Origin of the sequence: Allomuricauda sp. TY007 (assembly GCF_010468565.1) — a bacterium.
Taxonomy (GTDB): domain Bacteria; phylum Bacteroidota; class Bacteroidia; order Flavobacteriales; family Flavobacteriaceae; genus Flagellimonas.
The window spans coordinates 173,014-229,929 of sequence record NZ_WUEG01000006.1; the positions used below are offsets into that span (position 1 = coordinate 173,014).

The 56,916-nt window shown below is 40.9% G+C and carries 61 protein-coding genes (2 of these 61 cut by a window edge); 31 read left to right on the top strand and 30 right to left on the bottom strand.

Features of this window, described 5'->3' with window-relative positions:
- Window positions 1-558, bottom strand: partial view of a phosphatidylcholine/phosphatidylserine synthase gene (locus GO009_RS08670; RefSeq protein WP_163625812.1) — the 5' portion only. The gene continues 168 nt to the left of window position 1, outside the view; the window shows 558 of its 726 coding nt (coding positions 1-558); it begins with the start codon at window positions 556-558; its stop codon lies off the left edge, out of view.
- A 102-nt stretch (window positions 559-660) separates the two neighbouring features.
- On the opposite strand from GO009_RS08670, the gene GO009_RS08675 reads away from it, so the two are divergent.
- From GO009_RS08675 to GO009_RS08710, 8 genes are all read left to right on the top strand, one after another.
- A complete protein-coding gene (locus GO009_RS08675) occupies window positions 661-1,830 on the top strand; it encodes a DUF4105 domain-containing protein (RefSeq protein ID WP_239057426.1) in 1,170 nt (389 codons plus the stop codon).
- Window positions 1,831-1,851: 21 nt separating this feature from the next.
- Window positions 1,852-3,723, top strand: a complete 1,872-nt coding sequence (locus tag GO009_RS08680; RefSeq protein WP_163625813.1) for an ABC-F family ATP-binding cassette domain-containing protein — start codon at window positions 1,852-1,854, stop codon at window positions 3,721-3,723.
- Window position 3,724: 1 nt separating this feature from the next.
- The gene (locus GO009_RS08685) at window positions 3,725-4,225 is read left to right on the top strand and encodes a hypothetical protein (protein WP_163625814.1); all 501 of its coding nucleotides are present in this window, start codon (window positions 3,725-3,727) and stop codon (window positions 4,223-4,225) included.
- Window positions 4,226-4,242: 17 nt separating this feature from the next.
- Window positions 4,243-4,404, top strand: coding sequence for a DUF3810 domain-containing protein (locus GO009_RS08690; protein WP_163625815.1), 162 nt, complete (start codon window positions 4,243-4,245; stop codon window positions 4,402-4,404).
- Window positions 4,405-4,455: 51 nt separating this feature from the next.
- Window positions 4,456-5,013, top strand: a complete 558-nt coding sequence (locus tag GO009_RS08695; protein ID WP_163625816.1) for a cob(I)yrinic acid a,c-diamide adenosyltransferase — start codon at window positions 4,456-4,458, stop codon at window positions 5,011-5,013.
- A gap of 125 nt (window positions 5,014-5,138) precedes the next feature.
- On the top strand, window positions 5,139-5,363 hold the full coding sequence (locus GO009_RS08700) for a DUF2795 domain-containing protein (RefSeq protein ID WP_013551418.1): 225 nt from the start codon (window positions 5,139-5,141) through the stop codon (window positions 5,361-5,363).
- A 134-nt stretch (window positions 5,364-5,497) separates the two neighbouring features.
- Entirely contained in the window at window positions 5,498-8,860 is a 3,363-nt protein-coding gene (gene secA, locus GO009_RS08705; RefSeq protein WP_163625817.1) for a preprotein translocase subunit SecA, read from the top strand.
- A 158-nt stretch (window positions 8,861-9,018) separates the two neighbouring features.
- Window positions 9,019-10,236, top strand: coding sequence for a sensor histidine kinase (locus GO009_RS08710; protein WP_163625818.1), 1,218 nt, complete (start codon window positions 9,019-9,021; stop codon window positions 10,234-10,236).
- Between the two features lie 170 nt (window positions 10,237-10,406).
- Here GO009_RS08710 and GO009_RS08715 read toward each other — a convergent pair whose 3' ends face one another.
- Window positions 10,407-10,643 (bottom strand): hypothetical protein, encoded by a 237-nt coding sequence (locus GO009_RS08715; RefSeq protein WP_163625819.1) that lies wholly within the window; start codon window positions 10,641-10,643, stop codon window positions 10,407-10,409.
- A 324-nt stretch (window positions 10,644-10,967) separates the two neighbouring features.
- Here GO009_RS08715 and msrA point away from each other — a divergent pair, with 324 nt between their 5' ends.
- Entirely contained in the window at window positions 10,968-11,660 is a 693-nt protein-coding gene (msrA, locus tag GO009_RS08720; protein WP_163625820.1) for a peptide-methionine (S)-S-oxide reductase MsrA, read from the top strand.
- A gap of 83 nt (window positions 11,661-11,743) precedes the next feature.
- Here msrA and GO009_RS08725 read toward each other — a convergent pair whose 3' ends face one another.
- The 4 genes from GO009_RS08725 to GO009_RS08740 form a co-directional block, all read right to left on the bottom strand.
- Complete coding sequence (locus tag GO009_RS08725; protein WP_163625821.1) at window positions 11,744-13,213, bottom strand: hypothetical protein; 1,470 nt, start codon at window positions 13,211-13,213, stop codon at window positions 11,744-11,746.
- Entirely contained in the window at window positions 13,185-13,787 is a 603-nt protein-coding gene (locus GO009_RS08730; protein ID WP_163625822.1) for a hypothetical protein, read from the bottom strand. The genes GO009_RS08725 and GO009_RS08730 overlap by 29 nt, the downstream gene beginning before the upstream one ends.
- On the bottom strand, window positions 13,777-14,313 hold the full coding sequence (locus GO009_RS08735; RefSeq protein WP_163625823.1) for an RNA polymerase sigma factor: 537 nt from the start codon (window positions 14,311-14,313) through the stop codon (window positions 13,777-13,779). Before GO009_RS08735 ends, GO009_RS08730 begins: the two co-directional genes overlap by 11 nt.
- Window positions 14,314-14,465: 152 nt before the next feature.
- Window positions 14,466-14,891, bottom strand: a complete 426-nt coding sequence (locus GO009_RS08740; protein ID WP_163625824.1) for an Ohr family peroxiredoxin — start codon at window positions 14,889-14,891, stop codon at window positions 14,466-14,468.
- Between the two features lie 200 nt (window positions 14,892-15,091).
- Between GO009_RS08740 and meaB the strand changes: the two genes are divergently transcribed.
- The 3 genes from meaB to GO009_RS08755 are packed head-to-tail and all read left to right on the top strand — an operon-like array spanning window position 15,092 to window position 17,986.
- The gene (gene meaB / locus GO009_RS08745; protein ID WP_163625825.1) at window positions 15,092-16,135 is read left to right on the top strand and encodes a methylmalonyl Co-A mutase-associated GTPase MeaB; all 1,044 of its coding nucleotides are present in this window, start codon (window positions 15,092-15,094) and stop codon (window positions 16,133-16,135) included.
- 35 nt (window positions 16,136-16,170) lie between these two features.
- Window positions 16,171-17,133: a glycosyltransferase family 2 protein gene (locus GO009_RS08750; protein ID WP_163625826.1), complete on the top strand. Its 963-nt coding sequence runs from the start codon at window positions 16,171-16,173 to the stop codon at window positions 17,131-17,133.
- The gene (locus GO009_RS08755) at window positions 17,114-17,986 is read left to right on the top strand and encodes a lysylphosphatidylglycerol synthase transmembrane domain-containing protein (protein WP_163625827.1); all 873 of its coding nucleotides are present in this window, start codon (window positions 17,114-17,116) and stop codon (window positions 17,984-17,986) included. Before GO009_RS08750 ends, GO009_RS08755 begins: the two co-directional genes overlap by 20 nt.
- On the opposite strand, the gene GO009_RS08760 is transcribed toward GO009_RS08755, so the two are convergent.
- The 6 genes from GO009_RS08760 to mazG all read right to left on the bottom strand — a co-directional run bounded on the left by GO009_RS08760 (window position 17,983) and on the right by mazG (window position 23,192).
- Entirely contained in the window at window positions 17,983-19,641 is a 1,659-nt protein-coding gene (locus GO009_RS08760) for a glycosyltransferase family 39 protein (RefSeq protein WP_163625828.1), read from the bottom strand. The genes GO009_RS08755 and GO009_RS08760 overlap by 4 nt on opposite strands.
- Window positions 19,638-20,207 (bottom strand): phosphatase PAP2 family protein, encoded by a 570-nt coding sequence (locus tag GO009_RS08765; RefSeq protein WP_163625829.1) that lies wholly within the window; start codon window positions 20,205-20,207, stop codon window positions 19,638-19,640. The genes GO009_RS08760 and GO009_RS08765 overlap by 4 nt, the downstream gene beginning before the upstream one ends.
- The gene (locus GO009_RS08770) at window positions 20,207-20,434 is read right to left on the bottom strand and encodes a hypothetical protein (RefSeq protein ID WP_163625830.1); all 228 of its coding nucleotides are present in this window, start codon (window positions 20,432-20,434) and stop codon (window positions 20,207-20,209) included. Before GO009_RS08770 ends, GO009_RS08765 begins: the two co-directional genes overlap by 1 nt.
- A 51-nt stretch (window positions 20,435-20,485) precedes the next feature.
- Entirely contained in the window at window positions 20,486-20,965 is a 480-nt protein-coding gene (locus GO009_RS08775; protein ID WP_163625831.1) for a cupin domain-containing protein, read from the bottom strand.
- Window positions 20,966-20,971: 6 nt separating this feature from the next.
- The gene (locus tag GO009_RS08780) at window positions 20,972-22,339 is read right to left on the bottom strand and encodes an MATE family efflux transporter (RefSeq protein WP_163625832.1); all 1,368 of its coding nucleotides are present in this window, start codon (window positions 22,337-22,339) and stop codon (window positions 20,972-20,974) included.
- A 79-nt stretch (window positions 22,340-22,418) separates the two neighbouring features.
- Complete coding sequence (mazG, locus tag GO009_RS08785) at window positions 22,419-23,192, bottom strand: nucleoside triphosphate pyrophosphohydrolase (protein WP_163625833.1); 774 nt, start codon at window positions 23,190-23,192, stop codon at window positions 22,419-22,421.
- Between the two features lie 152 nt (window positions 23,193-23,344).
- Between mazG and GO009_RS08790 the strand changes: the two genes are divergently transcribed.
- Together GO009_RS08790 and GO009_RS08795 are read left to right on the top strand one after the other, a co-directional pair.
- Window positions 23,345-23,989 carry a GDSL-type esterase/lipase family protein gene (locus GO009_RS08790; protein ID WP_163625834.1) on the top strand — a complete coding sequence of 215 codons (645 nt, stop codon included), beginning with the start codon at window positions 23,345-23,347 and terminating at the stop codon, window positions 23,987-23,989.
- A gap of 54 nt (window positions 23,990-24,043) precedes the next feature.
- The gene (locus GO009_RS08795; protein WP_203532424.1) at window positions 24,044-25,579 is read left to right on the top strand and encodes a family 20 glycosylhydrolase; all 1,536 of its coding nucleotides are present in this window, start codon (window positions 24,044-24,046) and stop codon (window positions 25,577-25,579) included.
- Window positions 25,580-25,582: 3 nt separating this feature from the next.
- On the opposite strand, the gene GO009_RS08800 is transcribed toward GO009_RS08795, so the two are convergent.
- From GO009_RS08800 to ruvX, 3 genes are read right to left on the bottom strand one after another with little or no spacing between them, the layout of a single operon-like run.
- Window positions 25,583-26,029 carry a DUF5606 domain-containing protein gene (locus GO009_RS08800; RefSeq protein WP_163625836.1) on the bottom strand — a complete coding sequence of 149 codons (447 nt, stop codon included), beginning with the start codon at window positions 26,027-26,029 and terminating at the stop codon, window positions 25,583-25,585.
- Between the two features lie 55 nt (window positions 26,030-26,084).
- A complete protein-coding gene (gene def, locus GO009_RS08805; RefSeq protein WP_163625837.1) occupies window positions 26,085-26,675 on the bottom strand; it encodes a peptide deformylase in 591 nt (196 codons plus the stop codon).
- A gap of 3 nt (window positions 26,676-26,678) precedes the next feature.
- On the bottom strand, window positions 26,679-27,089 hold the full coding sequence (gene ruvX, locus GO009_RS08810) for a Holliday junction resolvase RuvX (RefSeq protein ID WP_163625838.1): 411 nt from the start codon (window positions 27,087-27,089) through the stop codon (window positions 26,679-26,681).
- Window positions 27,090-27,188: 99 nt separating this feature from the next.
- Between ruvX and GO009_RS08815 the strand changes: the two genes are divergently transcribed.
- Window positions 27,189-28,004, top strand: a complete 816-nt coding sequence (locus GO009_RS08815; RefSeq protein WP_163625839.1) for a 2,3,4,5-tetrahydropyridine-2,6-dicarboxylate N-succinyltransferase — start codon at window positions 27,189-27,191, stop codon at window positions 28,002-28,004.
- A gap of 259 nt (window positions 28,005-28,263) precedes the next feature.
- A complete protein-coding gene (locus GO009_RS08820; protein ID WP_163625840.1) occupies window positions 28,264-29,067 on the top strand; it encodes a glycosyltransferase family 2 protein in 804 nt (267 codons plus the stop codon).
- Here the strand turns inward: GO009_RS08820 and GO009_RS08825 are convergent.
- Window positions 29,049-29,909: a glycosyltransferase family 2 protein gene (locus GO009_RS08825; RefSeq protein ID WP_239057427.1), complete on the bottom strand. Its 861-nt coding sequence runs from the start codon at window positions 29,907-29,909 to the stop codon at window positions 29,049-29,051. The two genes, GO009_RS08820 and GO009_RS08825, sit on opposite strands and share 19 nt — an antisense overlap.
- 49 nt (window positions 29,910-29,958) lie before the next feature.
- Here GO009_RS08825 and GO009_RS08830 point away from each other — a divergent pair, with 49 nt between their 5' ends.
- From GO009_RS08830 to GO009_RS08855, 6 genes are read left to right on the top strand one after another with little or no spacing between them, the layout of a single operon-like run.
- Window positions 29,959-31,038 (top strand): hypothetical protein, encoded by a 1,080-nt coding sequence (locus GO009_RS08830; protein WP_163625841.1) that lies wholly within the window; start codon window positions 29,959-29,961, stop codon window positions 31,036-31,038.
- Entirely contained in the window at window positions 31,035-31,595 is a 561-nt protein-coding gene (locus tag GO009_RS08835; protein WP_163625842.1) for an L-threonylcarbamoyladenylate synthase, read from the top strand. Before GO009_RS08830 ends, GO009_RS08835 begins: the two co-directional genes overlap by 4 nt.
- A gap of 2 nt (window positions 31,596-31,597) precedes the next feature.
- Window positions 31,598-33,028, top strand: a complete 1,431-nt coding sequence (locus GO009_RS08840) for an HD domain-containing protein (protein ID WP_163625843.1) — start codon at window positions 31,598-31,600, stop codon at window positions 33,026-33,028.
- Window positions 33,025-34,038, top strand: a complete 1,014-nt coding sequence (locus GO009_RS08845) for a COX15/CtaA family protein (protein WP_163625844.1) — start codon at window positions 33,025-33,027, stop codon at window positions 34,036-34,038. Before GO009_RS08840 ends, GO009_RS08845 begins: the two co-directional genes overlap by 4 nt.
- Before the next feature lie 42 nt (window positions 34,039-34,080).
- The gene (locus GO009_RS08850) at window positions 34,081-34,584 is read left to right on the top strand and encodes a plasmid pRiA4b ORF-3 family protein (protein ID WP_163625845.1); all 504 of its coding nucleotides are present in this window, start codon (window positions 34,081-34,083) and stop codon (window positions 34,582-34,584) included.
- Between the two features lie 45 nt (window positions 34,585-34,629).
- Window positions 34,630-35,688 carry a nucleoid-associated protein gene (locus GO009_RS08855; protein ID WP_163625846.1) on the top strand — a complete coding sequence of 353 codons (1,059 nt, stop codon included), beginning with the start codon at window positions 34,630-34,632 and terminating at the stop codon, window positions 35,686-35,688.
- On the opposite strand, the gene GO009_RS08860 is transcribed toward GO009_RS08855, so the two are convergent.
- Window positions 35,685-36,761, bottom strand: coding sequence for a hypothetical protein (locus GO009_RS08860; RefSeq protein ID WP_163625847.1), 1,077 nt, complete (start codon window positions 36,759-36,761; stop codon window positions 35,685-35,687). The two genes, GO009_RS08855 and GO009_RS08860, sit on opposite strands and share 4 nt — an antisense overlap.
- Window positions 36,762-36,838: 77 nt before the next feature.
- On the opposite strand from GO009_RS08860, the gene GO009_RS08865 reads away from it, so the two are divergent.
- From GO009_RS08865 to uvrB, 3 genes are all read left to right on the top strand, one after another.
- Window positions 36,839-37,735: an ABC transporter ATP-binding protein gene (locus GO009_RS08865; protein WP_163625848.1), complete on the top strand. Its 897-nt coding sequence runs from the start codon at window positions 36,839-36,841 to the stop codon at window positions 37,733-37,735.
- Window positions 37,736-37,746: 11 nt separating this feature from the next.
- Window positions 37,747-38,580 (top strand): ABC transporter permease, encoded by an 834-nt coding sequence (locus tag GO009_RS08870; RefSeq protein WP_163625849.1) that lies wholly within the window; start codon window positions 37,747-37,749, stop codon window positions 38,578-38,580.
- A gap of 65 nt (window positions 38,581-38,645) precedes the next feature.
- Complete coding sequence (gene uvrB, locus GO009_RS08875; protein WP_163625850.1) at window positions 38,646-40,634, top strand: excinuclease ABC subunit UvrB; 1,989 nt, start codon at window positions 38,646-38,648, stop codon at window positions 40,632-40,634.
- Window positions 40,635-40,724: 90 nt separating this feature from the next.
- On the opposite strand, the gene GO009_RS08880 is transcribed toward uvrB, so the two are convergent.
- The 5 genes from GO009_RS08880 to GO009_RS08900 all read right to left on the bottom strand — a co-directional run bounded on the left by GO009_RS08880 (window position 40,725) and on the right by GO009_RS08900 (window position 44,420).
- Window positions 40,725-41,150 (bottom strand): Hsp20/alpha crystallin family protein, encoded by a 426-nt coding sequence (locus GO009_RS08880; protein ID WP_163625851.1) that lies wholly within the window; start codon window positions 41,148-41,150, stop codon window positions 40,725-40,727.
- 115 nt (window positions 41,151-41,265) lie between these two features.
- On the bottom strand, window positions 41,266-41,667 hold the full coding sequence (locus GO009_RS08885) for a TerB family tellurite resistance protein (protein WP_163625852.1): 402 nt from the start codon (window positions 41,665-41,667) through the stop codon (window positions 41,266-41,268).
- Between the two features lie 115 nt (window positions 41,668-41,782).
- Window positions 41,783-42,118: a hypothetical protein gene (locus GO009_RS08890; protein WP_163625853.1), complete on the bottom strand. Its 336-nt coding sequence runs from the start codon at window positions 42,116-42,118 to the stop codon at window positions 41,783-41,785.
- A 351-nt stretch (window positions 42,119-42,469) separates the two neighbouring features.
- Window positions 42,470-43,663, bottom strand: a complete 1,194-nt coding sequence (sucC, locus tag GO009_RS08895; protein WP_108246557.1) for an ADP-forming succinate--CoA ligase subunit beta — start codon at window positions 43,661-43,663, stop codon at window positions 42,470-42,472.
- A 118-nt stretch (window positions 43,664-43,781) separates the two neighbouring features.
- The gene (locus GO009_RS08900; RefSeq protein WP_163625854.1) at window positions 43,782-44,420 is read right to left on the bottom strand and encodes an LON peptidase substrate-binding domain-containing protein; all 639 of its coding nucleotides are present in this window, start codon (window positions 44,418-44,420) and stop codon (window positions 43,782-43,784) included.
- 160 nt (window positions 44,421-44,580) lie between these two features.
- On the opposite strand from GO009_RS08900, the gene lysA reads away from it, so the two are divergent.
- Window positions 44,581-45,819, top strand: coding sequence for a diaminopimelate decarboxylase (lysA, locus tag GO009_RS08905; RefSeq protein WP_163625855.1), 1,239 nt, complete (start codon window positions 44,581-44,583; stop codon window positions 45,817-45,819).
- A 99-nt stretch (window positions 45,820-45,918) separates the two neighbouring features.
- Window positions 45,919-46,434, top strand: a complete 516-nt coding sequence (locus tag GO009_RS08910; protein ID WP_163625856.1) for a DUF255 domain-containing protein — start codon at window positions 45,919-45,921, stop codon at window positions 46,432-46,434.
- A 33-nt stretch (window positions 46,435-46,467) separates the two neighbouring features.
- On the opposite strand, the gene guaB is transcribed toward GO009_RS08910, so the two are convergent.
- Window positions 46,468-47,940, bottom strand: a complete 1,473-nt coding sequence (gene guaB, locus GO009_RS08915; RefSeq protein ID WP_163625857.1) for an IMP dehydrogenase — start codon at window positions 47,938-47,940, stop codon at window positions 46,468-46,470.
- A 153-nt stretch (window positions 47,941-48,093) separates the two neighbouring features.
- Here guaB and GO009_RS08920 point away from each other — a divergent pair, with 153 nt between their 5' ends.
- Window positions 48,094-48,444, top strand: coding sequence for a DUF6686 family protein (locus GO009_RS08920; protein WP_163625858.1), 351 nt, complete (start codon window positions 48,094-48,096; stop codon window positions 48,442-48,444).
- A 2-nt stretch (window positions 48,445-48,446) separates the two neighbouring features.
- Here GO009_RS08920 and GO009_RS08925 read toward each other — a convergent pair whose 3' ends face one another.
- From GO009_RS08925 to GO009_RS08955, 7 genes are all read right to left on the bottom strand, one after another.
- Window positions 48,447-48,953: a hypothetical protein gene (locus GO009_RS08925; RefSeq protein WP_163625859.1), complete on the bottom strand. Its 507-nt coding sequence runs from the start codon at window positions 48,951-48,953 to the stop codon at window positions 48,447-48,449.
- The gene (locus tag GO009_RS08930; protein ID WP_239057428.1) at window positions 48,953-49,483 is read right to left on the bottom strand and encodes an FMN-binding protein; all 531 of its coding nucleotides are present in this window, start codon (window positions 49,481-49,483) and stop codon (window positions 48,953-48,955) included. Before GO009_RS08930 ends, GO009_RS08925 begins: the two co-directional genes overlap by 1 nt.
- Before the next feature lie 73 nt (window positions 49,484-49,556).
- Complete coding sequence (locus GO009_RS08935) at window positions 49,557-50,735, bottom strand: hypothetical protein (RefSeq protein WP_163625860.1); 1,179 nt, start codon at window positions 50,733-50,735, stop codon at window positions 49,557-49,559.
- Window positions 50,736-50,856: 121 nt separating this feature from the next.
- Entirely contained in the window at window positions 50,857-51,720 is an 864-nt protein-coding gene (locus GO009_RS08940) for a hydroxymethylglutaryl-CoA lyase (protein ID WP_163625861.1), read from the bottom strand.
- A 21-nt stretch (window positions 51,721-51,741) separates the two neighbouring features.
- Entirely contained in the window at window positions 51,742-52,398 is a 657-nt protein-coding gene (locus GO009_RS08945) for a LysE family translocator (RefSeq protein WP_163625862.1), read from the bottom strand.
- A gap of 6 nt (window positions 52,399-52,404) precedes the next feature.
- A complete protein-coding gene (locus GO009_RS08950; RefSeq protein ID WP_163625863.1) occupies window positions 52,405-53,445 on the bottom strand; it encodes a quinone-dependent dihydroorotate dehydrogenase in 1,041 nt (346 codons plus the stop codon).
- Window positions 53,446-53,501: 56 nt separating this feature from the next.
- Window positions 53,502-53,921: a hypothetical protein gene (locus GO009_RS08955; RefSeq protein WP_163625864.1), complete on the bottom strand. Its 420-nt coding sequence runs from the start codon at window positions 53,919-53,921 to the stop codon at window positions 53,502-53,504.
- A gap of 104 nt (window positions 53,922-54,025) precedes the next feature.
- Between GO009_RS08955 and pepT the strand changes: the two genes are divergently transcribed.
- The 3 genes from pepT to GO009_RS08970 form a co-directional block, all read left to right on the top strand.
- Window positions 54,026-55,255, top strand: a complete 1,230-nt coding sequence (pepT, locus tag GO009_RS08960; RefSeq protein ID WP_163625865.1) for a peptidase T — start codon at window positions 54,026-54,028, stop codon at window positions 55,253-55,255.
- 2 nt (window positions 55,256-55,257) lie between these two features.
- A complete protein-coding gene (locus GO009_RS08965) occupies window positions 55,258-55,848 on the top strand; it encodes a YdeI/OmpD-associated family protein (RefSeq protein ID WP_313790217.1) in 591 nt (196 codons plus the stop codon).
- A gap of 240 nt (window positions 55,849-56,088) precedes the next feature.
- Window positions 56,089-56,916, top strand: the 5' portion of a protein-coding gene (locus tag GO009_RS08970) for a hypothetical protein (RefSeq protein WP_163625867.1). 222 nt of this gene lie beyond the right edge of the window; the window shows 828 of its 1,050 coding nt (coding positions 1-828); its start codon is at window positions 56,089-56,091; its stop codon lies off the right edge, out of view.

Consider the following 56,916-nt stretch of genomic DNA (forward strand, 5'->3'; position numbering starts at 1 on the left):
TATCGGTGAGTTCAGCAAATACGAACTCAAAATAGTCAAAATCACCAAAAACCATGGGTTGAGGATGATGTTGCTCAACACCTCGTTGTTATGGTACAAAAGAATCAAGGGCAAGGAAAGAATCAAAAGTGCATTGGCCGGTGTGGGCAGCCCAACAAAAGAAGACACCTGATCTTCATCCACATTAAATTTGGCCAATCGGTATGCGGAAGCCAGAGTGATTGCAAAACCAACAAAGGGCAACAAGGTCAACTCTGTATCGTGCCCAATAAATCCAAGGTTCCATCCACCACGTTCTGCCATGCTCAACAATTGGAACATAACCACTCCAGGTACCAAACCGCTGGTAATCACATCTGCTAAGGAATCCAACTGAATCCCAACCTCACTCTGCACATTCAAAGTACGAGCCGCCAATCCATCAAAAAAATCAAAGAAAATCCCGATAAACACAAAAAGTGCGGCCCATTCCAAATGATTGAGCACTGCAAACACTGTAGCAATGCAGCCGCTCAACACATTGAGCAAGGTTAAAAAGTTGGGAATGTAGGACTTCATACAGCTAAGATTTCCGTAAAAATAATGGAAAAATTAAACTGTGGGCAACAGATGGTAGACCGAGCCGTTTTTATTCTGATATTTGCTCTGATAAAAATCGGAATGAGACGAAAGCTCCATCTTTTATTTTTTTTCTTCATTATCGGGAAGTTTCTCTTTTCTCAAGCTCCCCAACTTACGGAAAATTCAAAAATAAGCCTTCTCACCTGTGCCGCTGGTGACGAACTTTATTCTGCCTTTGGGCATAGTGCATTTCGGGTGCAGGACCCCGCCTTGGGCATCGATGTGGTCTACAATTATGGTACTTTCGATTTTAACCAACCTAATTTCTACCTAAATTTCACCAAGGGAAAAATGATTTATTCCCTTTCCCGTAGAAGTTTTGAAGCATTTCTGTATGAATACGAATTGGAGAAAAGATGGGTAAAAGAGCAAATTTTGGACCTCGACTTGGAACAACGCAACCAACTCCTAACTTTTTTTGAAGAAAACTATCTGCCCGAAAATAGGGATTACCTATACGATCCTTTACTGAACAACTGTTCCAGCATAACAGGGGATATTTTAAAAAATCAATTTGGTGATGCCATTGTTTTTGATGACTCCCATTTAGAGAAAAGATATACTTTTCGGCAATTGGTGCGCCAGTTTATGCATGTGAACACTTGGTCCATGTTTGGTATTGATTTGGCCTTTGGATCGCCAGTAGATAGAAAGGCCACCGTACAAGAGCACATGTTTTTGCCCTACTACGCCATGGAGCAGTTTCGAAACACCACTTTAAACGGAAAACCATTGGTAAAGCGAGAACGCACAGTTTTGGATTACAATGAACACATCCAAAAAGGATTTTTTCCACTCTCTCCGTTATTTTGGTTTTTGATGTTGTTGGCTTTTACGACCATCATTACATATTTTGATTACAAACATAAAACCCGTAGTCGCTGGTTGGACTTTTCGCTATTGTTTATTACAGGATTGGTAGGTACTTTTCTATTCTTGCTTTGGGTAGCGGCCGACCATACTTCTACCCCCTATAATTTCAATATTTTATGGGCATTTCCAATAAATGCCTTCGTAGCCTTTACATTGGTTTTCCAAGATAAGATACCACAATGGGCCCCTAAATATTTATGGTCCGCTCTAGGTCTGATGGCCATAATGCTTTTGCTTTGGATAATTAAGGTGCAGATTTTTTCTCCTGTGCTTATTCCGTTACTTTTGACCCTGGCCATCCGATACCTGTACATGATCAAGTATTCCAAGTTATAGGTTGGCCCACAAACAACACCCATGAACTTATTAACGGTCGAAAACATATCAAAATCGTATGGTGAGCTGGTGCTCTTCTCCGATATTTCCTTTGGAATCAATAAGGATCAAAAGATTGCGCTTATTGCCAAAAATGGAAGCGGCAAAACCTCCATTCTGAATATTATGTCGGGGAAGGACACTTCCGAAACAGGCCAAGTGACCACCCGAAAGGGTATCAAAATTTCATTTTTGGAGCAAGAACCCAATTTGAATCCAAACCTGACCATTGAGGAGACCATTTTTGCTACCGATAATGAAATTTTAAGGGTTATTGCCACTTACGAAAAGGCCGTGGAGAACCCAGATGATACCGAACAATACCAAAAAGCCTTCGAGGCCATGGAACGACTCAATGCCTGGGATTTTGAAACGCAATACAAACAAATCCTTTTTCAATTACAGCTTTCCAAACTCGATGCGAAGGTCAGCACCTTATCGGGCGGACAAAAAAAGCGCTTGGCCTTGGCCAATGCACTGCTCAACAAACCCGATTTGCTAATTCTGGATGAGCCCACCAACCACTTGGACCTTGAAATGATAGAATGGCTGGAAGCTTACTTTGCCAAGGAAAGTATCACCCTGTTCATGGTAACGCACGACCGCTATTTTTTGGACAGGGTGTGCAACGAGATTTTGGAACTGGACAACAACCAACTCTACACCTACAAGGGCAATTACTCCTATTATTTAAGCGAAAAGGAGGCCCGAATGGAGCGTGAGGCGGTGGAACAGCAAAAATCCAAGATGCTGTACAAAAAGGAGTTGGATTGGATGCGCAGACAGCCCAAGGCACGTACCACAAAATCCAAATCGCGTATTGATGATTTTGCCGAAATAAAAGCACGTGCCCACCAACGCCGCCAAGAGCACGAGGTGCAACTGGAACTGAACATGGAACGCCTGGGCAGTAAGATTTTGGAATTGCACAATATTTCCAAATCCTACGGAGATAAAACCATATTGGATAAGTTCGATTACAACTTCACCAAAGGTGAACGGGTCGGAATCATCGGAAAAAACGGAACAGGGAAATCCACTTTTTTGAATATCCTCACACAACAGGAAGATATTGAAGGAGGAAAAGTGGTGGTCGGCGACACAGTTAAATTTGGATACTACACCCAAAAGGGCATCCCCGACAAAGAAGGTCAAAAGGTAATTGATGTGATTCGTGAGTTCGGAGATTACATTCCCTTGAAAAAAGGACGCCAAATTTCTGCCCAGCAATTATTGGAACGTTTCCTTTTCGACCGAAAAAAACAATATGATTTTGTTGAAAAATTGAGCGGTGGGGAACGCAAGCGATTGTATTTGTGCACGGTGTTGATCCAAAATCCAAATTTTTTGATCCTGGATGAGCCCACGAACGATCTGGACATTGTTACTCTAAACGTACTGGAAAGCTTTCTGTTGGATTTCCCTGGTTGCTTGATCGTAGTCTCCCACGACCGTTACTTTATGGACAAGATCGTAGATCACTTGTTTGTATTTCGCGGGGAAGGTGTTATTGAAGATTTTCCTGGCAACTACTCGGATTATAGAACATACGAAAGCAGTAAAATAATTGAGGAACGCGAAAACAAGACCGCTTCTTCAGAAAAAACAGAGAACAATTGGCGGGACACCAGCGGCGGCAAACTTTCCTATTCCGAGCAAAAGGAATACAAACAATTGGAGAAGGACATTCAAAAGTTGGAAGAGAAGAAAACAAAGCTCCAGAACAAGTTTACAGACCCTAAACTGGACGGAGACGAAATCGCCAACCTATCTATCGAACTCAAAGAAGTAACCGATGCCATCGAGGAAAAAACAGAACGCTGGTTTGAGCTTTCTTCCATTTTAGAGGGGTAAAATGTGGTTCCGATTCATTTCATATCTAAATTTTTTAGCCAAATCCACCAACCAACATGGAGTACATTCCCCTTTTGTGTTCCAATATGTAACGCAATGTCTCTACTCCAAAAAAAAGTTACATAAGAACAAAAGCATCAATGTATTGCTCAAGACCATCGACTATTTTGGCTTTCAAAATGTCAGCATTGAAAATAAAACTGAAGTCAAAGAATTGGTAAAACAGAACTTTCCTCATATCCAATTCAATGAAAATCCCGTCGACCTTCTTTATGTGGATGAAATGGATACGCTGTTATTTCAAAAAATATGTTCCGAAGGAAAATTGCACAACGACAGTCTTATCTTGATTTGTTCAATGTACAAAAACAAGGAAAGCTTGGACCAATGGAAGCATTTGATTGCCCTACCAGAAATCACAGTGAGCATTGATATGTATTATTGTGGAATTATTTCGATAAGAAGGGAACAGGCAAAGGAACATTTCACGATTCGGATTTAAAACGGTAATTTTAAGTTATGGAAAATATGACATCAGATAACACCATTTGGTATGTATTGGCCGTTTTGGGGCTCATCTATTTGATTATTTTGTTCAGAAACCGAAAAGCGACAAAGCGCAGAAAATCCAGAAAGTTTATGGAAGGAAAGCGCCAACGCGATAAGAACAATGAACATTAATCAATTGACAATTAGTATTATCCAGAAGTAAGCATCTCTGACTACTAAAAAATGAAGATATATACCAAAACCGGAGACAAGGGCACCACATCATTATTTACTGGCACCCGTGTACCCAAGCATCACGTCCGTATTGAAAGTTATGGCACCATTGATGAACTCAACTCCCACCTGGGCCTGTTACGCGATCAAGAGATGGACGAGCATTCCCAAAAAACGCTGACCTTGATACAAGAAAAGCTTTTTACGGTAGGTTCCATATTGGCTACTGAGCCCAAAAAAGATAAAAGACTCAAAATTCCGCGAATCACTTCCGAGGATATTGAATTTTTGGAGCAGGAAATGGATAAAATGAACGAAGAGCTTCCAGAAATGACACATTTTATACTTCCCGGCGGCCACACTACCGTGTCATACTGTCATATCGCCAGGACCGTTTGCCGGCGAGGCGAACGTATGATCTCCTATTTACACGAGAATGAGCCTGTTCCAGAGAATGTGCTATCCTACATCAACCGACTTTCGGATTATTTATTCGTATTGGCACGTAAATTGTCGAAAGACTTAAAAGCTCAAGAAGTCAAGTGGATTCCCGAGAAGTTGGACTGACAAAATCGCTTTTTTAGCCTAAATGTTTTGTCAACAACAAAATAATTTTTAAATAATGGTGTTTTTACTTGGCAGATTGGGTTTAAAAATTATTTTTGCAAAAAATTTAAAATCAAACCGTTACTATGTACTGGACGTTAGAACTAGCTTCATATTTAAGTGATGCGCCTTGGCCAGCAACCAAAGACGAACTGATAGATTATGCGATTCGAACAGGAGCGCCGTTGGAAGTTGTAGAAAATTTACAATCGATGGAAGAAGAAGGAGGCGAGATTTACGAATCCATCGAAGAAATTTGGCCGGATTATCCCACCGAAGAGGACTACCTCTGGAATGAGGACGAATATTAAATCCGAAAAAACAAACCCCGTTAAAAAGTCTCATTTGAGGCTTTTTTTTATGTAATTTTGACAGCCTAGCAAAAGTATTCCATCGTAATCCCATCAATGGAATAGCTTTTGACAATCAAAAGAAAAAACATTTCATGAGTTTTATTAATTCCGTACTTAAGGTATTTGTAGGAGATAAATCGGAGAAGGATGTAAAATCGTTACAACCTTTGGTTAACGAGATAAAATCCTTTGAGCAACAACTGGAAGGATTGTCGCATGATGAACTAAGACAAAAAACAACTGCTTTTAAAGCAAGGATAGCAGAGGATTGCAAAGAAATCAACGATAAAATTGCCGAGCTAAAAAAAGAGGTGGAAAATTCCAACGACATGGATCGTAACGAGGAAATCTACTCCGAAATCGACAAGCTCAACGAAGAAGCCTATAAAATTTCCGAAAAGACTTTGGAAGATATCCTTCCCGAGGCCTTTGCCGTTGTAAAGGAAACTGCAAAACGATTTGCTGCCAACGAAACCTTAACGGTTACGGCCAGCGAATTCGACAGGGTACTTTCCGGTGACAAGGATTATGTGTCCTTAGAAGGAGACAAGGCCGTTTGGCAAAACTCATGGGATGCCGCAGGAAAAGAAGTCACTTGGGATATGGTGCACTACGATGTACAGCTCATTGGTGGTATTGCACTGCACCAAGGCAAGATTGCCGAAATGCAAACAGGTGAAGGTAAAACTTTGGTGGCCACGCTCCCACTCTACCTTAATGCATTGGTAGGCAAAGGAGCCCACTTGGTAACCGTTAACGATTACCTTGCCAAAAGGGATAGTGCCTGGATGGCCCCAATATTTGAGTTCCACGGACTATCTGTGGATTGTATAGACAAGCACAGACCCAACTCCGACGGAAGAAGGGCAGCCTACAATGCCGATATAACCTACGGAACCAACAACGAGTTCGGTTTTGATTACTTGCGCGATAACATGGCGCATACACCGGATGATTTGGTACAGCGTCCGCACCATTACGCTATTGTGGATGAGGTGGATTCTGTTCTTATTGATGATGCACGTACACCATTGATCATATCCGGTCCCGTTCCTGAAGGTGACCGCCACGAGTTCAACGAGCTCAAACCACAGGTATCCGACATTGTACAGAAACAACGTCAGCACCTCACAGGAGTATTGGCCGAAGCCAAAAAGTTAATAAAGGAAGGAAATACCAAAGAAGGTGGTTTCCTTTTACTACGTGTACATCGTGGACTACCCAAAAACAAAGCGCTCATCAAGTTTTTGAGTGAAGAAGGGGTTAAGCAATTGCTTCAAAAGACCGAAAACTTCTATATGCAAGACAACAATAGGGAAATGCCCAAAGTGGACGAAGACCTGTTGTTCGTTATCGATGAAAAAAACAATCAAATAGAGCTCACCGATAAAGGAGTGGAATACATCTCCGCCGATCAGGACAAGGAATTTTTTGTGATGCCCGATATCGGTAGCGAGATAGCCAAGATCGAGAACCAAGATCTCGAAATAGAAAAAGAAGCAGAGCTCAAAGAAGAACTCTTCAAGGATTTTGCCGTAAAAAGCGAGCGTATCCACACCATGACCCAGTTGTTGAAAGCCTATACCCTCTTTGAAAAAGATGTGGAGTATGTGGTTATGAACAATAAGGTGATGATCGTGGACGAGCAAACAGGCCGTATTATGGACGGTCGTAGGTACTCGGACGGTCTCCACCAAGCCATTGAGGCCAAGGAGAACGTAAAAATCGAGGCCATGACCCAGACTTTTGCTACCGTTACACTCCAAAATTACTTTAGGATGTACAGCAAACTTGCTGGTATGACGGGTACAGCGGTTACAGAAGCAGGGGAATTCTGGGAAATCTATAAGTTGGATGTGATGGAAATTCCAACCAATAGACCCATCGCCCGTGACGATAGGCATGATTTGATTTACAAGACCAAACGGGAAAAATACAATGCCATCATCGACGAGGTTACGAAACTATCTCAATCGGGCAGGCCCGTATTGATTGGTACCACCTCCGTTGAAATTTCAGAATTGTTGTCCAAATTGCTGAGTGTACGCAAGGTACCTCACAACGTATTGAACGCTAAACTCCATAAAAAAGAGGCGGACATTGTGGCCGAAGCAGGTAAAGGTGGTGTCGTGACCATTGCCACCAACATGGCCGGTAGGGGTACCGATATTAAACTATCCCCAGAAGTGAAAGAAGCTGGCGGTTTGGCCATTATTGGTACGGAGCGCCACGATTCCAGACGTGTGGACAGACAGTTGAGAGGTCGTTCCGGGCGTCAAGGAGACCCAGGTAGTTCACAGTTCTATGTTTCTTTGGAAGACAATTTGATGCGTTTGTTCGGATCGGACCGTGTAGCCAAAATGATGGACCGCATGGGCTTGGAAGATGGTGAGGTCATTCAGCATTCCATGATGACCAAATCCATAGAACGTGCCCAGAAAAAGGTTGAGGAAAACAACTTTGGTATCCGTAAGCGACTATTGGAATACGATGATGTAATGAATGCCCAGCGTGAAGTAATCTATAAAAGAAGAAGACACGCATTGGAAGGTGAACGCCTAAAAGTGGACATCGCCAATATGATTTATGATACTTCTGAAGCCATTGCCGAAACCAATAAAATGGCCGACGATTATAAGAACTTTGAGTTTGAGCTCATCAAATACTTCTCCATCACCTCACCTATTGATGAAGAAGAATTCAAGAAAATGAGCTTTCAACAGATTGCCAATAAAGTCAACGACGAGGCTTACAAGTACTACAAAGAAAAAATGGAGCGTAGTGCCACCGTTGCCTTCCAAGTCATCAAAAAGGTTTATGAAGACGAGTCCAACAAGTTTGAACGCATTGTAGTTCCCTTTACGGATGGCATCAAATCCTTGAACGTTGTGACCAATCTGGAAAAGGCCTACAACACCAACGGAAAGCAGTTGATCACTGATTTTGAGAAAAACATTACTTTGGCCATTATTGATGATTCCTGGAAAACGCACTTGCGTAAGATGGACGAATTGAAACAATCCGTACAATTGGCCGTTCATGAACAAAAAGACCCATTGTTGATCTATAAGTTTGAAGCCTTTGAACTTTTCAAAGAAATGATTGACAAAGTAAACCGAGAAGTCATATCCTTCCTTTTTAAAGGAGAATTACCTTCCGAAAACACGGCTCAGATCCAAGAGGCAAGGAACGTTCGAAGACCCAAGGAGAATATTCAGACTTCTAAAGAGGAAATACCGAACAGCGATGAGTTGGCCGCACAGAACAGGGCAGCTGGACAAACGCAAGGACAACGCCCCCAGATAACAGAAACCATTGTTCGGGAAAAACCAAAAATTGGCAGGAACGAAAGGGTTACCATTAAAAATGTAATGTCCGGCGAAAGCAAAACGTTAAAATACAAACAGGCCGAACCCCTTATAGAGAAAGGAGAATGGGTTCTGGTCAACGACTAGAAAAACTCAAATAAAACTTTTAAAGGTGGTAGTTATTAAGCTGCCACTTTTTTTATATCAAAAACATGGTTAGATTTACAGCATAAAACACCCCATTAAGCTACTCTACCACACCGTTTTCAACTTTTTTGTGGAAGAGGAACATTCACACGCAGCATATGAAAATTCCTAACAAGGATACATATAGGTTACAAGACAAGATTGATTTGATACTTAAGGTAAATTACAATTCATCCTTCTTTGCTGCCATTTTCGGATTGGTGTGTTTTTTCTTTTTGGATATAAGAGGAATCATACCTTATACCTTTTGGGGCTATGCTTTGATCAATTTACTGAACACCCTTTTGTACAAACAGCACAAGAATTTGGTGCTCACCTATAACTCCACCTCTATCCTTTCGATGCTGGGAGCGGTCATTATCACAATTTACAGTGGAGGAATCGAAAGTCCCTTTATTTTTGTTTTGGCGATAATTGTTTTTGCGGGCTATGTCACCACCAAAGTTTTTGGTCAACTCTATCTGATCCTTAATTTAGCAGTACTTACCCTTTTGTTCCTCTACGATACAGGAGATTTTACCATTTCGGAAAATACCGTTCCTGTGGAAGCGAGGGATTGGTTTGCTTATTTGAGTGCCATGTTTGCCGTATATCTATTGGGAGGGGTTTTTGGTAAAAATCTTTTGAGCGCACACCATAAACTGTATAAATCCCGAAACGAAATCCAAGAGCGTATCGAGGAAAAAGAAACATTGTTAAAAGAAGTACATCACCGGGTAAAAAACAACCTGCAAACGGTTTCCAGCCTTCTAAGCCTGCAATCCAGGGCAATAGATGACAGTAAAATAAGCAGTATCATAAAAAGCAGCCAAAACCGTGTCGTATCCATGGCCATGGTCCATGAGATGCTTTATAAGCGAGATGACTACCTTTCCAAAATAGAATTGGAACCTTATGTAAGGGAACTTTGCGATTACTTGGTAAGGTCGGTAAAAGGAAGCAACCGAAATGTAAGGGTTGCCTTGGACATATCGGATTACAAACTGAGTATTGATACGGTAATCCCTTTGGGACTGATCATTAATGAAACCATTACCAATGCCTTAAAATATGGCATCACAGAAGGGAATGATGGAGAAATCCATGTATCCGTCCAAAAAATGGAGAATAACCGCTACAAAATGTATCTAGGTGATAATGGAGTTGGCTATTCGGAAGAAATCAACCCAAAAACATCCAATTCTTTGGGATTAAAACTTATTTACAATCTAGCACGCCAACTTAGGGGCTCCATAAGCAGGGATTACTCCAAAAAAGGAACGCACTACACTATTGAGTTTGAAGAGGTGATAGAACAGTTCAACTCTGTGGATTAAAGTTTTTGCCAAAAGAAAAGGCCGGTTAAAACCGACCTTACCAATACTTATTTTGATATAAACTTAAACTTCTATAAATTTTCTTTCCCTGAAGGAAAAGGCTATGCTTGCCAAAACAAAGGCAACGCTCAAAAACACCGTAAAGGGTATTAAAATATCCAATATCATAATTATGCCAATTTAGCCCTGTTCTTTTTGGTTTTGAAAGAAAGCTCCTTTTTGATTCGAGAGTTCTTAAACTTGTACAATCTCACCATTTTTCTATCCTTTCTAATAGTGTTGCTGATTGTTACATCCAACTCAACTCCTACTGTAAGGGCATCCACTTTGGCCTCTTTGGAAATATCTTGGGCAGAAGCCATAGTTCCGAAAAAAGTTACTGCGATGATGGTAAAAATTGTCTTCATTGTTCTGTTTGTTTTGTGATGTAAAATTACTTTCAAGCACAAGCTCAACTCGATTTCCATCGCTCAACAACCCGTTTTTTTCGGTGAATATTTTTTTTTCGGATGAAGTGTTTTTTATCTTCGACGAACGATTTTACCCCTAAAAACAGCACACCGAACGCATGTGCATTTTATCGATAAACCCGCAATACCAAACCCTTACAGAACATTGTAGTATATTTTCTTTTCTTTGTAAGAAAATACAATCAAGCAAAATGATTAACATTTTTTAACGGCCGGCCAAGTAATTGTTGGTACCTTATTGCAACTAAACAAGAAACTAAAATGAAAATCGTGAGAACTCCATTTTTAATGCTGCTATTATTGGCATCCATAAGTTGCCAGCCCAAAAACAAATCGGGCAAACAAGAAGTTGCCCAAAAAGAATCCGACCCTCATTTGGAGACCAAATTGATCTCAGGACAACTTCAGAAATACGAGACCGCCTATTTTGCCAGTGGATGTTTCTGGTGCGTGGAAGCCATTTTCGAAAGTGTTAAGGGAGTCAAGGAAGTGTATTCAGGGTATTCTGGCGGTTCTGAGAAAAACCCGACCTACGAGCAGGTTTCTTATGGTAGAACCCAACATGCGGAGGCGGTAGAAGTATATTATGACCCAGAAGTAATCTCTTTCACACAGTTGGTCCAAGTGTTTTTTGGTTCTCACGACCCAACCACCCTAAACAGGCAGGGACCTGACAAAGGGGCTCAGTACCGTTCCATTGCATTTTATAAAAACGATAAGGAAAAAAAGATTATTCAAAGCTATATCGACAAGCTGGAAACCGAAAATATTTATGGCAATCGCCCTATTGTAACAGAAGTAGAACCTTTTGAAAAGTTTTACAAAGCGGAAGAATACCATCAAGATTATGAAAAACGAAATCCAAATAACAGTTATATCAGAAATGTATCAATCCCAAGATTGAATCGTTTTAAAAAGAATTTTGAGTCCTACCTGAAAGAAGATGCCCACTAAAATTGGAAGGTAGGTTGTGGCCGTGAAGAAAGAATGGCCTGAAGTAAGTTGGAGGTGGTTCCTTGGGACATATTGTAACAAGATCAGTTCTTAAGAACCACCTCGCTGTATTTGGAGTTGATCTTGATGGTTTTGTCATCGTTCTTACTGATATAATACCCAGTATGGATATTGGCACCATTTTTTCGAGTAGATGTCAATTGTAATGTTTTTGGATATTGGAATCCGGATGTTGCTTCGCTAACGGAGATTGTATAGGGCGTTTCGGGCAGTTTACAGTCCAATTCCCCATTTTCCATGGAAACATTGATCGTATCGAAACTATTGGAAACCTCATCAATGCCCAATGCGCCAAAATTATTGGTAACCACCGCCTTGCCGGTCAATTTACCAATCACCACATTGGATGATACCGAATGCAATTTTAGTTCCTTTACCTCTTTTAAATTCACCTTATCGGAGTAATCCGTACTAAGGCTGCCGTAATTCCAGTTTTGCACAACCACGGGAGAGTAGGACACTCGAATATCAGTATTGGCACCATCAATGGTGGAGGCAAGCAAGCTTGCGTAGGACAAGCTTGCATTGATGTTCTTGGCGTTTTCCGCTAATTTTACCTCACCGTGGCGTACATTCATTTTTACCTTGATGTACTTCGGCATTTTAATAATGATTCGTTTTTTTACCTTGTACTCTTTATGCTCCCCATCTGATGAGAAATAGAACACATTGGGGCTGCTGTGGATTGTTCTTGTTTCTTCGCGCAGTTGTTTTCTAAGCTCTGCCTGCTCCTTCCTAAGTTCTGCTTGATGGGCGCGAATCTCTTCCTGTTGCTCTTTCATCTGCTCTTGCATTTCTTTCCGTATTTCCTCCCGCTCTTCACGGAGTTGATCTCTTTCTGCCCTCATCTCCTCTCTTCTAGCTTCTCGCTCTTCTGCCATCTCCTCCATACGCTTGCCCCACTCTTCAAAACGGGCTTTGTATTCTTCGTCAAAAGTTTTATCGAATTCTTTTTTCCACTCCTTCATGTATTTGTCCCCATCCTTTTTGTAGGCATCATAATCAAACTCAATGGGTGGCATGGGTGGCATGGGTGGCATGGGTGGCATGCGAGGCATTACGTTTATTTCCGGGATGGTGAACTCAGGGAGTTCCGGAATCTCCACATTCGCAATAATCTCAGCAACCGAAGGCATCTCGGGGATATCAATATTAAACCCTTGAAAATCAAAAGCATAATTGGGCCCGGCACCTTCGGTACTTACCTCAATTTCTTTGCTATTGCCCATAATCTTGACCAAGTCCTTCTCAAAATAGGAATCGGCTTCCTCTTGCTCCACTCCTTCTAGTTCAATTACCGCCGTAATTTCCACTTGATCTTTGTCCCATGTCTCAAATTGAATATCGGCATAACTGGTGTTGATGCTAAGTTCAGTATCCTTATTGACATTGAAAGTTTCCTTGTAGGTTTTGGATTTCTCCTGCGCATGGCCGGTAAACCCAACCAAGGCAAGGAGCAATCCGCTAAACAATATTTGATGATTCCTGTTCATTTTTTGATGATTTTAATTGATTCAACTTTGATTTTAATTTTTGCAACAACTGCAACCTTAACTGTAGGTTTTTGATAAGTGCGCTTATGGTTTGGTCATTGGGACCCAATTCGTTCAACTCTTCATTTAGTCTATGGTATTCCTTGTTCAACTCGGCCAATCGTTCCATATAGCTGTCCATAAGTTCTTTATTCTCCGGATCAACATCCAAATCCGATAGTTGTAAATTGATATTAGTAATGTAATAGGTTTCAATCTTTTTTAAGTCCGGTGATAAATCGCCCAACGACATCCCCTCACCACTACCATTTGAATTATCGCGATCAACAACCGTTACTTGCCCTTCTGGCACATCAATGGGGTCGGTGTTGTTGAAATAATAAATGGATAAGCCAAGTGCCACAACAACGGAGGCCGCTATCTGCATCCAAAGAGAGAACACCTTTTTCTTTGGAGGGTTATTGGGCAATTCCTTTTCCAGTTTAGCTAAAAACCGGTCTTCATGCCCATCCTTCATGGTAAAGCGTTTCTGCTCCCTTTCTTTTGCAAACAATTTTCTAAGGTCACGTGCCATAAGCCAAGTCTTTTAATTTTTCTTTCAATTGTGCTTTTCCTCTTAACAATCGGGTTCTGGATGCTGTTTCTGTAATGTTCAAAATTTCAGCAATTTCCGAATGATCGTATCCCTCTACCAAGAACAATTGCACTACATATTTGTATTTTTGGGGCAGTTCCTCAATGGCTTCCTTTACCTGTTCAATGGAGATTCCTTCTTCCACGGACCAATCATCCTCTTCTGCCACCTGCAAGTAACTTTCGTTCAACTCCACCGTACGTTGGTGTTTCGATTTTAAAAAGTCGATACTGCCGTTCACTACAATTCTCTTTAACCAAGCCCCGAACGTTACATCCCCCTTAAACTGTTCTATTCGTTGAAAGGCTTTTATAAACGATTCTTGCAATACATCCTCTGCATCATCCGAGTTTTTAAGAAATCGCATGGCCACACAAAACATACCATCGCAATATTGACGATACAGTTTCATTTGCGCCTGACGGTCGTTCGCCTTGCACTTTTCCACAAGCTCAATATGGAGCACACTTGGTTCTATGTCTGGTTTTTTAGTTGTTCTGTAATAAGGACGATGCAAAAAATGCAACGTTGCAAATTAGTTTGTTTTTTGTTCACTTTTAACAAAAAAAGCCCCGATGATGGCTTCAACGGGGCTCATTATTAAAAAGTTAGGTGATTTTATTCGTCCATTAACAAATTTAAGTGCACTGTAATATTATCGCGTGTAGCTTTGCTATAAGGGCACATTTCGTGAGCTTCCTTAATGATGGTTTCTCCCATTTCCTTATCAACCGTGGGCAAATACGTATCCAAGGTTACTTCCAAGAAAAAACCTTCCTCCTCCTTATTTAATGCCACTATAGCAGTTACATTAAAATCACCAAGGTCGTCCACATCGTGGCTTTTGGCAACAGCTTCTACCGCGCCAGCGTAGCAAGTGGAGTAAGCTGCAGCAAAGAGTTCCTCGGGATTGGTTGATTTTGGATCCGGTTTTCCTTTTGAATTTGGCATGCTTATGTCAAAATCCAAAACGCCATCTTCACTCTTTACATGTCCAGCTCTTCCTCCTGTATTGGTGGCCTTGGCCTCAAAAATAGTCTTCATCTTTTAAATGTTTATAGGTTTGTAAAAATCAGCACCTACGCGGTAACCGATAATTTAACGAATAAGGTACCAATTTGTAAGCGGAAGTCCTTCTTAACAGATATTAAATTTTTGTGAAATGGATAAGCCGTATTGGTATCATGATTGGCCTAAACCCATAAAATCTTTATAAATTCGTGATGAATTGATCAACAGCACCCTTGGCAGACAAAAGCAAAACACCCTCGAACACGGTTTCCAAAATCAAGGCACTCAGAAAACAAGAACTGTCTGTAGATGCTTTGGCACAAGGCATTTTTGAAGGCAACAAAGCTATGCTTGCCAAGGCCATAACGCTGCTGGAAAGCACTAAAGCCGACCATTTTGAAAAGGCCAATGCCGTTATTGAAAAGTGTCTGTCCCGACATACAAGCAGTATTCGTTTAGGAATTACGGGAGTTCCCGGTGTCGGTAAAAGTTCGTTTATAGAAACTTTGGGCAAAACCCTGACCGACCAGGGCAACAAAGTAGCTGTTTTGGCCGTAGACCCGACCAGTTCACTAAGCAAGGGAAGCATTTTAGGTGACAAAACCCGAATGGAAACCTTGGCCAAGGACCCGAATGCTTTTATACGCCCCTCCCCTTCGGGCACCTCCTTGGGCGGGGTGGCGCAAAAAACCAGAGAGAGCATTATCCTCTGCGAAGCCGCTGGTTATAATGTCATCTTGGTGGAAACGGTTGGTGTTGGCCAAAGTGAAATTGCCGTGCACAGTATGGTGGATTTCTTCTTACTGCTGAAGTTATCAGGTGCCGGAGACGAACTCCAAGGTATAAAAAGGGGCATTATGGAAATGGCCGATGCCATAGCCATCAACAAAGCAGACGGAAGCAATTTGGAACACGCCAAGCTTGCCGTAACCGAATTTTCAAGAGCATTGCACCTATACCCGCCCAAAGCCAACGGTTGGACACCTAAAGTGATGAAGTGTTCCGCCATGGAAAAAACAGGCATTGAAGACATCTGGGAAATGGTGCAGCAATTTGTAAAACACACCAAAGAAAACGGCTTTTTCGAAAAGAACCGACAACAACAGAACAAGAACTGGTTCCTTCAGACTGTGGACGAGTACATCAAACAATTTTTCCATCAAAAAGAAGCCTTTAAAACAGCACAGGCCAAGTTGTTGACCGAAATCGAAGAACACAAAATATCACCGTTCTACGCTGCAAAAATCCTATTGGACAAGATTACCAAGGAACTTTAAATAAAAGCAATAAATTTGCACAGATTTTATACCGAATGAGCACCGTCACCGATTCCCTTTTATCCATAGTGGTTCCTTTGTACAACGAGGAAGATAATGTGGTCCTGTTGACCCAAAAAATCAATGAAAGCCTTGAGGGTTATAACTATCAGATTGTCTACGTGGATGATTTTTCCACCGACAAAACCCGTATTAAGGTCAAGGAGATGGACGATAAAAGAGTCCACCTGATTGAATTGAAAAAGAACTACGGCCAAAGTTTGGCCTTGGCAGCAGGAATCGATTATGCCCAAGGCGAATACATCATTACCATGGACGGTGACCTCCAAAACGACCCCTCCGATATTCCAGGTATGTTGGAATATGCCATAACGGAAGAATATGATCTGGTCACTGGGATTCGCCAGAAAAGGAAGGACTCCCAAGTCAAAAAAATACCATCCAAAATTGCCAACTTTTTGGTACGCAGGGTAACTAAACTCGATATTAAAGACAACGGTTGTGCATTAAAAGTTTTTACCAAGGACATTGCAAAAAGCCTGAATCTATATGGCGAAATGCACCGGTTCATAACCCTTTTGGCACATTTGGAAGGTGCACAGATAAAACAAGTTCCCGTAAAGCATCATGCAAGGCATGCAGGAGTTTCCAAATACGGTTTGGAACGGGTTTTTAAGGTAGTGGCCGATATGATGCTGTTGCTTTTCATCAGGAAATACTTCCAGCGCCCCATACACCTATTCGGTATTTTCGGTGTATTACTGGTTATTTTAGGGGTTTTCATCAATATTTATTTACTGATCGTCAAGCTCGGGTTTGGACAGGATATTGGCACACGTCCTTTACTCATATTTGGGATGATGTTCATTGTTGGGGGAATTCAATTGTTTACCATTGGGATTGTAATGGAACTTTTGATTCGCACCTACTACGAATCGCAACAGAAAAGACCGTATCGTATCAAAAAAATCAGCATAGGTGACGGAAAGGCTACGTAAAAAGGGCATCACTGCCCTAAAAATCATCATTAGCGCAGTATTGATCTACTTTATTTTTACCAAAATAGAGTTGAAGGATGTACTCCAGACCCTAAAAAAGAGCGACCCGCTCTATTTATTCATGGCGTTGCTATTTTTTGTGTTGTCCAAAGTTTTATCCGCATTTAGGACCAACTTGTATTTTCATCAAATTGGTGCCAAACTTACCCAATTGAGCAATTTAAAATTGTCTCTATTGGGCATGTTCTACAACTTATTTTTACCAGGAGGTATCGGTGGCGATGCCTACAAAGGCTACGTTATCCAAAAAACATATCAGCCAGGCACCAAGAAAGTAGTTTCGAGTATACTCTTGGACCGACTAAGTGGAATGTTACTGCTTTTTATTTATGCCTGTACGTTAGCACTTTTGTCCGAAAATGAGTTTTTCCAAAGCTTTTACTGGTTGTTTGTAGTTGCCATTCCTTTGAGCATTGTTGTATTTTGGTTCGTGAATAAAACATTTTTCAACTACATTCTCCCTGTTTTTTGGGAAGCCTTTGGGTTTTCAGCTTTGGTACAGTTATCCCAGTTAGTGAGTATCCTTTGTATTTTGAAGTCTTTATCGGTTAGCCTGGACACCATTGAATACCTGTTTGTATTTCTGGTTTCTTCGATTGTCTCCGTAATTCCATTGACCATTGGAGGAATTGGAAGCCGCGAAGTCACTTTTTTATATGGTGCCGAGTGGTTGGGGTTGGATGCAAGCACGTCCATTGGGATTAGCTTCACTTTCTTTTTGATTACGGCACTGACTTCGTTATTTGGCGTGATTTATCACTTTAAAAAGCCAAAATTGGAATCGGTGGATTAATCCAAATGTACCAAATGCATCTTGTTCAATTTATCTTCGCGGGTGTTCGGATTTAAAAATTTGATTTGTAGACGGGTAATTCGGAATTGGTCTACCGTAAATTGCTTATCCCAAGCAATCCCATTCTTCTGCAATTGTTCCAATTCTTTATCGGTAGCATAGACCCAAACATCCTTCTTTTTGGCTATTTCGGGTATCGAAGTTATTTGTACGGGTTTCCTATTGTAAAAATCCAAAGCCCAGGTATGTCTTTCGGATATTTTATAAATATCATCTACGGGTATGTTTTCCACTTTCACCTTTTCCGCCATTGTTGAGCCTCCTTGGTATTCGAGCAGTTTGGGATAAAAATGGGCATTCATCAAACCATTTAACAGCACCGAACTAAAAATGGCGACGGTAACAATTTTTGTGTATGTGGTTTCCTTTTTTAAGATGAAATAGGCTGCTAATCCAAGAGCCATCAACAATAACAAATAGCTGTACCAATGCTCTAATTTGAAGACATAAAAGCTTACCAATAGCGCAAAAACCACCACCAACCCCAATATAAAATATTGGATTCCCAAGATAATTTTGGCCATCTTCAATTTTTGCTGTTGATGCAACACATACAAGAATGCTGCCGACAGGACCGCATACAATGGTATCAAAATGTTCATATAGTGCGGCAGCTTAAACTGGGCAAAACTGATGAGCAGGAACAAAATGGATATTCCACCGACGGTTAAAAACTCCATGTTGGGCCTGTATGCAAACTTAGCTTTCCAAAAGGCCTTGACCTTCATCCAATACCCCAATAAAGCGAGCACGGTCCACGGCAGGAACACCCATAAAAAAGTATGGAAGAAAAAGAAAAAGTCGCTACTGTTCTTCCCTATCCCCTCTCCGCTCATACGTTCAAAGCTCTGTTCCCAAAAAATAAAGAAGATACCACTTCGGTTATCTTTTCCTCGGATTACTTTTTCGGGATGTAAATCAAACTGATGGTAATAGGCGTACAACATTGGTGCAATCGTTAGACCAAAGACCAAAATCGCCACCAAAACTTTCCAATTGAGCAATTGCCGCCACTTTCGGGTATATATCAAGTGGCAAAGTATCGAGATTCCAATCACCACTAGGGCAATCTGACCTTTGGTAGAAAAAGCCATTCCCGCCCCAAAAGCACCTAAGGCGATACTTTTTAGTGTTCCCTTTTCAATATAGGTCGCCAATTGCCAGATGGAAAAAATGGTGAATCCTGTCAGCACAGCATCGGTACGGACATCGATGTTGGCCAAGACCATGGTTTGGGCCGTCATAAAAATCAATGAAGCAAAACGACCTACATCTTTGTTGTACAGTAATTTTCCTAGTCCGTAGCAACTGTATGCGCCCAATAAAGTCGATAAAATACCTGGAATACGGTAGGCCCAATCGTGTATACCGAAAATTTTATAGGAAAGTGCGGCCAACCAGTAATGCATATGCGGTTTGTCCAGATACTCTTCGGGACCTTTAAAAAGGTTTAAAAAATCATTTTCCTGCACCATGCGCATCGCCATTACGGCAAATTGCGCGGAATCGTTCTCGAACAGGGTCACGAACATCCCAATGATATACACCAAAACGATCAGCGCAATATAAAACCAGTATCTGGCGGTAGAAATCATACCCCTGTTTTTTGGAAAGCAAATATAGCCAACTTGGCCCACAACCAACCGAAAAGCGAACCTACCAAAGCACCTGTAAGCACATCCAATGGATAATGCACACCGATATAAATTCGGCTATAGGCTACAATGCATGCCCAAAGTATCAATATCCAAGCAATATACTTCACCTTGTTCTTAAACATAACGGTAAAGAAAATAGCTGGGCCAAAAGAGTTGGCCGCGTGGGCTGAAAAATATCCAAATTGTCCGCCGCAGTAACTTTTTACCAAGCGCATTGCACTGCTCACTTCGGGTTCGTGGCAGGGTCGCAAACGACCTATGCCATACTTGAAAAAATTGGACAACTGATCGGTGCAGGTAATCAACAAAGCGATGGACACCAAAATAATTCCTGTTCCCTTCCAACCAAAGGTTCGATAAGATAAATAAAGTAATAGCAGATAAAGTGGTGCGGAATTTCTGGTCGTTGTCATGAACATCCAGAAGCCATCCCAAGTTTCGGTTCCCAGTCCGTTGAGGAACAAAAACAGCTCTTTATCGTATTGCAGTAATTGTTCGATCATCAATCGCCGTATCTGGAGACTTCGCGGTCATAAAAAGCCGTGGCGGCCTCAATCAGATTTTCTGCTTCTTCCATTAAATCAGCTTCGTCTTGTTTGGAGAATTCTTCCATCCATTCCACCTCATCATTTTCCAGATTGATGATGAATCTGGGATATTCGGTGTGGACGATAAAAATGGCCTCGGGATGATCCGTATTGTCGGCCAATAAAAATTTAGGTAGTTCCATTTATCAAATAGTTAGATTTCAAAATTTGGAATCTTCTTAATTCAATTGTTTTTATCTGTGAGTTTTTAGCTTTTTCGCTACCTCATCATAATATTCTTGTGTCAGTACTTCGGTCCACGTTGTAGGCTGTTCACCATTGTACAAAGCCAAGTAGGTTACATCACTAAATTTTGTTGAGGAATGCCAATGCTCAATATTTTTTTCACATTTAATAACATCGCCTGCTTTTAGTATCATAGGTTCTTTACCTCTTTCTTGATAATATGCCTCTCCATCTACAATTATAAGAACTTGGGCAGAACTATGTTTGTGCCAATCCAAGGTGGAATTGGCTTTAAATGTTGCTTTTGTGATATTATAACCTAGCTCTGCGTCATCGTGAATAATAGGATTTAGCCAGGCTTCTCCTATGTAATGGGTGTTTGGAGCTTTAGTACCTTCTGTAAGGTATGAAGAAACTTTATATTCAGAATTTTGAGAAAATACTGATAATGAGGTTAAAATTAAAAGGGTAAAAATTGAACTTTTCATTCTATTTTATTGGTTTATATATTTCTTGGTCAAAAAGTTGAATCGAAGATACAACATTACGGCCGATGCGGTAAGCCCTGACAACAATCCAATCCAAATTCCCGAACTCTCGAGACTTGTGTGCAGTCCCAAGTAGTAACTGATCGGAAAACCAATCAACCAATAGGCGATAAAAGTGATCAGCGTAGGTATCTTCACATCTTGCAAACCACGCAACGCTCCCAAAACCACTACTTGGAGCCCATCAGAAATCTGAAAAAAGGCGGCGACCAAAAGTAGTTTCGCAGCAATAATGATTACTTCGGTGTTATCGGCTTGGTTCGTAATGTCGTCCACATCCAAATAAATAGTCGGCAACCAATGTCTCCCCAATAAGAAAATCACAGCGAAAGCTATTTCCACCAAAAGCGTCAAGAAAAATACGGATTCCGCGATTCGCTTCAACTCTTTATAATTCCGAAGCCCTTTCTGGTTCCCGACCCTGACTATGGCCGCTACACCAAGCCCCATACCCACCATAAAGGTCATACTGCTCAAGTTCAATGCAATCTGATTGGCCGCTTGGGCGTTTTTACCAAGCACTCCGCTCAACCAAATGGCCGCTGTAAAAATGGCCACCTCAAAAAACATCTGCAAAGCGGATGGAAACCCAAGACTGATGATTTTGTTCATCACTTTTCTCTCAATCTTTCTAAAATTGAAATGAGTTACATAGGGAGCAAACTTTTCTTTCCGCTTTAGCAAATACCAAATAAAGACCACCATAATTACACGAGATGCCAAAGTTCCTACTGCCGCACCAACAATCCCCATCTTAGGAAATCCCAAAGCACCAAAAATGAGTAAATAGTTCAGGGTGATATTTACCACATTGGCCACAATAGTAGTATACATCGGATATTTGGTCTGTGATAAACCATCCGAAAACTGCTTAAAGGCTTGAAATATGATCAAGGGAACCAACGAAAAAGCGACCAAATCCAAATAGGGCAAAGCAAGTTCCACTACTTCGGGTGGCTGTTCCATGTGGTGCATCAAGGGTTTGGAAACTTGAATAAGTCCAAAAAGTGACAAACCCAGTAGGGTACAAAGTACCAAACCGTGCTTTAAGGCACTTTTACCCGCTGCCTGATCCTTTGCCCCATCCGCTTCGGCCACTAATGGCGTGATTGCCGTGGAAAAACCTATCCCCAGAGACATCGCAATAAAAACAAAACTATTACCAAGGGAAACCGCAGCTAGTTCGGCCGTACCCAATTGTCCCACCATAATATTGTCCGCAAAGGCCACAAACGTATGCCCCAACATCCCCAAAATAACGGGATAGGACAGTTTTAGGTTATAGGCAAACTCTTTGGTGTAGTTTTGAAACACAACGGATATTTAAAAAGGATGGCAAATATAGATAGATTGACGACAATTTTCGTGTCTTCTTACATTGTGGACGAATTAATCAAAGTTTCTTTGCTTCATCCCAATACACGTCCATTTCGGCCAAGGTCATATCGCTCATAGCTTTTCCAGCCTCCTTTGCTTTTTGCTCTAAATATTGAAACCGCTTGATGAATTTTTTATTGGTCCGTTCCAATGCATTTTCTGGGTTGATTTTTAAAAACCGAGCATAATTGACCATGGAGAAAAGGACATCTCCAAATTCGGATTCCATCTGATCTGCATTATTTGCCTCTACTTCTTCTTGTAGCTCACCCAACTCCTCTTTCAATTTCTCAAAAACCTGTTCGGGATGTTCCCAATCAAATCCCACACCAGCTACTTTATCTTGGATTCGGTTGGCTTTTACCAAGGATGGCAAACCATTGGGAACACCTTCGAGCACACTTTTTTTACCTTCTTTTAGTTTGATGTTTTCCCAATTCTGCTTTACTTCCTCTTCATTCTCCACCTTCACATCCCCATAAATATGAGGGTGTCTGTTGATGAGTTTCTCACAAATGCCATTGGCTACATCGGCAATGTCAAAATCTTGGGTCTCAGAACCTATTTTGGCATAGAAAACAATATGCAACAAGATATCGCCCAATTCCTTTTTCACTTCTTCCAAATCGTTGTCCAGAATGGCGTCACCCAGTTCGTAGGTTTCCTCAATGGTCAAATGGCGTAGGGTCTGCATGGTCTGTTTTCTGTCCCACGGACATTGTTCGCGCAATTCATCCATAATGGTCAAAAGGCGGTCAAAGGCGGCCAACTGTTGCGATCTTGTGTTCATGGTTTTGGATTTTGTCCAAAAATACGAAGTCCAATTGGTTGAGATTCTATCGTTAAACTTTACTTATGAAAAGTATTTTGGTATTTTTCAACAAAGCCCATTTACGAGAAAATATCACTATCTTGAACCTCATTTTAGGCAAAATCAGTAGAATGAAACATCTTATTATTGCGTTGCTCATGATTCCTGTGATGGCCATTGGGCAAACCGATAATCCCTTTGAAAATGAAGTTAAGGCAATCCAGCAAAAGAACGATTCCCTATGGGATTCTTCCCGACCGACCATTGTTTTTACGGGAAGTTCAAGTATTCGTTTTTGGTACGATGTCCAGGATCGCTTTCCGGAGCACCAAGTGCTGAACACTGGCTTTGGAGGCTCACAATTTTCCGACCTTGAATTATATCTGGATGAGTTGATTTTAAACTACAAGCCCGTAAAAGTTTTCATTTATGAAGGCGACAACGATATTTTTGCCAAGAAGCGGCCCCGAAAAATATTGCAAAGGGCCGAATATATTCTTGGCATCCTTCAACAGAGAAACCCTGACATGGAAATTGTTCTGATTTCTGCCAAACCGAGTATTTCCCGTTGGAAATATAGGGGCAGGTACCGAAGATTGAACCGCAAACTGTACCGATTGGCATCGAAGACCGATGGGATCGATTTTGTGGATGTTTGGTACCCCATGCTCGACAAAAGAAAGGTAAAGCAGGACATTTTTATTGAAGATGGGCTCCATATGAACTCCAAAGGGTATGACATCTGGTACGATGTAATCAAAAACTATATAGACTAAAACTAAACAAACGTGATTTACAGATCAATTTTGCTGTTCGTTGCAGTTATCTGCATGGCAGCTTGCCAAACCAAAAAAGAGGAAATCAATTTTCCAAAAACCGACCTAGCCAGTGCTCCGTTGATTCCAAAACCCATTAAAACCATTCCCACTGGAAGTGCTTTTGGGCTGGATGCGGGCACCGCAATTTATACCTCGACCACGAACCCAGAGTTTGAGAAAGTGGGTCGGTTTTTATCCGAAAGCATTAAATCCAAAACTGGTCTTGATGTTGCGGTAAATACATCATCTGAAGATAAGTTGGAGCGATTGATCTACATTAACCAATCGGATAGTGTTGATTTGGAAACGCCAGAATCCTATCAACTCTACATCAAAAAAGATTCGATTTTATTGAATGCCAAAACCGCAGCAGGTGCTTTTAGAGGTGTGCAGACACTTCGCCAACTTATTCCAGAAAAAAGCAATGACACGCTGACCGACCATCCGTTGTGGGTAATTCCTTCTGGAAAAATCAAGGATGCACCAAAATATGGGTACCGTAGTTCCATGTTGGATGTGGCCCGTCACTTTTTTACCGTGGAAGAGGTCAAAAAATACATTGATGCCTTGGCGTATTACAAGTTCAACACCCTGCACTTGCACCTATCGGACGATCAAGGGTGGCGTATTGAAATCAAATCTTGGCCTAAACTGACCGAGGTCGGTGGTGCCAGTGAAGTTGGTGGTGGCGAAGGTGGCTTTTACACTCAAGAACAATACAAAGACCTTGTAAGCTACGCTGCTGACAGACACATTACTATCGTACCCGAAATTGACATGCCCGGACATACCAATGCGGCATCGTTGAGCTATCCTTTTTTACACTATGCCGGAGCAGAGACGCCTCGGGTACGAACGGACATGAAAGTTGGTTACAGCTCTTTCGATGCACAAAAAGATACGGTTTACAGTTTTTTGGATGATGTAATCGGTGAGATTGCATCCATGTCGCCTGGCCCATACTTTCATATTGGGGGTGATGAAAGCCACGTGACCAAAAAGGACGATTACATTCTTTTTGTGGAAAAAGTGGAAAAAATTGTCCAAAAGCACAACAAAAGAATGATTGGCTGGGATGAAATCGCACAGGCTGATATCGACCAAAGCTCGGTAGTACAATTGTGGAACGAGCCAGAAAATGCATTGAAGGCTGCCGAAAATGGTTCCAAAATCATTATTTCGCCTGCAAAAAAGGCCTATTTGGACATGAAATACGATTCCATTTCGGAATATGGATTGCACTGGGCAGGCTATATCCCTGTTGATGTGGGGTACCAATGGGACCCAGAAACCTATGCCAAAGGGCTTGCCAAAGAAAACATTCTCGGCATTGAAGCTCCGTTATGGTCCGAAACCATCAGTAATGGAACCGAATTGGAATATTTGGCGTTTCCAAGATTGATTGGATATGCCGAATTGGGATGGTCGCCCAGCGAACACCTAAATTGGGACGACTACAAAGAACGTCTCGCAGCACAGGTTCCTTATTTGGAATCCATGCAGATCAACTATTACCCAACAAAGTTGGTGGACTGGAAAAAAGAATAGTGTTTATTCTTCCTCTTCTTCGGAAGCAGATACAGTAGGTTCCTCGGCATCCTTTTCTTCTTCAACAAAATCAGTGATATTGTTGTCGAGAAGGATGTTGTACCACTGTATGATTTTCTTGATGTCGCTAGCATACACGCGGTCCTCATCGTAATTGGGTAGTACTTCGAAGAAATACTCTTCCAATTCAATTTTTTCAGCTTTGTGACTGATTGAAGTTTTTTTGCCTCCCTCTTTTTCCTTGATTTTCTGGAAAACTTCCTTTAAAGGAACTTCTTCTTCCAAGGTATAAATGGCTATTTCGGACAGCACGCTTACATTGCTTCTTAAACCAACGGTTACACGTTTGCCATCCAAAAGGGATTCGCCAACAAAGCCACCTCGGGTTTGGGTTAATAATTTGTAAAGTCCTGGTTTACCTCCAATAGATAAAATCTTCTCTAATGCCATTCAAATAATAATTTATGGGCGCAAAAATATGTTTTTATCGCAAACAGCGATTTTTTTAACGTCCTTTTTTGATATTGGGAAACCTCATTCGGTAATCCACATTGATTTTCCCTTTGGAAATCTTTTCCAATCGGCTTTTTAAAAGTCGCTTCTTCAGGGTTGATAGCTTATCGGTGAACAAAACACCCTCGATATGGTCGTATTCGTGCTGAATTACCCGAGCCAAAAGACCATCAAAGGTTTCTGTATGCTCATTAAAACCTTCATCCAAATAGGTAATGGTGATTTCGGGCTTGCGTTTTACATCTTCACGGATATCGGGAATGCTCAAACAACCTTCGTTAAAGTCCCACTCTTTGCCGTTTTCCTCTTCAATCGTGGCATTGATGAAGACTTTTTTGAATCCATCGAGCTGTTTTTTTTCGGCTTCGGTCAATTCGTCATCGTCCGCAAAAGGTGTAGTATCCACCATGAACATACGTATGGGAAGTCCTACTTGAGGGGCGGCCAAACCAACGCCATGGGCATTGTACATGGTCTCCCACATGTTTGTTATCAATTCATCCAGTTTTGGATATTCGGATGTGATATCCTTTGCCTTTTTTCGCAAAACGGGGTCTCCGTAAGCTACTATGGGTAAAATCATAAATCAAAATCTGTTTAAATAGGCCTGCAATATGAGCGTGGCACTTATTTCATCGACTAGGGCCTTGTCCCTTCGCTTCTTCTTTTTCATTCCGCTGTCCAACATGGACTGAAACGCCATTTTGGAGGTAAACCGCTCATCTTGACGCTCCACGGGAATCGAAGGAAACTTGGCTTTTAGCTTTTTTAAAAACTCTTGGATAAGCGCTTCGGACTCTGAAGCGGTATTGTCCATTTGCTTGGGCAATCCCACCACAAAACGCTCTATAGGTTCCTTTTGGGTGTATTCTTCCAAAAAGGCCAACAATTCTTTAGTCTCGATGGTTGTCAACCCGGACGCAATTAACTGAAGTTCATCGGTAACTGCTATCCCCGTTCTCACCTTTCCAAAATCCAAAGCCAAAATTCTAGCCAAAATAATTTTTTGGCAAAAATAACCTTAAAAATGTTATGCGCTTAAAAATGGCAACCATAATTGTGTGACGGGGCTTATCTTTGTAAAAACTTTAAGAAAATGACAGAATTAAGAACGCTAATTGAAAAAGCGTGGGAAAATAGAGCGTTGCTCGAGGACAGAAAGACTCAAAACGCCATACGCGAAGTCGTAAAGCTTATTGATTCAGGAGAACTGCGATGTGCGGAACCCACGGAAGATGGGTGGCAGATAAACGAATGGGTAAAAAAAGGGGTGGTACTTTACTTCCCTATCCAAAAAATGGAAGTGCTCGAAGCTGGCATTTTTGAATATCATGATAAAATCCCGTTGAAAAAAGGCTACAAAGAAAAAGGTGTTCGTGTGGTACCGCATGCGGTAGCAAGACACGGTGCTTATATTTCACAAGGCACCATTTTAATGCCCAGTTATGTTAACATTGGTGCTTATGTCGATGAGGGAACTATGGTAGATACTTGGGCCACCGTAGGAAGTTGTGCACAAATTGGGAAAAACGTTCACTTGAGTGGTGGAGTTGGTATCGGCGGGGTTTTGGAACCTTTGCAAGCTGCACCAGTAATTATAGAGGACAACGCCTTTATCGGCTCCAGATGTATTGTTGTGGAAGGTGTACGTGTGGAAAAAGAGGCCGTTTTGGGTGCCAATGTGGTTTTGACCGCTTCCACCAAAATAATTGATGTAACAGGTAATGAACCTGTGGAATTGAAAGGTCGCGTACCAGCAAGGTCCGTTGTGATACCGGGAAGCTATACCAAAAAATTCCCTGCAGGAGATTACCAAGTACCTTGCGCCCTGATCATTGGAAAGCGCAAAGAAAGCACGGACAAAAAAACCTCTTTGAACAATGCTTTGCGGGAGCATAATGTAGCGGTGTAAGGCTGTGGGTTCATTTTTTTTGAGCTTAGATAAAATTATTACAGTAATGATAGGGTTGTTTTTTTACGCAAAAGAAGCAACCCTATTGTTTTTTCAGCCTCTATAATATACCTATTAGAATTAAATTTTGAAGTTTTAACAAAAAGTAAGTAGGGAAATTGGAGAGTTGATTGTTTGTAAGAAAAAGAAACGTTCAAACAATTTTTGCGCTACTTTTTTGTTATAGTTTTGTAAAAATTAAACACTATACCAATAAATTATGGCTGAATTGAGCACCCCAAAGCAAAAAATATCAGCACTTGTGATTACCTACAATGAAATGGGATACATTGAAAAATGTATCGACTCCGTTTCCTTTGCAGATGAAATTTTAGTGGTTGATTCCTACAGTACCGATGGTACTTACGAGTATCTTTTGAACCATCCAAAAGTACGGGTAATCCAAAATCCTTTTGAAAACTTTACCGCTCAAAAATCGTTCACCCTTAAACAGGCCACAAATGATTGGGTATTGTTCTTGGATGCAGACGAAGTGGTCACAGAAAGCCTTCAAAAGGAAATCGTTGAAACCATCAACAACCCAAATGCCCATGAGGCCTATTGGTTCTACCGAAAGTTTATGTTCCAAAACGAGCCTCTTAACTTTAGTGGTTGGCAAACCGATAAAAATTATAGACTGTTCCGAAAGAGCAAAGCTCATTTTACCGATAGAAAAATTGTGCACGAAACTTTAGTGGTCAATGGACAATCCGGTATTCTTAATGAAAAACTGATTCACTATTGCTACAAGGATTATGAAGATTACAAAGGTAAAATGCTCAAGTATGGCCAATTAAAAGCCAAAGAGGATTTTTATAAAGAAAAGCATTTCAATTATCTTTTAATGACGGTAAAACCTTTTTGGAAGTTCTTTAACCACTACATTATCCGGCTCGGGTTCTTGGATGGAAAAAAAGGATGGACCATTTGCTACCTTAACGCCCTTGGGGTTCTAGAACGATTCAGAGAATTAAAAAGACTGGAAAAAAAGAACGAGCTCGCCTACTATTTGGTAATGCCGTAGTGTGTCCAAACCGACTTACTCGACCTTGTTTCCTTGCGTATTGATTGATTTTTTGCAATGGACTCTGGGGTTTTGTAACCCCGTTTATGATCCAAATGCACGCAGACCGCACTATAACGTAATTGTTTCGATTTTATCCCAAAATTGAACAAGCGCTCGCCCAGTTCACGGTCCTGTCCGCCATACTGCATACGCTCGTCAAAACCGTTCACGTTTAAAATATCCTTTTTCCAACCAGAGGAATTATGGCCGTTCCAACTGGCATTGGTGGGAGTAAAAGTATTCAACAACTTGGAAACAATTCCATTTGCCGTGAGTTTGTTGTTTTTAAAAGTCTTTGGAATACCTTTTTCCTTGAGCCAGTGGATATTGAAACAATGCTGTTTTTCGATATCTTCCAACGTAATCATCTTAGAAATATTCATTGGCAACATATAGTACCCACCCGAAATAAAATACCCGGGTTCTTTGTTGATGTAGTGCACTTCGATAAAATCTTCCCTCGGAATACAATCGCCATCCGTCATGATGATGTACTCCGCATTACAAGCCTCAACAGCCTTGTTCAAAATCCTTGACTTTTGGAAACCATCATCTTCCTGCCATACATGGACAATCGGGTAAAAAACCTTTCTGGCCATTTCTTCCAATAATTCTTTGGTCTTGGGACCAGAACCATCATCGGCCACAACCACTTCAAAGTCCTTGAAAATCTGACAATTGAATCCCCATAACACTTTTTTTAGCCACTCCTCGGCATTATAAGTGCTTACGATTACTGATATTTTCGGTGATTCTGTTCCGTTTTGGTTCATCTGAGCAAAAATACTAAAGTCTGCCATTTAAAAGATAACTTTGTAAAAAAGTACGGTTCTATACAAAAAACTATCCATGAAGAAAGCAGCACTTATTGAGTTCAACTCATATCATGATGAATGTTTGTATTCACAGATAAAGTTTCTCGATTCCGCTGGATACACTCTAACCTTGGTCGTAAGCAGTCAAATTAAGGACCGGGCTTATGAATATTTGAATATTCCAGAAGAAGTAATAACATTTGACCGTTCACATCAAAAGAATTTCTTCAGTCGTATTTACTTCTTATGGAAACTTAAAAGACAATTAAATCAAAGAGACGTAAAAACAGTCATATTCAATACGGCCAGTTCTAGGCTGGAAGTGATTCTATTGAGTTTTCTTTTGAAAAAGAGGATATCATTATTCGGTATACTACATAACCTGAAAAAAGTAAACCATAGCTTTTCGCAAAAACTCATCAGCAAGTCCATAAAAAATTACTTTGTACTCAACGATTTTTTGGAAAACTCCATCGAACTGGAAGACAAATCAATACAGCTACAGAGTTTTCACCCCATTTTTTTTCCAACCTTCGAAGAAACATCAATCAAAAAACAAGATGATGAGATTTGGATCAGTATACCGGGCAAACTTGATTTTGGAAGAAGAGACTATTATTTGGTGGCGGAAGCTCTTCAGAAATTACAATCCAAAAGCAAGTTGAAAATCCTGATTTTGGGAAGCACCAATTCCAATGACCCTAAAAGCATAGAATTCATTGATTTCATACAAAAAAACAAGCTCCAAGAAAACTTTGTGACTTTTGATTCTTTCTTGGATAATGATGTCTTCCATGACTACTTGAAAAAATCGGACTATATCCTCATCCCTTTGGACACTATTGGAGATAACTACGCAAAGTATAAAATCATGGGCTGCTACAACCAAGCCTTTGGGTATCAAAAAACCCTGATTTCTCCGATCGGGTTGAATCATATTCCCGACATTGACAAGCATTCCATACTTTATGACGGGGCAAAAGGATTAACATTGGTTTTAGGGCAAATAAGTCAAGGAAAAGGAGAAAAAAAGGAATATCTGGAAAGCAAATGGAGTTTTGAAGCGCAAAAAAACAACTACATCAGCTTTCTTGAAGAAAATCAAATTAAATGATCGAAGAAATCAACAACTGCAATAAAGTACTGCAAGAAGGCGGGCTTATCCTCTACCCTACCGATACAGTCTGGGGCATAGGTTGCGACGCTACCAACCCCGAAGCCGTAAAAAAAGTATATGCACTCAAAAAGCGCGAAGACACCAAGGCGCTCATTTGTTTGGTGGCCAACCAGGCCATGTTGGAACGGCATGTTAAAGAAGTACCCGAAGTGGCCTACGACATTATGGACCTGGCAACCAAACCTACCACCATTGTTTTTGACGAACCCATTGGGATAGCGGAAAATCTGGTCGCAGAAGACAATACACTGGCGATTCGTGTGGCTTCTGACAAATTTTGTCAATACCTCATCAATAAATTCAGAAAACCGATTGTATCCACATCGGCCAATATTTCGGGTAATCCTACCCCAAAACAATTCAAGGATATTGATGAAGAAATTTTAAAAGGAGTGGACTATGTGGTAAATTTGCCCGATGAAAATATAAACCCTTCCCCATCCTCCATCATTAAACTAAGTACGGACGGACAGGTGAAGGTTATTCGGGAATAATAATGGCGAAGGAATTCCATACAAAGGCAATACAACATCCTATTTTTAAACTTATTGGCGAAGCTTCGGACGAGCTGGGAGTTGATTCTTACGTAATCGGTGGTTTTGTACGTGATTACTTTTTAAAAAGAAACACCCCAAAGGATATAGACATTGTTGCCATTGGCAGCGGAATAGAACTTGCCAAAAAAGTAGCCTCGAAACTTAAGGGCAAACCAGAAATCTCTGTATTCAAGAATTTTGGTACGGCCATGATCAAGCACAAAGATTTAGAGCTTGAATTTGTGGGTGCCCGAAAAGAAAGCTACAATCGGGATAGTCGAAAACCCATTGTGGAGGATGGCACTTTGGAAGACGACCAAAACCGCCGCGATTTTACCATAAACGCGATGGCCCTGGCGCTTAACCAATCGAATTTCGGTGAACTTTTGGACCCGTTTGATGGTTTGGCCGATTTGGACAAGCAAATCATACGTACACCTTTGGAACCCGCAATTACTTATTCCGATGACCCATTGCGCATGATGCGCGCCATCCGATTCGCCACACAATTGCATTTCACAATTGAACTGCAATCCCTTCAGGCCATTACCGAGAACAAGGACCGTATCAAAATAGTTTCCAAGGAGCGTATCGTGGACGAGCTCCACAAAATTTTGATGAGTTCCAAACCATCCCTTGGATTTTCGTTGATGCACAAAACTGAGCTTCTGCCATTAATATTGCCAGAACTTACTGCTCTGCAAGGCATTGAAGAAATAGAGGGCCAACGCCATAAGGATAACTTTTGGCACACTCTGGAGGTGGTGGACAATATTGCCGAAACCACCGACAACCTTTGGTTGCGCTGGGCCGCATTGCTGCACGATATCGGCAAGGCTCCCACCAAAAAATTCCATAAAAAAATCGGTTGGACGTTCCATGCGCACGAATTTGTTGGGGCAAAAATGGTGTACAAGCTCTTCAAAAGACTGCGAATGCCTTTGAACGAGAAAATGAAATTCGTTCAAAAAATGGTATTGATGAGTTCAAGGCCCATCATCCTTTCCGAGGATCATGTGACCGATTCCGCGGTAAGGCGGTTGGTTTTTGATGCAGGTGATTTTGTGGAAGATTTGATGACGCTTTGCGAAGCCGACATTACGACCAAGAACCCGCGCAAACAGAAAAAATACAAGAACAACTTTAAAATAGTTCGCCAAAAAATAGTCGAGGTAGAAGAACGGGACCATATCAGAAACTTTCAACCACCTGTTTCCGGTGAAGAGATCATGAAGACCTTCAACCTGAAACCTTCCAAAGAAATTGGCATCATCAAAGATGCCATTAAAGAAGCAATTTTAGAGGGCGAAATTCCCAACGAATACGAGGCCGCCTATCAGTTTATGTTGGAAAAAGGCAAAAAAATGAACCTAAAAGTCCACTCTGAATGAAAAAGAACAAATATGTAGTGTATTGGTTGTTAACCGGATGTTTTCTCATTTTTGTCATGGTTTTGGTCGGGGGTATCACGCGTCTTACGCATTCTGGACTTTCCATTTCCGACTATAAATTGATTCATGGGACCATTCCTCCCATGAACGAGCAGGAATGGCAAGAGGCTTTTGACCTCTACAAACAATATCCAGAGTACCAAAAGTTAAACTACCATTTTGGAATCGAGGAGTTTAAGGACATCTACTTCTGGGAATGGCTGCACAGGGTTATAGGTAGATTTATCGGCGTGGTATTTATTTTGCCGTTCTTATACTTTTTGTTCACCAAAAAACTGGACAGGCCCACCATTAAAAAATGCCTGATTCTGCTCTTTATGGGCGGATTTCAAGGTTTTTTGGGCTGGTACATGGTCAAAAGTGGCCTTGTGGACCGCCCCGATGTATCTCACTACAGGTTGGCGGCTCACTTGACCACGGCATTCCTCACCTTTGCCTATAGTTTATGGGTGGCACTGGACCTTATTTATCCTAAGCGAAAAGAAATCAATATAAAAATCAGGAACCTGATTCGAGTTGGGCTTGTTCTCCTCTTGATACAGATTATCTGGGGTGCCTTTGTGGCAGGTTTGGACGCAGGTTTTATACACAACCATTGGCCCTTGATGAATGAAGGCAAGCTGATGCACGAAACCGTATACATTGAGCAACAACCCGTCATCAAAAACTTTTATGAAGGGAAAAGCGGCGTGCAATTTGTACACCGATATCTGGCTTATGTTGTAGTTGGTTTTATTGCATTGATTTGGTACAGAACACGTAAAATACAGACAACTCCGCTTCAAGAAAAAGGGTTGAAAACACTATTGGTCTTGGTTTTTGTTCAATTTGTATTGGGTGTGCTCACATTAATTTATGCCGTTCCCCTTTGGTTGGGAATTGCGCATCAAATCGGTGCATTTTTCCTTTTGGCTGCCATGACTTTTACATTGCACAGGTTCGCCAAATAAGGTCTATTATTGTACCTTTGTGTCCACTCTAAAATTTGATGGATGATTTATAAAATCAGGATAATACTTGATGCTGAGGAAGATATCTTTCGTGATATCGAAATTGAGGACCAAAGTAATCTGGAGGATTTCCACAATGCCATAACCCAAGCTTTTGGTTTTGAAGGAAGTGAAATGGCCTCCTTTTACACCTGTGATGAAGAATGGAACCAAGATGAGGAAATTGCCCTTTTTGACATGAGCGAGAGCGGTTCCGATATCCGATTGATGAACGAAACACCCCTTGACGATGTTTTAACGGAGGACAATCCAAAAATGATCTATGTTTACGACTTTTTTAGCATGTGGACCTTTTTTGTGGAATTGGCCGATATTGTTGATAAAGAGGACGGCCGGGTCTATCCCAACTTGCTGTTCACTTTTGGGGAATTGCCAGATGCCCCGCCCGAAAAACAGTTTGAAGCAAAGCCAAGCGATGACGAAGGTGATTTTGACGACCTCCTAGACCGATATGACGATATGGACTTTGACGAAAACTGGAATTAAAAGAAAGCTTCACCTAAGTTTTAACCCTTAACACTTTACCTAAAAATGCTAAACCTATATTCTGCCCAGATTGAAAGCATTTCGCTTCACCGTGTAGGCAATAAAAGTAAAAACGAATCCGCTTTTTTGTCCGCAGAGCCTTTTTCGCTCAACGATGAAATGTCCGGTCTGCTAAAAGAGTACTTTTTTAAACCTTTCAGGGAAAAGGAGGAGAATTACTATAAGTTCGGCCATGAGGTGGATTTAGAGTTCAACGAGGTCTACACGGCGGTTTCAGGGATATTCGAAAATCCATCCGACAACCACAGACTTTCCAAAAAAATAACCACACACCTTTTTGAGCAATCCAACCACCCGCATATAAAAAGTGGGGAAGTTTATGTGGTGCATTTTTCGGATATGGTCATCGACAACCAAAAAACGGATGCGGTGGGTATTTTTAAAAGCGAGTTGAAGCACGATTTTCTTCAATTTGAAGAGAACGAACATAATTTGAAGATCTTGATTCGTCAAGGAATCAACATCAACAAGCTGGACAAGGGCTGCATTGTTTTCAATATTGGCAAAGAAGAAGGGTACAAAGTGCTATCGGTGGACAGCAATCGATATGACGCCAAATATTGGTTGGAGAACTTTTTGGGCGTTACCCCATTAACGGATGAAAACTTTTATACCAAAAATTACCTTAAATTCTGTCAAAACTTTGCAAAAGATGTGGTTTTACCTGCCGAGGACAAGCAACAGGAAGTAATGTTTATGAACCGTGCTGTGAACCACTTTGCCAAAAACGACAATTTTGAGGAAACCTCATTTTTGAACGAGGTCATGGAAAACCCAGAACTTATCCCTGAGTTCAAGCACTACAAAGTAGAAAAAGGCCCAAAATACAGCATTGAGGACGTTTCCAATTTTGACATTGCCAACAAGGCCGTGAGCGATGCCCGTAAAAAAATAAAGAACGTCATTAATCTGGACACCAACATTCAGATAAAAATGGATTTCATCAACCCAGAATCCGCCGAAAAATTTGTGGAAAAGGGTTGGGACGAAGAACGCCAGATGTACTATTACCTAGTATATTTCAACAAGGAACAGAAAAGTTAGAATTTCTTTTCTATAATCTCTCGCATGCTTACATCTTCGTAATTTCGTTTTACAAAATCCAGGGCGTGAATCAATACCTCCCCCATGGTGTTGCTGTCCCTAAAATTAATGTCTCCGGTTAGCTCCAACAATTGGGTTTTAAGCATTTCTATATTTTCTGGAGGGGCAATGGTGTCTTCTTTGCACACATCCAATAGTCGTTTGAGCCTTCTACCCCAACTCAATATTCTTTTAGCGATAATGGAACGTTCCTCAACAATATATTGGTTTACGGAATCAATGGTCAATTTATCCTGCACCAGATCGACCATTGTTTTATTCTCCTTAAAAAATTGGGGGCGGTACACTTTTATTTTTCCTTCATAACATTGTTGGTCAAAATCTATGGCCCTTATCTTATAGACCACACTATCAAAATCGTGAGTAGGAACTATAACATAGTTATAGGAACGCATATCGCCCAGCAAACGAATCATACATCGTTCGTTAAATTTCACGAACTCCTTGGCAATCTGTGCTTTATCAAACTCGGTACACTTGGGCAGATTTTTCTTCATAAAAACATCCCCTGGTATACCAACAATGTGTTCTTCTATCAAGGTATTTTCGTAAATCACAAAATTGAGGTTGTACGGAGATAGCATGTGTTCGAGCTCCAAGCCATATACACGGGATGCATCTGTCTTTTTTACATAGAACAGGGTATAGTTATCGTTCAAGATGTTACGTACTTTAATCCTGAAGGGTTTTGAGTTCCCAAAAGTGCAATAATCCACATAATCTACATTTAAATAGGGGAAAATGGAATCGCTTCCATCCGAAACAAAGTTGGAATACACCCGTTTTAGTGCCAAATCTATTTCGTCGCGGTCGAACTCTGGATAAAACACCCTTACCCAAAGGGTATCCTCATCATTGGCATCGTACACGGCTACACTTCCCGAAAACCGAAGTAAATCATCGTAATGGATGGGAATCTCTATTTTTCGATTGTAATATTTCAAATATTTATCCAAATCCTTGCTTATGGGATAGGCAGGTTTCTTTTTCGACATCAATTTTTCTTCCGACATTGTATTCAATTATTTGTAACAAATTGCAATATACTTCGTCAAGTTAGTATAAACCATTCAAAAAACGATAGCATATCTTGGAAACAATACTAACCGTTAACCATCTTACCAAAAAATTTGGTTATCTCACTGCAGTCAACGACCTCTCCTTTACTATTGAGAAGGGGAATGTTTATGGCATCTTGGGACCCAATGGAAGTGGCAAGTCCACAACCTTGGGTATCATTCTAAATGTTGTAAACCGTACTTCAGGTGATTTTAGCTGGTTCGATGGAACCACATCAACCCACGACGCCTTAAAAAAGGTTGGCGCCATTATTGAACGCCCCAATTTTTATCCGTACATGAACGCCATCCAGAATTTAAGACTGGTTTGCAAAATAAAAAATGTGCCGGAAACCAAAATTCAAGAAAAACTGGAATTGGTGGGGTTGTGGGACCGTCGCAACAGTAAATTCAAAACGTATTCGTTGGGTATGAAACAGCGGATGGCCATTGCCTCTGCGCTGCTCAACGACCCTGAAATATTGATTTTGGACGAGCCTACCAATGGCTTAGATCCTCAGGGGATCCATCAGATACGGGAAATCATCAAGAAAATTGCAAGTCAAGGCACCACTATTCTATTAGCCTCCCACCTATTGGACGAAGTAGAGAAGGTATGTTCACACGTCATCATTCTTCGCAAGGGCGAAAACCTGTATTCAGGACCTGTGGACAGTATGTTGGCAAGTCATGGCTTTTTTGAATTGAGGTCGAACAACATGGACCAATTACAGGAACTCTTAGAAAAAAGTGCCAGTTTTGGCAAGATAGAAAACTTCAACGGTACCCTTACTGCCTATTTAAAAGAGGAAATGGATGCTGAAAGCTTGAACAAAATGCTGTTTGATAAAGGAATTACACTTTCGCATCTTGTAAAACGAAAGGAAAGCCTCGAAGAACAATTTTTAACCTTGACCAAAAACCAATAATCAAAAAACGAATGTTACGTCTCCTACAAATAGAATTTATAAAACTGTGGAACAATAGGGCCAGCAAGGTACTGATCATCTCCTATTTTGTGCTCTTGACTTCCATCGCCCTCATTGCAGCAATTAAGTTTGATATTGGCCCGGTAGAGTTCCATCTTGCCGATCAGGGAATATTCAACTTCCCATACATATGGCACTTCAACACCTTTGTTACGGCGTTGTTTAAGCTGTTTCTGGCCATTGTTATAGTTTCCATGATGTCCAACGAATACAGCAACAAGACCATAAAACAAAATTTGATAGACGGATTATCCAAAAAGGAATTCATTACTTCCAAAGTTCTCACGGTAATCTCTTTTGCGCTCATATCCACCATATTTGTTTTTGTGGTATCCATGATTCTTGGTTTGGCCTATTCGGACTACAACGAAGTGTCCATCATATTCTCTGATTTGGAGTTTTTGCCCGCTTTCTTTATTAAGTTGGTCGGATTCTTCTCTTTCTGTCTTTTCTTGGGGATTTTGGTAAAACGCTCTGCTTTTGCGCTCGGTTTCCTGATTTTATGGACCATATTTGAGCAAGTGGTATTTGGTTTATTGGGCTGGAAAGTTATGAGCTGGGAAGCTGCTAAAGCAGTAAAAAGATTCTTTCCGTTGGAATCCATGTCCAACTTGATAAAAGAACCCTTTACAAGGCTCTCTGCGGTTCAAAACATAGGACAACAGATTGGAGAGAATATGAAGTTTGACTACCATGTTTATTGGTATGAGTTCTTCATAGTCATTATCTGGACGGCCATTTTCATCTATTTATCCTACGCCTTGTTGAAGAAACGCGATTTGTAACAACATCAAGCAAGAATATTTGAGCTTTGCTTCTATTTAGCGACTGCCTTTAGTATTTTTACTTTATGAAATTTCAGGTAGTTTCCGACTTTAAGCCAACGGGCGACCAACCCGAGGCCATACGACAATTGGTAGAGGGCATTGAGTCCAAGGCCCAACATCAAACCTTACTCGGGGTTACCGGGTCGGGAAAAACATTTACCGTGGCCAATGTGGTGGAATCGGTTCAGAAACCTACCTTGGTTTTGGCGCACAACAAGACCCTGGCCGCACAATTGTATTCGGAGTTCAAACAATTTTTTCCCAATAATGCGGTGGAATATTTTGTATCCTACTACGATTACTATCAGCCAGAGGCCTATATCCCCACGAGCGGACTTTATATTGAAAAAGACCTCTCCATAAACGAGGATATCGAGAAACTACGATTGAGCACTACCTCCTCTCTCCTATCAGGAAGACGTGATGTACTTGTGGTGGCTTCCGTTTCCTGTTTATACGGTATCGGAAACCCTGTAGAATTTCAAAAGAACGTTATCACCATTCACAGAGATCAGGTCATCTCAAGAACAAAATTCCTAAAGCAATTGGTACAGAGTCTTTATGCTAGAACCACTGCGGATTTCAGAAATGGTAATTTTAGGGTAAAAGGTGATGTGGTGGATGTGTTTCCCGGTTATGCCGACCATGCCTTCCGCATTCATTTTTTTGGTGATGAAATTGAGGAAATCGAAGCATTGGATCCCTACAACAATAACGTCATTGAAATATACGATACACTGAACATTTACCCGGCGAATATGTTCGTTACTTCTCCAGATGTGCTTCAGAATGCCATAAAGGAGATACAGGACGACCTTGTTAAGCAGATAGATTATTTCAAGGAAATCGGCAGACCTTTGGAAGCAAAACGCTTGGAGGAGCGCACCAATTTTGACCTTGAGATGATTCGCGAACTGGGATATTGTTCCGGAATCGAGAATTATTCCAGGTATTTGGACGGAAGAAAACCTGGAACGCGCCCCTTCTGTCTGTTGGATTATTTTCCTGATGATTACCTTATGGTGATTGATGAAAGCCATGTAACCATACCCCAGGTACATGCCATGTACGGAGGGGATCGCTCCAGAAAAGAGAATTTGGTGGAATATGGTTTCCGTTTACCTGCGGCCATGGATAACCGCCCGTTAAAGTTTGAAGAGTTTGAAGCACTTCAGAACCAAGTGATTTACGTAAGTGCCACCCCGGCCGATTACGAACTGGAACTTAGCGAAGGGGTTTATGTGGAACAGATTATTCGTCCAACAGGTTTATTGGATCCCGTAATCGAGGTGCGCGCCAGTGAAAATCAAATTGATGACCTCGTGGAAGAAATTCAACAGCGGGTGGAACTGGACGAACGCACCTTGGTGACCACGCTTACCAAACGAATGGCGGAGGAACTTACCAAGTACCTGTCCAGAATTGATGTTAGATGTCGCTATATCCATAGTGATGTGGACACGCTGGAGCGGGTGGAAATTATGCAGGATTTGCGCAAAGGCCTCTTTGATGTTCTCATTGGAGTCAATCTTTTGCGTGAAGGTTTGGATTTGCCCGAAGTGTCCCTCGTAGCCATTTTAGATGCAGATAAAGAAGGATTTTTGCGCAGCAACCGTTCCTTGACCCAAACCGTTGGGCGTGCTGCAAGAAACCTAAATGGAAAGGCGATCATGTATGCGGATAAAGTTACCGATAGCATGCAAAAAACCATTGATGAGACCAATTATCGCCGGGAAAAACAAATGACCTACAATAAGGAAAACAACATTACCCCGATGGCCCTCAAGAAAAATCTGGACAGTGCCTTGGCAAAAAATTCGGTATCCACTTACCATTTCCAAAAAGAAGAATTGCGCGCTGCCGAGCCCGACCTAAAATATATCACGGAAGATCAAAAGGAGAAATTGATCAGGGAGAAAAGAAAAGCCATGGAAAAAGCCGCTAAAGAACTCAACTTTATGGAAGCGGCCAAACTAAGGGACGAGATAAAAATGCTTCAGGAGAAGGAATAAAAAACGCGCCCCCGCTAATGCAGGGGCGCGCCTCAAACTAACCAACTAATCCAACCATCATGAAACACCTATAGTTGGTGTTCTAATGTTTTATCCTATTTCAATCAATCGTTTTGGTTTTGGCAATGCCTCTTGTTTTTTGGGCAATGTCAATTTCAATACTCCATCCTCGTATTTGGCATCAATTTTAGACCCATCTACAGTTTCGGGCAACGTGAAAGCTCTTTTGAACGAAGAATAAGAGAATTCTTTTCTTGTGTAGTTATCCGTGTTTTCCTCGTTCTCAGATTTTACTTCGCTGGAAATGGTCAACACATCATTGTCCACCTCAATGGTGAAATCATCTTTTTTCATACCGGGAACGGCAAGTTCCAATTCAAAACCTTCGGTATTGTCCTTTATATTCACAGCGGGCACAGAAGTATTCCACTTATCTGTTCCACCGAACCAATCAGGTCCCATAAAGTCATTCACCAAGGATGGGAAAAACAGGTTGTTTCTTTTTACTATACTCATGGCGATTCAATTTTAGTTAAACATTTAAATCACCTTGTATAAGACAAAACCTATACCAATAGAAAAAATATGCCTTTATGGCATTATTTAAGCGAAATAACATGTCATTTTGACATTAATTATAATGTGCCTTGAAGATATTGATAAGCACATCTGGCGGAACAATTTTGTTGGGATAACGGTGCATCACCTCTAAAACCTGACTAATGGCTGTGGGAGGCAAGCCCATTTTAAGCCCAATATTGTAAAGTGTATTGATTTCTTTTTTGTGCTGCTCCTGATCTATGTTCATAAGGAGAATGAGCCTATGAAACTGTACAATTCGCTCCGCTTGGGTTTTTAGGCGCACTTTGGGGGATTTTTCCTTTAACAGACCATCAAAAATATCTTTACTAACACCCAAACTTCGGGCAACTTGCAGCAAAAAATCATACTCCGACCGTTTCAAGGAATGATCTACCCTAGCAAAGGCAATCATCTCCGAAAGCATGCTCAATTTTTCCTTGTAGGTTCCCATAGAAGTAGTTTTGGTTTGCAATCTTTATTAGATAACTCCAAAACACCTCGTTTTAGTACATAAAAAAGCCCTGAAATTCAGGGCTTTTTCTAACTAACTCAAACAATTCCCGTTTTTAAGCGGTAATTCGTACTGGAAGTTCGTAAACTCTACCTGGGGCTACATTGTCCAATTGCACCTTTTTGTAGTTTAAACGATTTTTTACGAAACCTTCCAAAATTTCATCTTTTGTTTCTACGGAAAGTACCACTAATTCACCTTTTTCGTTCACGATAAAGCGAACTTCGGCAGTCATTTCCTTGTAATCTGCGTTGAATTGATTGTCTTTCAACATTTCATAAATCTGGCCAGAAAGATTGTTCTCTTTCGTTGGTTTTTTGCCTTCTGTTGCAAAGACACTCATTGTGGCAAATAAGGCCAATGCTACCGATACAGTTTTGAATTTTCTCATGATTTTGTTTTTTGATTAAAATTGATGATTAACGATTTGTCAATATTTGGACTTGATTAACGCCCCTTTTTAATGACACCTCAAAAATAAGACGATTAAAAAATAAAATTGTTACAGTTTAGTACGATTTAACAAATGTTTAATGTCCCTTACATGGGGCAAACACCTCTTTATAATAAAGAAAAAATATTCAGTTTTAAATCCATTTTTCGGAAACCGTTCAAAACGAAATAAGTACAAAAATCAATGGTTTGGTCAGAGCTAAAAAGAACGGTTTTTTGACCAAAGAAAACAAAAAAGGGCAACGTTAAGATAACGTTGCCCTTTAACATATTTTAGGATTCTGAGAGATTAGCTCAAAACTTCCTCTACTTTATCTGCAGCTTCTTTAAACTGTACCGCTGAATGTACAGCCAAACCTGAGTTGTCAATAATTTCCTTGGCCAATTCGGCATTTGTACCCTGTAACCTAACAATAATAGGTACTTGTATGGCATCTCCCATGTTTTTATAGGCATCCACAACACCTTGGGCTACACGATCACAACGAACGATACCTCCGAAGATGTTGATCAATATTGCTTTTACATTTGGATCTTTAAGGATAATACGAAATGCTTCCTCTACCCTTTTTGCGTCTGCAGTACCTCCTACGTCCAAGAAGTTGGCTGGTTCACCACCTGCCATTTTTATCAGGTCCATAGTGGCCATCGCCAAACCGGCGCCGTTCACCATACACCCTACGTTTCCATCCAAATCAACATAGTTAAGACCAACCTCGCGAGCTTCAACCTCGATTGGGTTTTCTTCACGAAGGTCACGCATTTCCGCATAAGCCTTTCTTCTGTAAAGTGCGTTATCGTCTATGGTCACCTTGGCATCAACTGCCATAATTTTATCATCGGAAGTCTTCAAGACTGGGTTAATTTCAAAAAGACTGGAATCACTCTCAACATATGCCTTGTACAAAGACATCACAAACTTCACCATCTCTTTGAACGCAGTTCCGGACAACCCAAGATTGAATGCGATTCTTCTTGCTTGGAAAGGCAATAGTCCCAATCCCGGGTCCACCTCTTCAGTAAAAATCAAATGTGGTGTTTTTTCGGCTACTTCCTCAATATCCATACCTCCTTCGGTAGAATACATGATCATGTTTTTTCCTGTCCCTCTATTTAGAAGAACGGACATATAAAATTCACTGGTTTCGCTATCACCTGGATAGTATACATCCTCGGCCACCAAAACTTGGTGTACTTTTTTACCTTCGGCAGATGTTTGTGGGGTAACCAAGTTCATTCCTATAATGTTACCTGCCAACTCTTCAACTTCCTTCAAGTTTTTGGCGAGTTTTACACCACCACCCTTACCTCGTCCACCAGCATGTACTTGCGCTTTGATTACGTGCCATCCGGTTCCGGTTTCTTCTGTAAGTTGTTTTGCGGCATCTACCGCTTCTTTGGCGTTGTGGGCAACTATACCCCTCTGGATCCTAACTCCAAAACTCGCTAAAATCTCTTTTCCTTGATATTCGTGAAGATTCATCTGTGAATTTACTTTTGTTTGAAGACAAAAATAGAAAACACCGCTGACAAATTGAAGATGTTAAATGATTAATTAAAGATATGCACCTATAAATTGCATCTTTTGTTCCATGGAATCACTACAACTTAAAATCTTGAAAGTCCAAAGGGTCAAAATTTTTGAAATGCCCGTTCATTTCAATTACCTCTTTGGTGCGGTTCACCTTGTTGAGCACATGGGCCGTTGCCTCCAAATGGGCCTTGATAAAATTCAAGCGGTCCGTCTCTTTGGTCATCAGCAATAATTCATATTCTTGCTCAAAGGAAAGACCCATTTTATGGGCAAGCGAATAACTGTTGAATTGCTTTGGAGATGTTTTGGTAAAGGGTACGTCCATAATATCATACAGCTCTTCCACTTTTTGAAGCACTTCATCCCTTAAGTTTTCGTCGGCATCGTTCTCGACATCCAAAAACTCGACCTCACCGCCACCATAAAGCTTGCCTTCCATCTGCTTTTCAAAACTCAGCACCTTAAAAACTTGACGCGCCACGCAAACGACATCCATCTCACCGGTATCATAAGTATTCACCACCTCCACCAATTGCACCTCGGTGCCATAGGAAATAGAATTGTTGATATAAACCGGAACACCAAAGGTCATAGCTTCCCTTCTACAATCGTTTATCAATTGTTTGTAGCGGTCTTCAAAAATATGCAGCGGTACCGTTTCTCCTGGATAAAATACCGACTGCAATGGGAATAAGGGTAGTTTCATTGTTGCAATTTGCCTAAAAATACAGATGAAAACCTAAATCCGCAACTCCAAAAAATTATAGCTGTTTCAAATAAAACAACTTGTTATATTTTGATAAAAATGTTTTATTTCTTGCGTGTATAAGTAACAACATATAGTTTTGTTCAAAATTCCGTACAATATGAATTCTAAGGACTTACTTCAGCTTACCGAGCAGTTTGGTGCACCGCTATATGTTTATGATGCCGATAAGATTATCTCACAATATAAAAAGCTCACCAATGCTTTTAAGAGGGTACCCAATCTAAAATTGAATTATGCAGCCAAGGCTTTGTCCAATGTTAGTATTCTTAGACTATTGAACAGCTTGGGAAGTGGTTTGGATACGGTGTCCATTCAAGAAGTAAAATTAGGACTTCTGGCTGGTTTTAAACCGGAATCCATCATTTTTACGCCCAATGGGGTTTCTTTAGAAGAAATTGAAGAAGCTGCAGCACTTGGGGTCCAAGTAAATATAGACAACCTGTCCATTTTAGAGCAATTTGGAAGTAAGCATCCTGACATTCCCGTTTGTATCCGAATCAATCCACACGTGATGGCGGGAGGAAACTCCAATATATCCGTGGGGCATATCGATTCCAAATTCGGAATCAGCGTACATCAAATTCCACACCTATTGCGTATCGTGGAGCTGACCAACATGAACATCAACGGTATTCACATGCACACAGGTAGCGATATTTTGGATATTGATGTATTCCTCTACGCTTCGGAAATACTTTTTGAAACCGCGAAAAACTTCAAGGATTTAGAGTTTATCGACTTTGGTAGCGGGTTTAAAGTTCCTTATAAAGAAGGTGATATACAGACCAATGTGGATGAGTTGGGCAAAAAATTGACCAAAAGATTCAATGAGTTCTGCAAAGAGTACGGCAGAGAGCTTACCCTTGCTTTTGAACCGGGTAAATTCTTGGTGAGCGAAGCTGGCTTCTTTTTGGCAAAAGTAAACGTGGTAAAACAAACTACTTCTACCGTTTTTGCCAGTATCGACTCAGGTTTCAACCATTTGATAAGACCCATGCTATATGGATCCAACCATCAAATTATAAATATTTCCAATCCAAAAGGCAGGGAGCGTTATTACTCCGTAGTGGGGTACATTTGTGAAACGGATACTTTTGGTAGCAATCGCAGAATCAACGAAATATCCGAAGGAGACATCCTATGCTTTAAAAATGCCGGTGCTTACTGTTTTACCATGGCAAGCAATTACAACTCCAGATATAGGCCTGCAGAGGTACTTTGGTATCAAGGAAAAGCCCATTTAATCAGAAAAAGGGAAACCTTTGATGATATCTTGAACAATCAAGTTGACGTTAAGGAACTTTTTGAACCATCAAAAAAGCAAACCGTAAAGTAACAGCAAAGCCCTATCAGACTGTTAAAACAAATACTTTTTTGGCACAATTTTCGTTAGTTTTGTATTGATAAGACGACAATTACGTCAAAAACCAAGACTATGCGCTCAATTTATACCCAAATCAGTTTACTTTTTTTAGTATTTATAGGCTTTAACGCTCATGCTCAAGATATTAATTGGATATCCTGGGAAGAGGCCGTGGAACTTTCCCAAACAGATGCCCAGCCCAAAAAAATCTTTGTTGATGTCTATACTGATTGGTGTGGATGGTGCAAGAAGATGGACAAAAACACCTTTCAACACCCTGAAGTTGCCAAGTATATGCAGGACAACTTCTATATGGTAAAAATGGACGCTGAAGGTAAAGATCCAATTGTATATCAAGGCAAGACGTTCAAATTTGTCCCTTCTGGAAGAAGAGGGTATCACGAATTGGCCGCTGCTCTGCTACAAGGTAAAATGAGCTACCCAACTGTTGTTTTCCTGGACGAACAATTGAATATGCTATCTCCTGTTCCCGGTTATCAACAAGTGGAACCTTTTATGCAGATTGCCAAGTACTTCGGCGACAACATATACAAGGATAAGGACTGGCAAAGCTACGCTGGGAAATAAACTCCACTCCCCAGCAAGCTATATTGTTTTTAATTACCTACTATAATTTGGACTTTCTTTGGTAATGGTCACGTTATGCGGGTGACTTTCGTGAATACCGCTTGATGTAATTTTGACAAAACGAGCATTGTTCTTCAAGGTCTCGATGTCCTTGGCTCCGCAATAGCCCATACCAGCGCGTAGTCCACCAATAAATTGGTGCATACTCTCCACCAATTCGCCTTTGTACGGCACTCGTCCCACAATCCCTTCGGGAACCAGTTTTTTAATATCGTCCTCAACATCTTGGAAGTATCGGTCCTTACTACCTTTTTTCATAGCTTCCACAGAGCCCATTCCACGGTACGATTTAAATTTACGGCCTTCGTAAATAATAGTCTCACCCGGAGATTCTTTGGTACCGGCCAACAAAGAGCCCAACATCACTGTATCAGCTCCAGCCGCCAATGCCTTGGGAATATCTCCTGTATAACGGATACCTCCATCGGCAATTACGGGAATACCGGTTCCTTTTAATGCGGCAGAAACCTCCAAAACTGCGGAAAACTGTGGAAAACCCACACCGGCAACCACTCGAGTGGTACAAATGGAACCAGGTCCAATACCCACTTTTACGGCATCGGCACCTGCCTCGACCAAATATTTTGCAGCTTCGGCAGTAGCAATGTTGCCTACCACCACTTCCAATTCCGGAAATGACTTCTTCACTTCCTTTAAAATACTGACCACACCTTTGGTGTGACCGTGAGCCGTATCAATAATTATGGCATCCACACCTGCCTTTACCAATGCTCCGGCCCTATCAACAGCATCGGCCGTTACCCCTATGGCAGCAGCTACACGCAAACGTCCATACTGATCTTTATTGGCAATTGGTTTTTGGGTAAGTTTTGTAATATCCCTAAACGTAATCAATCCAATAAGCTCGTCCTTATCATTGACTACGGGTAGTTTTTCAATTTTATTTTCCTGTAGAATTACCTCTGCCTGTTGTAGTGAAGTACCCTCTGCTACCGTAACCAAATTTTCGGAAGTCATTACATCGGCTATGGGCCTATCATCATTTTTCTCAAAACGAAGGTCGCGATTGGTTACGATACCAATAAGCCTTTTATTGTCATCCACAATTGGGATTCCACCAATACTATGCTCTTTCATGCTTGCCTTGGCATCTCGAACCACGGACTCCAAAGGAAGGGTTACCGGGTCCATGATCATACCACTCTCGGCACGTTTTACCTTTCTGACTTTAAGCGCCTGCTGCTCAATCGTCATATTTTTATGAAGAACGCCAATACCGCCCTCCCTTGCCATGGCAATGGCCATACGCGATTCGGTTACCGTATCCATGGCCGCAGAAACAATCGGCACATTTATGGTGATGTTCTTTGTAAATTTTGATTGAATATTTACTTCTCTGGGAAGTACTTCGGAGTAAGCGGGCACAAGAAGAACGTCGTCGTAAGTTAGACCTTCCCCTACAATTTTGTTTTGGTGAGCTTCCATTGCAATTACGGATTAATTGCGTGCAAATATACCACTAATTTATTTGAATACCTCGATGTGCCGATATTACATTTTACCCTCTATTCGGAATTTCATTTCAATTATTTAGAATCATTCTATATAATTTTTATCTTTAAGGCTCAAATCTTGAATATGTGCAACTATTTAAACATTATGGGGCGGTCTAAAAATGGAGTGTTGACTTTCTGTAACCGCACCAAATTGTTCCAATTGATATACAACAACCTCTGTTTTGAACTGTATGAGTGGGAGCTGGAAGCCTTGAAAGAATATATTGAGCAATTGGACATTCCTTATTGGGAAAAACATTTGAAGCATTGGAGCCAACAACGTAAAATCCCGATTTCGGTCGGAAAAAAGCATTTCATCATTTTAGTAAACAAAGAAGAAGTAACCGAACTATTGAGCTTGCTCCGTTTTGAAAAACAAAAGGTAAAACTTCTATCCCATGAAGAAATCGACTATCAATTTATAGAAAACTAATCTTATTGTACTTTCTGTGGTTTGTTAGGAAAAATACATTGCCAAAGTACCAAGCTAGCCGACCCCATATAGGTAATCGTCATTAAAATTCCAGAAAACACCACTACATATCTAAACCAGCTTATTCCCGACCACATCAAATAAATCCCTCCAAAGGTCAGAATAATGGAAAGAAAAGGTTCCAAGGTCAAAAAGAGTTTTAGTTTTTTGGGGGCATTTGTAATCCAAACCAGTCCACCCAACAAGAAAAATATAAAAGAGATAGAGAGTACATGGGTGTGAACAATGGTAAGCATCTCGCGCTCTCCCTTTTTAAATTTCATGACCTCGGCATCTTCATCATCTTCGTTGCCCATGTAGTTTTCCTCAATTCCTGCTGGTGTGGTCGATTCCGTTTGCTGTACAAAAAGTAAACCTGTAAAGTATCCCACGGAAAGAATCATAACAAAGACTGCTATAAAAAGCCTAATCTCCTTAGGAAGCGAGCCCAAAAACCCATTGTACACCATTAGAGCTTTCCTTTTTGCTGAAGAATTCCTATCGTAGCAAGCAAATTGTCCATGGATTTGGTCATGGAGTTTACAGAAATCGTAGCTCCGGATATAACGTCAATATTTGTTTTTACACTAACATGGTCTCCTCCCGTTTTACCCAAAAACTGTTTTAGCCACCTTCTACTACCAATTTCACCACCATAGTCTTCTCTGTATACCAAAACCTTGGTATTTACAATCTTCACATCTTTATCAAACACCACCAAGTAATCAAACTTAGCTGTTTTACTTGGTGCTTGGTCCGTAAAAGCATATCCTATTGTAGCGGAGTCCTTTATAACCCGAAATAGGTTTTGACCAGATATTTTAATTGGAAGCTCTTCATTCAATCCTTCGGAAATTTGAACCGGTTCCATGGTAAAATCCGACAGCTCGAAAGTTTTTCCAACTTCTTTCATTACACGCTTACTCACCTCCTTGGGCAAAGCAAACCCAAAAATGAAGAATATTACCATCAATAGTGTGCCGGATTTAAACCATTTCATATTTCAAATATATCAATTTAGACTAAATAGTAATTAATGCTAGGATGAATTCTATCTTTGTCACATGCTGATGTTAGAACCAAACACCGATTCCAAAGTTTAGTCTGTCCGTGACATCACTGTCATCATCGGCATTGCTCCTAAATTGATAATCGCCTTTTACAACAACACCTGGTGCTATATGATAGGTTAGGCCCGTAGTAACATCTGTACGGTCATAAGCCTCATTTTTGGTTAAGTTGCCTGCTACATCCGCATGGGTATTGTATGTTTCATATCGTGCAAAGGCAAAAAGCTTTTGTCTATTGCCCATAGGTAGAATATTATAGGCGCCTTCTAAATACCATCCTTGCAAAGCGCTTCCCAAATTACTGTTGGTAAGGGTATTGTACTCCTCTGTATCTGAAAGCGAAGCATGAATGAATTGCCCCCTTGCTGTAAATTTCTGGTAGGCGTACCTGGCATCCAATCCAAACATGGCGATTCCGATATCCGAACCATCAAATTCCTGTACATCATCGTCGGCCTGTGTACGGCCAAAATAAGTGGAAAAGCCCAATCTTAATCCAGGAATACCGTAGTAATCCAGTTTGGTTGATAGGTTCGGTGTATTTATGGTGGATTTTATCCCTTTTTGTCGTCCGCCCCTAAGTCCACTGGAGCCACCCAATTTGCCGTTTACACCACCTTCACCATCTGCTTCGGTGGATTTAAAACCGTTAAAAACATAAGCTTGGTAGCCTAGGGATATGGCATTGAACCTACCTGTAACCCCAACTCCCAACTCTCTCCAAGTTGTAGGTACAATAACATTATCTATGGTTGGCCGTTCTGTTCCATTAAATGTGGTAGGCTCATGAAATTCATTAATGATTCCCATTGGAACCAACATTAAACCTCCACGGACATTAAAATTGGGGGCTGCATTGTAGTTTACAAAAGCCTGCTCAATATATACCTCCTCTACATGCTCAAATTCTACCTCCGTTACAAATTGGGTGCGATCATCGAACCTATATCCAAAAAGAAGTACCAAACGTTGTACATCCAATTCACCATTCTGTCCATTGGGCTGATTGTACAGCATTTCGCCATAAGCACCTACTGTTACGGCCGATGCATAGTTCCCCGACAACAAACGCTGGGCTGCATTGATTTGCTTTTGTGGGTCCAACTGAATGGAATCCGTTTTGGTCTGGGAAAATGCCAATGAAGACATTAAAGCGGCACAAAGAATGATCGTTTTTCTCATAATAGTTTGTTAAAATGCGCGGCAAATATATTTTTACCGTCCGCTCCAACCAAATTTATTTAGACTTAATTCAAATAAATTTCAGTTTTTAACAAAAAATCTGACTCCTGTTCAATAAAAATTAATGATAGTTGGAAAAAAGCTCAGTTGCCTTATTGAATGCCGCTTCAAAAACCATCCAATTGACACCGGTATCGGCTTTGTTCGTAGTAAAATAGGAAAGCATTTTTTCGGTCGGCATGTTGCCTGTAAGCTCGTCCTTGGCCATGGGACACCCGCCAAATCCCTGTACGGCACCATCAAAACGTCTGCAACCTGCTCTATAGGCAGCATCCACTTTTTCATACCATTTACTGGGGGTGGTATGCAAATGGGCGCCGAACTCAATCTCGGGATATTTTGGAATCAGGTTGGAGAACAGATAATCAATCACCTCTGGAGTAGAACTTCCGATGGTATCCGACAACGACAGGATTCTGGTTCCCATCTCAGCCAGTTTCTCCGTCCACTCCCCTACGATTTCCACATTCCAAGGGTCTCCGTACGGATTACCGAATCCCATGGAAATATAGGTCACAACTTCTTTATCGTGGGCATTGGCCAAATCCAAGATTCCCTTTAGCGTTTCCACCGATTGGGTAATAGTCTTGTGCGTGTTCCGCATCTGAAAGTTTTCGGAAATGGAAAAAGGAAAGCCCAAGTAATCAATTGCTCCATATTTGCAGGCATCTTGCGCCCCACGTACATTGGCCACAATGGCCAAGAGCTTACTTCGGGTGCGCGACAGGTCCAATCGAGACAAGACTTCTGCCGTATCTTGCATTTGCGGTATGGCTTTGGGCGATACAAAACTGCCAAAGTCAATGGTATCAAAACCACAGCCCAACAAGGATTGGATATACTTTGCCTTTTCATCCGTAGGAATAAAGGGTTTTATTCCCTGCATGGCGTCCCGCGGACATTCTATGAGTTTCACTTTTGACATAGGCTTCCGTAAAAATAGCACTTATTTATCCGATAGAAATAGATAAATGGCAATCCCCACAAAAACAATAATCTGTACCCATTTTAAATATAAACCGGCCTTTTTATGACTCATCAAGGATTTAGATATATTACCCGCAAGTACAGCAATTGCCCCAAAAACAATGAGGGCAGAAAGCATGAAAAGTAACCCTAAAACGTAGAACTGTATGACGATATTGAGTTCCGTGCTAAACAAAAACCCAGGAAAAAAAGCTAAAAAGAAGATGGTTACCTTGGGGTTGAGTACATTCATAGTAAAACCTTTCCAAAAAAGTTTTGAGGGTGCTTGAGTTGGTTTATCTCCGTTGTCCAAAAGAATGGAAGCATCACTTCGATACACTTGATAAGCCAAGTACAAAAGATATATGGCTCCAAACAATTTGATGGCAAAAAACAAGGTATCGCTACGCTTGATGATTTCCGATATACCAAAGGCCAACAAGGTCGTATGTACCAAACAACCAGAGACCAAGCCAAACACTGTGGCCAATCCCGATTTAGTGCCATTACTGATACTTTGGGTAAGCACAAAAATATTATCCGGTCCCGGTGATATGGCCAAAGCAAGCGACGATACCAAAAACCCAATCAATATGGGATAATTGATGGTTTCCAGAAATAAAAACAAACTGTGCATATGCTCTTAGTCCATTTTTTTCAAAATGGCCTTGTTGATTTTCTTGATAAGCCCGGGGCCTTCATAAATAAAACCGGTGTACAATTGTACCAAATCCGCACCTGCTTCCAACTTTTCTAAAGCATCCTCTGCGGAATGAATACCACCTACCCCAATGATCGGAAATGCTTTTCTACTGTTTTCAGATAAAAACCGAATGACTTCGGTGCTTCGCTTCGTTAAAGGTTTTCCACTAAGGCCGCCTTTTTCTTCGGACAAGGTCAAATGTGATTTTAAACCTTTTCTTTCGATGGTGGTATTGGTTGCGATTACCCCATCAATTTTAGTATCGGCAACAATTTCGATGATATCCAACAATTGATCATCCGTTAAATCCGGGGCTATTTTCAATAAAATCGGCTTCTCTTTCTGCGCACTGCTTTTGGCCAATTTTTTATTCTGACTTTTTAGCTTTTTCAACAACTTGGTCAGCGGTTCCCTATCCTGAAGCTCTCGAAGTCCCGGGGTATTGGGCGAACTCACATTGACCACAAAATAATCCACATGCTCAAAAAGTGCCTCAAAACAAATCAGGTAATCCTTGATGGCCGCCTCGTTGGGCGTTACTTTGTTCTTTCCAATATTCCCGCCGACAATTACTCGATGTTTTTTCTTCAACTGTTCCACCGCCTCAAAAACCCCCTTGTTGTTGAAGCCCATTCGGTTGATAATGGCTTTATCATCTTTTAAACGGAACAGTCGTTTTTTGGGGTTCCCCGGTTGGGGCTTGGGTGTTACCGTACCTATTTCCACAAAACCGAACCCAAAATCGGAAAATTCGTTATATAGTTTGGCATCTTTATCAAAACCAGCGGCTAGCCCTACGGGATTTTTGAACTTCACACCAAAAACCTCACGCTCCAATTTGGGGTCGTTCACTACAAATATGCTTCTAAAAAGACCACTCAAACCCAATCTTGAAAACAACTTAATGGCCCAAAAAGAAAAGTGGTGCACGGCTTCGGGGTCAAACAGAAAAAGTACCGGGCGAATAAGGATTTTGTACATTCAGAATGGATTTTGGACAAAAATAAAAACTCTTAAAACAGTTCTTGATATTTTGGTCAATTTTCGTCAACCGACCTATTAATGTGGATAGGGCGCAAGGTCAACCTTCGGCATAATTTCAGATACCTTTCGTATTGGGTTTCGTTGAAACTGGTCAGCAACCTTTTATCCATCATACGGACATTCTTGGCCATGCTATCTATATAAGATTGATATTTTTTTGAAACCTCCATCAATACTTCGGGCGAGCTTTCTTCGTTCTGTTTCATCAGGTACTTTGCCCTCTCCTTAAAAATATCGTTTCGGATTTTTAGTTCGGCTGTCCAATTCTTCAGGTTTTTTTGCTGTTCTTCCGTCAACTCAAAAACTTTGACAATGGTCTCATTATCGCGTCCGCCCACGCCTAAAATACAATCCAATTGAGCTTGCCCATAAAACCCACAAATCAAAAAAAGAAAAAATACTAGCGCTTTCAATTAAGGTTGCTGTTAATGGTTTTTCGAAAGATAGGTATTAATGTCCTTGATTTACAAAATTACGTTTGAATAACCATTATTTTTGATGAAACTCAACACCGACCATGGAAAAATTATTACCCAGATTTTTAGAGTATGTGACCACGGATACGCAAAGCGACCCTTACTCCAAAACCACACCTAGCACGGAAAAACAGTGGGACCTTGCCAAGAAATTGGTGATGGAGCTCCATCAAATTGGAATGCAAGAAGTATCCATAGACGAGAATGCCTACATTATGGCCACTTTGCCCAGCAATATGGATAAAAAAGTGCCCACCATTGGTTTTGTTTCCCATTTTGATACTTCCCCTGATTTTTCGGGCAAAAATGTAAAGCCCCAGATCATTGAAAATTATAATGGCAAGGATATCGTACTCAACAAACTGAAAAACATTGTACTGTCTCCCGATTATTTTGACGATTTAAAAGCCTACGAAGGCCAAACCTTGATTACTACAGACGGAACCACACTATTGGGCGCTGATGATAAAGCAGGTATTGCTGAAATCATCACGGCAATGGAATATCTTATCAACCACCCAGAGATCAAGCATGGAAAAATCCGTATTGCCTTTACCCCAGATGAAGAGATAGGCCGCGGAGCGCACAAATTTGATGTAAAAAAGTTCGGGGCGGAATGGGCCTATACCATGGATGGCAGCCAAGTGGGCGAATTGGAATATGAAAACTTTAATGCAGCCAAGGCCAAAATAACCATTACGGGAAAAAGCGTGCACCCCGGCTACGCGAAAAATAAAATGGTGAACGCCATTGGCATTGCCAACGATTATCTAACCCATCTTCCTCCAAGCGAAGTTCCAGAACACACCACGGGGCGGGAAGGTTTTTTCCATGTACACAACATCAAGGGCGAAATTGAAAAAGCGAAGATAGAGCTCATTATCCGTGACCACGATGCGGTGCATTTTCAGGCTAGGAAAGACCTATTGAACGACATCAAAGAAAAACTCAACAAAAAATACGGGGAGTTTGTCAGCCTTACCGTTGAGGACCAGTACAAAAACATGAGGGAAAAGGTAGAACCCATGTACCACATTGTAGAGATTGCCGAAGAGGCGATGAAATCGCTTCAAATTGAGCCTATCATAAAACCCATTCGGGGTGGAACGGATGGTTCGCAACTGAGCTTTATGGGCCTGCCCTGCCCTAATATATTTGCGGGCGGGCATAATTTTCATGGTAAATACGAGTACATTCCTTTGGAAAGTATGCAAAAAGCCGTTATGGTTATCGTGAAAATTTGCGAACTTACAGCTGTACAAATCAAGTGATTGTGGACAAATCCGAAAAAATAGAAAGCTATTACGAAAAGGAACACACTTTTAGAAAGGGAATTGCTTTGCTAAGGGAAATTGCCTTAAAAACAGATGCCATAGAGGATTTTAAATGGCGTATTCCTGTGTACACCTTAAATGGAAAAAATGTTTTTGGTATTTGTAAGTTCAAAAGCCATTTTGGGGTATGGTTTTTTAACGGTGTGTTTTTAAAAGACCCAAAGAAGGTATTGGAAAATGCTCAAGAAGGCAAAACCAAGGGCATGCGACACTGGAAGTTCCAACGTTTGGATGAAGTGGACGAAAAGGTGGTGTTGGCCTATATGGTAGAAGCTTTGGAGAATCAGAAAAAGGGGCTGGAAGTGAAAGCTGAAAGAACATCAAAAGTGGTTATTCCCGAGCTGCTGCAATCCGAATTGACCAAAAATGCTACATTAAAGGACGCTTTTGAAAAGTTTACGCCCTACAAACAAAAAGAGTTCTGCGAATACGTTGCCGAAGCCAAACAAGAGAAAACCAAATTGCGAAGGTTGGAAAAAATCCTACCCATGATCAACGATGGTATTGGGTTGAATGATGCTTATAGATAACCGTTTATCGAATGTTCGATATGATATATCCACTTATTCTATTTCACTTATTTCTTTTTCAATTTCGAAACCTGGAGTTTGATAATGACATAAATAATCCTGAACTATGTAAAAAGCTTCAAAAAATGGCAATTGCTGACCAAAAAACCCTCAGACTTTCAGAATTAAAGCTTGGTACATCAATAATGATAAATAAACTTAAAAATTTTGATATTTAGTCTTCTCAAAAACCATCAATCAATGAAATCGAATTTACTATTCCCTTTACTTCTTTTTATGCTGCTTTCGTGTCAAAGCAAAAAAGAGGAGTTTGTTTGTACACCTTGTGACCTATCTTGTGACGAATTGACTTTTTCGGAACCCGGAACCTGCCCACACTGTAACATGGAACTCATCAAAAAAAGTGAATTGGCCCCAGAAAGAAAGGCAAGGGTAAACGTATTAAATATTCAAAAGGGCTCGGGTAAGTTTATCATTGAGGGCGGATTTAAAAAAGAGAAAACAATAGCAGTCCATTACTATAAACCAACCCATTTTGCAACTAGTTCAAACATGATTATGGTAATTCCCGGAGCTGGCAGAAATGGAGATGATTATCGAGATGCTTGGATCGAGAAAGCCGAACAATACAATTTGCTTGTACTCTCCCCTGAATATTCAGAGGAGTATTACCCTGAATTCTGGAGTTACAATTTGGCGGGAATGATCACCGATGTAAAAATCAACCAAGAACGGACCGCTATGATTGGATTTAGTGTAAATCACAACCATGAGCAGTGGATCTACAACGATTTTGACCGAATTTTTGATTTGGTCAAAGAAAAGCTCCATTTAGATACAGACACCTATGATATGTTTGGACATTCGGCAGGAGGACAAATATTACATAGGCTTGCAATTTTTAAACCCGAGAATAAGGCAAATAGGATTTTGGCATCAAACTCTGGTTGGTACACGGTTCCGACGGATAGGGTTGAATTCCCGTATGGGCTTAAAAATGGTGTTACATCGGCCATTGACACAGATTTCAGTTCCAATCTGATACTTTTTTTGGGAGAAAAGGATGAT

What these genes read in the sequence shown, in the direction of transcription:
- GO009_RS08675 (WP_239057426.1), top strand. Translation starts at nt 661, where the DNA reads ATGAGACGAAAGCTCCATCTTTTATTTTTTTTCTTCATTATCGGGAAG.
- GO009_RS08680 (WP_163625813.1), top strand. Translation starts at nt 1,852, where the DNA reads ATGAACTTATTAACGGTCGAAAACATATCAAAATCGTATGGTGAGCTG.
- GO009_RS08685 (WP_163625814.1), top strand. Translation starts at nt 3,725, where the DNA reads ATGTGGTTCCGATTCATTTCATATCTAAATTTTTTAGCCAAATCCACC.
- GO009_RS08690 (WP_163625815.1), top strand. Translation starts at nt 4,243, where the DNA reads ATGGAAAATATGACATCAGATAACACCATTTGGTATGTATTGGCCGTT.
- GO009_RS08695 (WP_163625816.1), top strand. Translation starts at nt 4,456, where the DNA reads ATGAAGATATATACCAAAACCGGAGACAAGGGCACCACATCATTATTT.
- GO009_RS08700 (WP_013551418.1), top strand. Translation starts at nt 5,139, where the DNA reads ATGTACTGGACGTTAGAACTAGCTTCATATTTAAGTGATGCGCCTTGG.
- secA (WP_163625817.1), top strand. Translation starts at nt 5,498, where the DNA reads ATGAGTTTTATTAATTCCGTACTTAAGGTATTTGTAGGAGATAAATCG.
- GO009_RS08710 (WP_163625818.1), top strand. Translation starts at nt 9,019, where the DNA reads ATGAAAATTCCTAACAAGGATACATATAGGTTACAAGACAAGATTGAT.
- GO009_RS08715 (WP_163625819.1), bottom strand. Translation starts at nt 10,643, where the DNA reads ATGAAGACAATTTTTACCATCATCGCAGTAACTTTTTTCGGAACTATG.
- msrA (WP_163625820.1), top strand. Translation starts at nt 10,968, where the DNA reads ATGAAAATCGTGAGAACTCCATTTTTAATGCTGCTATTATTGGCATCC.
- GO009_RS08725 (WP_163625821.1), bottom strand. Translation starts at nt 13,213, where the DNA reads ATGAACAGGAATCATCAAATATTGTTTAGCGGATTGCTCCTTGCCTTG.
- GO009_RS08730 (WP_163625822.1), bottom strand. Translation starts at nt 13,787, where the DNA reads ATGGCACGTGACCTTAGAAAATTGTTTGCAAAAGAAAGGGAGCAGAAA.
- GO009_RS08740 (WP_163625824.1), bottom strand. Translation starts at nt 14,891, where the DNA reads ATGAAGACTATTTTTGAGGCCAAGGCCACCAATACAGGAGGAAGAGCT.
- GO009_RS08750 (WP_163625826.1), top strand. Translation starts at nt 16,171, where the DNA reads ATGAGCACCGTCACCGATTCCCTTTTATCCATAGTGGTTCCTTTGTAC.
- GO009_RS08760 (WP_163625828.1), bottom strand. Translation starts at nt 19,641, where the DNA reads ATGATTTCTACCGCCAGATACTGGTTTTATATTGCGCTGATCGTTTTG.
- GO009_RS08765 (WP_163625829.1), bottom strand. Translation starts at nt 20,207, where the DNA reads ATGATCGAACAATTACTGCAATACGATAAAGAGCTGTTTTTGTTCCTC.
- GO009_RS08770 (WP_163625830.1), bottom strand. Translation starts at nt 20,434, where the DNA reads ATGGAACTACCTAAATTTTTATTGGCCGACAATACGGATCATCCCGAG.
- GO009_RS08775 (WP_163625831.1), bottom strand. Translation starts at nt 20,965, where the DNA reads ATGAAAAGTTCAATTTTTACCCTTTTAATTTTAACCTCATTATCAGTA.
- mazG (WP_163625833.1), bottom strand. Translation starts at nt 23,192, where the DNA reads ATGAACACAAGATCGCAACAGTTGGCCGCCTTTGACCGCCTTTTGACC.
- GO009_RS08790 (WP_163625834.1), top strand. Translation starts at nt 23,345, where the DNA reads ATGAAACATCTTATTATTGCGTTGCTCATGATTCCTGTGATGGCCATT.
- GO009_RS08795 (WP_203532424.1), top strand. Translation starts at nt 24,044, where the DNA reads ATGGCAGCTTGCCAAACCAAAAAAGAGGAAATCAATTTTCCAAAAACC.
- GO009_RS08800 (WP_163625836.1), bottom strand. Translation starts at nt 26,029, where the DNA reads ATGGCATTAGAGAAGATTTTATCTATTGGAGGTAAACCAGGACTTTAC.
- def (WP_163625837.1), bottom strand. Translation starts at nt 26,675, where the DNA reads ATGATTTTACCCATAGTAGCTTACGGAGACCCCGTTTTGCGAAAAAAG.
- GO009_RS08815 (WP_163625839.1), top strand. Translation starts at nt 27,189, where the DNA reads ATGACAGAATTAAGAACGCTAATTGAAAAAGCGTGGGAAAATAGAGCG.
- GO009_RS08820 (WP_163625840.1), top strand. Translation starts at nt 28,264, where the DNA reads ATGGCTGAATTGAGCACCCCAAAGCAAAAAATATCAGCACTTGTGATT.
- GO009_RS08825 (WP_239057427.1), bottom strand. Translation starts at nt 29,909, where the DNA reads ATGGCAGACTTTAGTATTTTTGCTCAGATGAACCAAAACGGAACAGAA.
- GO009_RS08830 (WP_163625841.1), top strand. Translation starts at nt 29,959, where the DNA reads ATGAAGAAAGCAGCACTTATTGAGTTCAACTCATATCATGATGAATGT.
- GO009_RS08835 (WP_163625842.1), top strand. Translation starts at nt 31,035, where the DNA reads ATGATCGAAGAAATCAACAACTGCAATAAAGTACTGCAAGAAGGCGGG.
- GO009_RS08840 (WP_163625843.1), top strand. Translation starts at nt 31,598, where the DNA reads ATGGCGAAGGAATTCCATACAAAGGCAATACAACATCCTATTTTTAAA.
- GO009_RS08845 (WP_163625844.1), top strand. Translation starts at nt 33,025, where the DNA reads ATGAAAAAGAACAAATATGTAGTGTATTGGTTGTTAACCGGATGTTTT.
- GO009_RS08850 (WP_163625845.1), top strand. Translation starts at nt 34,081, where the DNA reads ATGATTTATAAAATCAGGATAATACTTGATGCTGAGGAAGATATCTTT.
- GO009_RS08855 (WP_163625846.1), top strand. Translation starts at nt 34,630, where the DNA reads ATGCTAAACCTATATTCTGCCCAGATTGAAAGCATTTCGCTTCACCGT.
- GO009_RS08860 (WP_163625847.1), bottom strand. Translation starts at nt 36,761, where the DNA reads ATGTCGGAAGAAAAATTGATGTCGAAAAAGAAACCTGCCTATCCCATA.
- GO009_RS08870 (WP_163625849.1), top strand. Translation starts at nt 37,747, where the DNA reads ATGTTACGTCTCCTACAAATAGAATTTATAAAACTGTGGAACAATAGG.
- uvrB (WP_163625850.1), top strand. Translation starts at nt 38,646, where the DNA reads ATGAAATTTCAGGTAGTTTCCGACTTTAAGCCAACGGGCGACCAACCC.
- GO009_RS08880 (WP_163625851.1), bottom strand. Translation starts at nt 41,150, where the DNA reads ATGAGTATAGTAAAAAGAAACAACCTGTTTTTCCCATCCTTGGTGAAT.
- GO009_RS08885 (WP_163625852.1), bottom strand. Translation starts at nt 41,667, where the DNA reads ATGGGAACCTACAAGGAAAAATTGAGCATGCTTTCGGAGATGATTGCC.
- GO009_RS08890 (WP_163625853.1), bottom strand. Translation starts at nt 42,118, where the DNA reads ATGAGAAAATTCAAAACTGTATCGGTAGCATTGGCCTTATTTGCCACA.
- sucC (WP_108246557.1), bottom strand. Translation starts at nt 43,663, where the DNA reads ATGAATCTTCACGAATATCAAGGAAAAGAGATTTTAGCGAGTTTTGGA.
- GO009_RS08900 (WP_163625854.1), bottom strand. Translation starts at nt 44,420, where the DNA reads ATGAAACTACCCTTATTCCCATTGCAGTCGGTATTTTATCCAGGAGAA.
- lysA (WP_163625855.1), top strand. Translation starts at nt 44,581, where the DNA reads ATGAATTCTAAGGACTTACTTCAGCTTACCGAGCAGTTTGGTGCACCG.
- GO009_RS08910 (WP_163625856.1), top strand. Translation starts at nt 45,919, where the DNA reads ATGCGCTCAATTTATACCCAAATCAGTTTACTTTTTTTAGTATTTATA.
- guaB (WP_163625857.1), bottom strand. Translation starts at nt 47,940, where the DNA reads ATGGAAGCTCACCAAAACAAAATTGTAGGGGAAGGTCTAACTTACGAC.
- GO009_RS08920 (WP_163625858.1), top strand. Translation starts at nt 48,094, where the DNA reads ATGTGCAACTATTTAAACATTATGGGGCGGTCTAAAAATGGAGTGTTG.
- GO009_RS08925 (WP_163625859.1), bottom strand. Translation starts at nt 48,953, where the DNA reads ATGGTGTACAATGGGTTTTTGGGCTCGCTTCCTAAGGAGATTAGGCTT.
- GO009_RS08930 (WP_239057428.1), bottom strand. Translation starts at nt 49,483, where the DNA reads ATGAAATGGTTTAAATCCGGCACACTATTGATGGTAATATTCTTCATT.
- GO009_RS08935 (WP_163625860.1), bottom strand. Translation starts at nt 50,735, where the DNA reads ATGAGAAAAACGATCATTCTTTGTGCCGCTTTAATGTCTTCATTGGCA.
- GO009_RS08940 (WP_163625861.1), bottom strand. Translation starts at nt 51,720, where the DNA reads ATGTCAAAAGTGAAACTCATAGAATGTCCGCGGGACGCCATGCAGGGA.
- GO009_RS08945 (WP_163625862.1), bottom strand. Translation starts at nt 52,398, where the DNA reads ATGCACAGTTTGTTTTTATTTCTGGAAACCATCAATTATCCCATATTG.
- GO009_RS08950 (WP_163625863.1), bottom strand. Translation starts at nt 53,445, where the DNA reads ATGTACAAAATCCTTATTCGCCCGGTACTTTTTCTGTTTGACCCCGAA.
- pepT (WP_163625865.1), top strand. Translation starts at nt 54,026, where the DNA reads ATGGAAAAATTATTACCCAGATTTTTAGAGTATGTGACCACGGATACG.